This window comes from Streptomyces sp. NPDC107581, from assembly GCF_055657175.1.
The window spans coordinates 660474-717575 of record NZ_JBVKBH010000002.1; the positions used below are offsets into that span (position 1 = coordinate 660474).

Consider the following 57102-nt stretch of genomic DNA (forward strand, 5'->3'; position numbering starts at 1 on the left):
TGCCGGTGGGCCGGTGGGCCGGTGGGCCGGTGGGCCGGTGGGCCGGTGGGCCGGTGGGCCGGTGGGCCGGTGGGCCGGTGGGCCGGTGGGCCGGTGGGCCGGTGAAAAGCGTCCTCGACGACGGGTTCGTGAAGGTCGAAGGCGTCTTTCCGCCACGAGTCGCGGAGGACCGCACTCGGCTGCTGTGGCGGGAGACGGGTCACGACCGCGAGCCCCTCGGCACCTGGAAGGACCCGGTGGTAAGGACCCGGATCCGGGTCGGCTCGACGGACTTCAGCCGTCCGCCGGCTTCCTGAAGGCGCGCACCTCGAAGACGGGGTCGGGGCGTGGGCGGTCCTGGTCCGGCAGTCGGGCGAGGCCCGCGGCGAACCTCTCGGTGCGCGGATCGCCGGGCGGCAACAGGGTGAACCAGCCGCGTCCGAGGTCGGCGATGGTGGCCCGGGGGCTGCGGCCCTGGCCGACGCCCGGGAAGCAGGCCTGTCCGGACGGGGTCAGACCCTGCTCGGCGGCATGTGCGGTGACGGCGTCCGCGGCGTCCTGGGCGGGGCGGCGCGGGCGCGGAGCGAGGACGGCGTCGATGTCGCTGCCGACATCGTGCGCGGCGGCCTTGTCGACGGTGGTGACGTAGACCCCGCCGGGCCGCAGGACGCGGGCGCATTCGGCGACGACGGCCCGCGCCTCGGCGGCGTCGGAGAGCAGATGCAGCAGCCAGATGCTGGTGACCGCCTCGAAGGTGGCGTCGGCGAAAGGCAGACGGCGGCCGTCGGCCCGCAGGATCGCCCCGGGCAGACGGGCCACCGCCCGGCGCGTCATGGCCTCGGCGAGGTCCGCGCCCGTCACGCGCAGGGCGGGCCGGGCCGCGGCGAGTCGCCGGGTGACGATCCCGGTGCCGCAGGCGGTGTCGAGGAGGCGGCCCGGCCGGTCGGGGATCAGGCCGAGGACGGCCCGGGTGGCCGCCTCGGCCCGGGGCTCGCCGCCACGGGAGATGTCGTAGGCGCCAGCTTCCTTGTCGTAGTCGAGCACATCCCTCAGTGTGGCCGGTGACCTGGGGCGATGTCCTCCACCCTGCGGGCGAGCGCGAAGTCCTTCTCGGTGAGCGCGCCGCCCGCGCTGTGTGTGTTCACGCTGAGGAGGACGGTGTGATAGCCAAGGGTGAGGTCGGAGTGGTGGTCCAGCTCGTCCTGGATCCGCGCGATGTGCACGACGAGCGCCGCCGCCGCGAAGTGCGAGTCGAGCCGGTAGGTGCGGGTGAGGCGGTCCCCGTCCACCGACCAGCCGGGCAACTCGGCCAGCCGGTCCTCGATCTCCTTCTGCGACAGCGGTTCGACGGCCATGGCCGGTCTCCCTTCGGGGCGGGCGAGTACTCGTTCAGCCTGCCATGCCCGGCCCCGCACGCACCTCGCGTCCGACCCGGCGCGCACTCCTGCGTGGCCGAGTCAGCGCCCGGCCCGGCGTGCACTCCCGCGTGCCCGAGCCCGCGCCCGGCGATCACTCCCGCGTGCCCTAGCCCGCGCCCGGCCCGGCGCGCACCGCGCCCTCAGGCCCGTACCCGCTCGGCCGCGAGGTCGTCCGCCAGTGCGGCGATGCGGGCGCGGCCCTCCACCCGCTCGACCCAGGCGTGCGGCAGGCCGACGTCGCCGTGCCGGGCGCCGAGCAGGTTGCCGCAGATCGAGCCGGTGGAGTCGCTGTCACCCGAGTGGTTGACGGACAGCAGCAGGGCGTCCTTGACGCGGGGCTCGGCCAGGGCGCAGTAGACGCCCAGGGCGAGGGCCTCCTCGGCGACCCAGCCCGCCCCGAGGGACTCGGCCTTCTCCGCGGTCGGTGCTCCCTCGGCGGCCAGGTCGAGGGCCCCGCGCAGCGCGGCCGTGGTCTCCTCGTGCCCGGGGTGGCGTTCCAGCAGCCGCAGCGTGCGCAGTACCGCGCCCTCCAGGGACTCCCCCGTGACCAGGTGCGCCACGATCGCGGCCAGCGCGCCCGCCGCGTAGTAGCCGGTGGGGTGGCCGTGGGTGATCTGGGCGCCGCGGGCGGCCATGGCGAAGGCCGCGTCGGCGGGGCACACCAGGCCGAAGGGTGCCGAGCGCATCACCGCTCCGCAGCCCTTGGAGCCGGGGTTGACCTCCCCCGGCCTGCCGTCGAGCGGGAGCAGCGGGTCGGGGGCGTACATCTGGGCGGCTCCGGACAGACAGGCGTTGCCGGGAGCGCGGCGGGCGTACAGCCAGGCCTCGGTGACGAGGCCGCCCGCGGGAGCGCCGAGCTGCGGCGGTGCGGCCTCCTCGGGGCCGGACTTCGTCTGGGTGCGCAGCCACCGCTCATAGGCCCACCGCAGCAGCAGGGCCCAGCCGCCCCCGATCCCCTTCTCACGCTCCCGTGCGTGGGCCTGGACGAGGGCCTCGGCGGTGAACAGGGTCATCTGTGTGTCGTCGCTGATCAGGCCCACCGCCCCGTGCGCGCCGGGTACGAGGCCGAGCACGCCGCGCTCGCCGTGCGCGGCGCGGATCCGGTCGAGGGAGGAGAACTCGACGGGGTACCCGAGGGCGTCGCCGAGGGCCCCGCCGAGCAGACAGCCCCGGACCCTGGCCCGGTACACCGCCGCGGCCTCCCAGTTCGGCGTCCCCGGCTGGTTCATGCGTGCCCTCCTCAACTCCGGTGTCCGGCACCGGCCGTCGACACTCCGGTCTCCGGCAGTGGCCGTCGGCGGGTCTTCCCGACCGTCGGCAGGTCTCCTCGGCCGTCGGGCGGTCTCCTCGACTACGGTCGTCCGTATGACCATTGTCGCGACCGGCCTCTCCGCATCCGCCACCGCCCCCGTCGGCAAGACCCGCGGGACAGACAGGACGGGCAGGACAGTCAGGACGGGCAGGACGGACAGGACGGGCAGGACGGACAGGGGGGACAAGGCGGACAGGAACGACAAGGGCGTGGGCCCGCTGCTGCGCGCCTGGCGGGAGCGGCGCAGGATCTCGCAGCTGGAGCTGGCGCTGCGCGCCGACTCCTCGGCGCGGCACATCAGCTTCATCGAGACCGGCCGGTCCCGGCCCAGCGAGGAGATGGTGCTGCGGCTGGCCGAGCACCTGGACGTGCCCGTGCGCGAGCGCAACGCCCTGCTGGTGGCGGCCGGCCACGCCCCGCGCTACCCGGAGACCCCGCTGGACGACCCGGCGCTGGACGTCCTGCGCGACGGGATGGAACGCCTCATCCAGGGGTACGAGCCCTACCCGGCGCTGGTGGTGGACGCCGGCTACACGGTCGTCGCCGCCAACCGCGGCATCGCCATGCTGCTGGAGGGCGTACCGGAGAAGCTGATGACGCCGGCCCCGAACGCGATGCGGCTCACCCTGCACCCGGAGGGTCTGGCGCCGCGCATCCGCAATCTGCGCGAGTGGCGCGGGCACCTGCTGGCGCAGATGGAGCGGCAGCTCGCCCTGCACCGCTCGGAGCCGCTGCGCGCCCTGTACGAGGAGGTGGCGGCCTACCCGGTGCCCGCGGACGCGCCCGGGACCGAGCCGGCCGAACCGGTGCCGTACTTCGCGCTGCCGATGCTGATCGAGCACGAGGGCCGGGTCCTGTCGTTCGTGTCGTCGATCTCCACGTTCAACACCCCCATGGACGTCACGGTGGCCGAACTCGCCATCGAGACTTTCCTTCCCGCGGACCCCGCGACCACCAAGTACCTGCACACACTGTCCGTTTGACGGTCCTTGTACCGGCATGCGCCGGCCGGTCGGCCGTCCTTGCACCGGCATGCGCCGGCCGGTCGGCCGTCCTTGTACCGGCGCACACTGGCCGGTTGGTCGTCCTTGCGCCGATGCGGGTCCGGTCGAGAGCGTGTGCGAGCGGGCGGCGCGTGGCAGACTGCCCGGGTACTTCGGCGCGTAGGGGAGGGCGTGGCGTGAGTGAGCGGCGGGCTGCGCCCACCGTGGGCCAGGTGGTGCTCGGCAAGCGGTTGCAGGAGCTGCGTGAGGCGGCCGGGCTCAGCCGCGAGGAGGCCGCCCGGGTGCTGAGGGTGGCGCCCGCGACCGTACGGCGGATGGAGATGGCCGAGGTCGCGCTGAAGATCCCGTACGTACAGGTGCTGCTGTCCACCTACGGGGTGGCCGAGGAGGAGGCGGCCGCGTTCGTGCGGCTGGCCGAGGAGGCGAACCAGCCCGGCTGGTGGCAGCGGTACCACGATGTGCTGCCCGACTGGTTCAGCCTGTATGTGAGCCTGGAGGGCGCCGCCCGGATCGTCCGCTCCTACGAACCGCACTTCGTGCCCGGCCTGCTGCAGACCGAGGCGTATGCACGCGCGGTGATGGAGGCCGGGACGATAGGGCAGACCGGGCCGGAGACGGTCGAGCGGCATGTGTCGCTGCGCATGGAGCGGCAGCGGCTGCTGGAGCGGGACGATCCGCCGCATCTGTGGGTGATCATGGACGAGACGGTGCTGAGGCGTCCGGTGAGCATCCGGCCCGAGGTCATGCGCGACCAGCTGGACCGGCTGCTGGAGTACGCCGCCCGGGACCGGGTCACCCTGCAGCTCGCGGAGTTCGCGGCCGGCCCGCATCCGGGAACGTACGCGCCGTTCACGCTGTTCCGGTTCGCCGAGCCGGAGCTGCCGGACATGGTGTTCACCGAGTATCTGACGGGTGCGCTGTATCTGGACTCCCGCCGGGAGGTCGCCGCGCATCTGGAGGTGCTGGACCACATGACGGCACGGGCCGCCTCCGCGCAGCGCACCGAGAAGCTGCTGCGGGAGTACCGCGAGGGCCTCTGACCCGGACGGGTGGTCTGAAAAGGTGCGTCTCCCTGCCCGCCCCTAGGTTCGAACCATGGGCCAGCAAGGGAGCCGCACGTGACCGACACCCACATACCGCCCGCGGAGCCGGGGGCGGCTCTGTTGAGCGTCGGGAGGTTCTTCCGGCCCGGCACGCCCGCCGGTGGTCCGCAGGACGGTCCGCCGGTGGGCCCGGACCGCCGCGGGCACACACCCCGCGACTGCCCGCTATGCGCGTCGTTCCCCTGGTCCACGTATGCGCCGGCGCGGGTGCGCCACCCGTATGTACGGGGTGTCCTGCTGGAGATGTACCGGGAGGCGAAGCAGCGCCTGAAGGACCCGGTTCTGGCGTGGGCGGACGTCCAGGGGGACCCGGAGCGCCGTCGCCGTTACCAGCGGGCACGGGGCAGGGGCGGTCTGGTGCGGGCGGGCTGGGCCGAGGCGGTGGAGCTCGTCGCCGCCGCGCAGGTGCATACGATCAAGACGTACGGCCCCGACCGGATCGCCGGTTTCTCGCCCGCTCCGGCGAGGTCGATGGTGTCGCACGCGGCCGGCGCCCGCTTCCACTCGCTGATCGGCGCGCCGATGCTGTCGTCCTCCGACCGGTACCCGGACCTTCCCGTGGCTTCTCCGCAGGTCTTCGGCGATCAGGCGGATGTGGCGGATTCGGGTGACTGGTGGGACGCCGCGTATCTGTTGATGTGGGGCTCCCGGGTTCCGGTGCCCCGTGCGCCGGACGCGCACCGGATGGCGGAGGCGCGCTACCGCGGGCAGAAGGTCGTAGTGGTCGCGCCGGACCACGCAGGCCAGGCGGACCAGGCCAAGTTCGCCGACGAGTGGCTGCATCCGCATCCGGGCACGGACGGGGCACTGGCGCTCGCGATGGGGCATGTGATCCTCAAGGAGTTCTTCGTCGACCGTGAGACGCCGTTCTTCGCGGACTACGTACGCAGGTTCACGGACCTGCCGTTCCTGGTGACGCTGGCCGAGCGGGACGGGGCGCATGTGCCCGCGAAGTTCCTGCGGGCCCGCGATCTGGGCCAGGGGGGCGAGGGGGCGGAGTGGAAGACGGTCGTGCTGGATGCGGTGTCGGGCCGCGCGGTCGTGCCGAACGGTTCGCTGGGTTTCCGCTGGACCGAGTCCGGGCGGGGCCGGTGGAACCTGGAACTTGGCGGTATCGAGCCGCAGTTGAGCCTCTACGGCAGCCGGGTCGCGGTGCCGGTGGAGGTGCTGCTGCCGCGCTTCGACACGGAGGGGAGTGCGCAGGGCCAGGGCCGCGGTGGGGTGCTGCGCCGGTCGGTGCCCGCGACGCGGCTGGGCGGGGCGAGCGGCCCCCTCGTGACGACGGTCTACGATCTGCTGCTGGCGCAGTACGGTGTCTGGCGGCACGGCCTCCCGGGCGCCTGGCCGGCTTCCTACGACGACGCGCGGACACCCGGCACCCCCGCCTGGCAGGAGGCGCTGACCTCGGTCCCGGCGGCCGGGTGCGTGAAGATCGCCCGCGAGTTCGCGCGGACCGCCGAGCGGTCCGGGGGCCGTTGCGTGATCCTCACGGGCGCGGGCACCCACCACTGGTTCCACTCCGAGACGGTCTGCCGTGCCTTCCTCGCCCTGCTCCAGCTGACCGGCTGCCAGGGCCGCAACGGCGGCGGCTGGGCGCACTGCGCGGGGCAGGAGCGGTGCCGCCCGTTGACCGGCTGGGCGACCCTGGCGGCCGCCTCGGACTGGTCGCGCCCGCCGCGGCAGATGACCGGCACCGCGTACTGGTTCCTCAACGCCGGCCAGTGGCGCTACGACCGGTTCGGCACCGAGGTGCTCGCCTCGCCGCTGGGCGAGGGCAGGTTCGCGGGGATGACGGGTGCCGACTGCGTGGCGCTGTCGGCGCGTTCGGGGTGGACGCCGTCGTACCCGACCTTCGACCGCAACCCGCTGGAGCTGGGCGCGGGGGCCGGCGATCCGGTCGCGCAGGCGGTGGCGGAACTGCGGGCGGGCACCCTGAAGTTCGCCTGCGAGGATCCGGACGCACCGGAGAACTGGCCGCGTGTGCTGACGCTGTGGCGGGCCGATCCGTTCGGCTCGCCGGCGAAGGGCGCGGAGTGCTTCACCCGGCACCTGCTGGGCACCCACTCGTCACTGCGCACCGAGAAGGCGCCCGAGGAGGCGCGACCCCGGGACGTGAAGCGACATGAGAAGGCGCCCGAGGAAGTACGGCCCCGGGACGTGAAGCGACACGAGGAGGCGCCCGAGGAGGCGCGGCCCCGGGACGTGAAGTGGCGCGAGGAGGCGCCCGAGGGCAAGCTCGACCTGCTGGTGTCCCTGGACTTCCGGCAGACGTCCTCGACGCTGCTGTCGGACGTGGTGCTGCCCGCCGCGACCCCGTACGAGAAGCACGACCTGTCCAGCACGGACATGCGTCCCCCCGTGCGCTCCTTCACCCCGGCCGTGGATCCGCCGTGGCAGGCGCGCACCGACTTCGAGACGTTCAAGGCGCTGGCCGAGCGGCTGAGCGAGCTGGCCGCGGACCACCTGGGCGTACGCAGGGACCTGGTGGCCAGTGCCCTGCAGCACGACACGCCGGACGAGATCGCGCAGCCGGGCGGTGTCGTCCTGGACTGGAAGCGCGGGGAGTGCGAGCCGGTGCCCGGAAGAACGCTGCCGCACCTGACCGTCGTGGAGCGCGACTACACGGCGGTCGGCGCGAAGTTCGCGGCGCTCGGCCCGCTGGCGGAGGAGCTGGGGCTGCCCGCCAAGGGCATCGCCCTGCGGCCCGACGAGGAGGTCGACAGGCTGCGGGAGTCGAACGGTACCGTGCGCGGCGGTCCGGCCGGGGGCCGGCCGGCCCTGGACACGGCGGTGAAGGCCGCGGACACCGTCCTCGCGCTGTCCGGGACGACCAACGGGCGGCTCGCCACGCAGGGCTTTCGCACCCTGGAGGCGCGCACCGGCCGGGAGATGGCACATCTGGCCGCCGAGCACGAGGGCAGGCGGATCACCTACACGGACGCACAGGCGGCAACGGTGCCGGTGATCACGTCACCGGAGTGGTCGGGCAGCGGGTCCGGCGGCCGGCGGCACACCGCGTTCACGCTGAACACCCAACACCTCAAGCCGTGGCACACGCTCACCGGGCGCCAGCACTTCTTCCTCGACCACGACTGGATGCACGAGCTGGGCGAGGCGCTGCCGGTGTACCGGCCGCCGCTGGACACGAACAAGCTGCTCGGCGAGGAGCGCCCCGGCCCGGACGGGCAGCGGCAGGTGACGGTCCGCCGTCTCACCCCGCACGACAAGTGGTCCATCGACTCCCAGTACCAGGACGACCTGTTCATGCCGGCCCTCTCCCGCGGCGGGCGGAACATCTGGATGTCCCCCGAGGACGCGGACGCGATCGGGGTGAAGGACGACGACTGGGTCGAGACGGCCGACCGCAACGGCGTGGTGGTGGCCCGCGCGGCCGTCTCGCACCGGATGCCGGCCGGCACGGTCTCCATCCACCAAGCGCAGGAAGGCACGGTGAACGCCCCGCGGGCGGAGACGACCGGCCTGCGCGGCGGCATCCACGACTCACCCACCCGTCCGGTCCTCAAGCCCTCCCATCTGATCGGCGGCTACGCCCAGTTGTCCTGGGCGTTCGACTACCTGGGCCCGACGGGCAACCCGTGCGACGAGGTGACGGTGCTCCGCCGCCGCAGCCAGGAGGTCGAACACTGATGCGTCCCATGGCCCAGATCGCGATGGTCATGAACCTCGACAAGTGCATCGGCTGTCACACCTGTTCGGTCACCTGCAAGCAGGCATGGACCAACCGGCGGGGCATGGAGCACGTCTGGTTCAACCATGTCGAAACCCGGCCCGGGCCGGGCAGTCCGCGCCGCTACGAGGACCAGGAGAAGTGGAAGGGCGGCTGGCGGCTGAACCGCCGGGGCGCGCTCGGACTCAGGGCGGGCGGCCGGCTGCTCAAGCTCGCGGGGATCTTCTCCGACCCCGGGCTTCCGGAGATCAAGGACTACGACGCACCCTGGACGCACGACTGCAGGAACCTCGCCGACGCCCCGCTCGGCGACGGCGTCCCGCTCGGCGACGGCGTCCCGGTCGGGCGTCCACTGCCACGGCTCGACGGGAAGCCGATGAAGATCGAGTGGTCGTGGGACCGCGACGACGCCCCGGCCGGCGCCCCCGACCACGGCGATCCCGACCACGGCGACCCCGACCACGGCGACCTCGACCCGATGGTGGAGCGCATGCGTCAACGGGCTTCCGAAAAGGTCCGGCTCGCATTCGAGCAGACGTTCACGTTCTCTCTGCCGCGCATCTGCGAGCACTGCCTGAACCCCTCGTGCGTGGCCTCCTGTCCGTCCGGGGCGATGTACAAACGGGCGGAGGACGGCGTCGTCCTGGTCGACCAGGACCGCTGCCGGGGCTGGCAGCGGTGCGTGACCGGATGCCCGTACAAGAAGGTGTACTTCGACCACCTCACCGGCAAGGCCGAGAAGTGCACCCTGTGCCTTCCGCGCCTGGAGGCGGGCCTGCCCACCGTGTGCTCGGAGACCTGTGTGGGCCGGCTGCGCTATCTCGGGGTCGTCCTCTACGACGCCGACAAGGTGACCGCGGCCGCCTCCGTGCGCGACGAGAGGGCACTGTACGAGGCTCAGCTGGACGTCTTCCTGGACCCGGAGGACCGCGGGGTGCGGCGGGCCTGCCGGCAGGCGGGGATCCCGTACGACTGGCTCGAGGCGGCCCGCCGCTCCCCCGTGTATGCGCTGATCAGCAGGTACCGGGTGGCGCTGCCGCTGCATCCGGAGTACCGGACGATGCCGATGGTCTGGTACATCCCGCCGCTGTCGCCGGTGGTGGACGCGCTGACCGAGACCGGGCACGACGGCGAGGACCAGCAGAACCTGTTCGGCGCGATCGACACCCTGCGCATCCCGCTGGAGTACCTGGCGGAGTTGTTCACGGCGGGCGACACGGGACCGGTGCGCGCCTCGCTGGAACGGCTCGCCGCGATGCGCTCCCACATGCGGGCGATCAACCTGGGCGAGGAGCCGGACCCTCGTGCCGCCTCGGCCGTCGGCATGGATCCGGGCGAGATCGAGGAGCTGTACCGGCTGCTGGCGGTCGCCCGGCAAGAGGACCGGTATGTGATTCCGGCCGCGGCCGCCGGGGACGCGCGTCGGCTGGAGCAGTCGGCGCTGCCCGGGAGGTGCAGCCTCGACCACGACGGCGGCCCCGGGATGGGCGGCGACGGGCCGTCCGGCCAGGACTCGGGGCGCAAGGTGCTGCCGCTGGTGTCGTTGGAGGACTTCCACGCCCTGCGCAAGCGGCGGACGACCGACGACGCGAGGGAGACCTGATGCCTTCGGATGCCGTGCTGTACCAGGCGTCGGCACTCTGTCTGACCTATCCGGACGAGGACCTGGTGGAGAGGCTGCAGCTGGTGCGCGAAGCGGCCCCGCAGCTGCGGGAGTTCGTGGACCACGCGGCGCTCACCGCACTGCCGGACCTGGCGGCGCACTACGTGCAGGTCTTCGACTTCAGGAACCGGCACAGCCTCTACCTGAGCTGGTGGCGCGACGGAGACACACGGCGGCGCGGGATGTCGCTGGTGCGGTTCAGGGACCTGTACCGCGCGCACGGTCTGGAGTTCACCGGGCAGGAGCTGCCGGACTTCCTGCCGGCCGTGCTGGAGTTCGCGGCCCGGACCGGCAACACCGATCCTCTGACGGAATACCACGACGGCCTGGAGCAGCTGCGTTCCCGGCTGACCGAGGCCGGCACACCGTATGCGTCCATCCTGGACGCGGTGTGCGCCACATTGCCGACCGTGCACAGCGGGGTGCGCTCATGACCACATTCCTGTGGGGCGTCCTGCCCTACATCGCCTTCACCGGCCTCGTCGCCGGACTGCTCTGGCGTTACCGCTACGACAGGTTCGGCTGGACCACGCGTTCCTCGCAGCCGTACGGGTCGAGGCTGCTGAACTTCGCCTCGCCGGTGTTCCACTACGGCATCCTGTTCGTGCTCGTCGGACATCTGACCGGACTGTTCGTACCGATGTCCTGGACGCGGGCCCTGGGCGTCGACGATCACACCTGCCGCCTGCTCTCGCTCTACGGCGGTACGGCGGCCGGGCTGCTGGCCGTCGCCGGGATCCTGCTGCTCATCCACCGCCGCCGCACCAGGGCCCCCGTCCCCAGGGCGACGACGGCCAGCGACCGGACCATGTACGTCTTTCTGCTCGCCGCGCTCGTCACGGGCCTGGCCGCCAAGCTGAGCCATGTCTCCGCCGACGGCTACAGCTACCGGGAGACCATCGCGCCCTGGGCCCGCAGCCTGTTCATCCTCCGCCCCAGGACGGAGCTGATGGCGGACGTGCCGGTGCTGTTCCAGATCCACGCGGTGACCGGCATGGTGCTGATCGCGCTGGTCCCCTGCACCCGCCTCGTCCACATGTTCAGCGCCCCGGTGCCGTACCTGTTCCGGCCCTACGTCGTCTACCGCCGGCGCGACCCCGGGCAGCTGGGGCCGCGCCCGGAGCGGCGGGTCTGGGAGCGGATCGGCGGCTAGGGCTCTGCCGGGCGGTCAGGTGCTAGGCCGCGCCGCCCTTCTGCTCCCGTTCGTCGTCCACGATCTCGGCGTCCACCACGCCTTCCTCGTCCTGCGGTGCGGCCTGCTCCCGGGGGGTGTCGTCGGGTGTCTGCTGCTGCCCCTGGGCGTACATGGCCTGGCCCATCTTCTGGCTGACGGAGCCCAGCTTGTCGAGGCCGGTGCGCAGGGCGCCCGTGTCGGCGTTCTGCTCCAGCAGGCCCTTGAGTTCGGTGGCCGCGGCCTGCACCTCGGACCTGGTGTCGGCCGGGATCCGGTCCTCGTTGTCCCGGATGAACTTCTCGGTCTGGTAGACGAGCTGCTCGGCCTGGTTGCGGGTCTCGGCGGTCTCGCGGCGTTTGCGGTCCTCCTCCGCGTACTGTTCCGCGTCCCGCATCATGCGGTCGATGTCGTCCTTGGGCAGGGCGGAGCCGCCGGTGACGGTCATCTTCTGTTCCCGGCCGGTCCCGAGGTCCTTGGCGGAGACGTGCATGATCCCGTTGGCGTCGATGTCGAAGGCGACCTCGATCTGCGGGACACCGCGCGGGGCGGGCGGCAGTCCGGTGAGGTCGAAGACGCCGAGTTTCTTGTTGTAGGCGGCGATCTCGCGCTCGCCCTGGTAGACCTGGATGCCGACCGAGGGCTGGTTGTCGGTGGCTGTGGTGAAGATCTCCGCGCGCCGGGTCGGGATGGTCGTGTTGCGTTCGATCAGCCTGGTCATGATGCCGCCCTTGGTCTCGATGCCCAGGGACAGCGGGGTGACGTCGAGCAGCAGGACGTCCTTGACGTCGCCGCGGATGACACCGGCCTGGAGGGCCGCGCCGACCGCGACGACCTCGTCCGGATTGACGCCCTTGTGCGGGTCCTTGCCGGTGAGCTCCTTGACCAGGTCGGTGACGGCGGGCATCCGGGTCGAGCCGCCGACCAGGATGACGTGGTCGACCGCGGACAGCTCCACCCCGGCGTCCCGGACCGCCTGGTGGAAGGGCGCCCTGCAGCGGTCCAGCAGGTCGGACGTCAGTTCCTGGAACTGGGCGCGGGTCAGCTTCTCCTCCAGGTGCAGCGGGCCGTCGGCGGAGGCGGTGATGTAGGGCAGGTTGATCGAGCTCTCCGAGGACGAGGACAGCTCGATCTTGGCCTTCTCACCGGCCTCGCGCAGCCGCTGCACGGCCATCTTGTCGGCGCCGAGGTCGATGCCGTACTGCCCCTTGAAGCGCTTCGCCAGGTGCTCGACGATCCGCTGGTCCCAGTCGTCGCCGCCCAGGTGGGTGTCGCCGTTGGTGGCCTTCACCTCGATGACGCCGTCGCCGATCTCCAGCAGGGACACGTCGAAGGTGCCGCCGCCCAGGTCGAAGACGAGGACGGTCTGCTCCTCGCCGCGGTCCAGGCCGTAGGCGAGGGCGGCGGCCGTCGGCTCGTTGATGATCCTCAGTACCTTCAGGCCGGCGATCTCCCCGGCCTCCTTGGTGGCCTGCCGCTGGGAGTCGTCGAAGTACGCCGGTACGGTGATCACCGCGTCCGTGACGTCCTCGCCGAGGTAGGCCTCCGCGTCCCGCTTCAGCTTCTGCAGCACCCGAGCCGACAGCTCCTGCGCGCGCATCCGGCTGCCGTCGACCGTGCCCTGTTCGGGGAAGCGCCAGTCCGGATCGCCCATGTGCCGCTTCACCGAGCGCGCGGTGCGCTCCACGTTCGTCACGGCCTGCCGCTTGGCGACCTCGCCGACCAGTACCTCACCGTTCTTCGCGAACGCCACCACGGAGGGGGTGGTCCGCGCGCCCTCCGCGTTGGCGACGACGGTGGGTTCGCCGCCCTCCAGGACGGCCACCACCGAGTTCGTCGTCCCCAGATCGATCCCGACCGCACGTGCCATGGTTCGTCCCCTTCCACCAGGACGGATCCGCCAGAGTGCCTGCCGCTCTCCCAGCACAGATCGTGCGTACGCCCTTGTCAATGGACGGGTACCCGGAAACGGTGGTGCCGCGCCCCCGGGCGGGAACGCGGCACCGGGTCCGGCGGCCTCAGGCCAGCTCGGCCGTCAAGGTGATCGTCGTACCGGTCAGGGCCTGGCTGACCGGGCAGTTCTTCTTGGCGTCCTCGGCCGCCGACCGGAAGCCGTCCTCGTCCAGGCCGGGAACCTCGCCGTGGACGGTGAGGTGGATGCCGGTGATGCCCTCGCCGGGCTGGAAGGTGACGTCGGCCTTGGTCTCCAGACGGGTGGGCGGGGTGCCGGCGCCGGCCAGGCCGTGCGAGAGCGCCATGGAGAAGCAGCTGGAGTGGGCGGCCGCGATCAGCTCTTCGGGGCTGGTCTTGCCGTTCGCCTCCTGGGCGCGCGAGGCCCACGTGACCGGCTGCCGGGCGATGCCGGAGGAGTCGAAGCTGACGACGCCGTTGCCCTCGAGCAGGTTGCCTTCCCAGACGGTGTGTGCGGTGCGCGTGGTAGCCACGGTGGTTCCTTTCGCGTGGGTCCGGGTCTTCGGGTTCCGGGGCCATCCGATCACATCCGGGCTCACCGCACCGTGAAGACCGGGCTCCCGGATTCAGGCGGCGCGCTCGTCCTCGTCCGTCGCCGTGGTGAGCGGCACCTGCGGCCCGTTCGCCTCGCGCAGCCAGCGGCGCAGGACGCCGTGCACCTGCTCGGCGCCGGTCAGCCGCGCTCCCCCGGCCACGGGCTCGGACAGGGTGAGCGGGGAGAGCAGGAAGGGGCGCGACTGGGCGCCGCCCAGGCCGCCGTGGGAGCCGATCTGCTCCTCGAAGGCGAGGACTTCACCGTCGGCGGGGTCGTGGAAGGAGTTGACCATGATGTCGGCGGTGTGCGGGAAGGAGTGCGTGCGACGGACGGCATCGGCGGCGCCGGGCCCGAAGGAGGCCAGCGGGCCGGGGTCCCCGTCCAGCTCCGCCAGCGGGATCCCGGTGCCGTACGGGCCGAGCAGCACTCCGTCGTGCTCTTCGCTGCGCACCAGCAGGAAGCCGATGCCGGGGTGGTTGGCGAGGGTGGCGAGCAGGGCGGGGTGCCGGCTGTCGATCTCCTCCTTGGTCATGCGGTGCGGCACGTCCGGGAAGGAGATCAGGCCGAGGTTGCCGGAGGCGAGCACGATCGGCTCCGAGCCGCGGGCCGGGCGGTGCCCTCCGCCCTTCTCCTCCACGGGCCTGCGCAGGGCCGCGCGGACGGCGGCCCGGGCCTCGGCGCCGCTGCGGGTCCGCTCGGCCTTACGGGGAACGGGCAGTCCGCAGCCGGCGCGGACGAGGTCGGCCAGGGTGAGGCCGTAGCGGGCGCGGAAGGTCTCGCCGGGGCTCTGGCCGTGGTCGGACAGGACGACGATCCGGTAGGGGCGCGGGGCGTGTTCGGCGGCCTTCTCGATGAGGGCGAGGGAACGGTCCAGGCGCTGCAGGACCTTCTCGGCGTCCCCGCTGTGCGGTCCGGAGTGGTGGGCGACCTCGTCGTAGGCGACGAGGTCGGCGTAGACGGCGGTGCGGCCGGCGAGCAGGTCACCCATCACGGCGGCGACCACCACGTCCCGTTCGACGACGGTGGCGAAGGCGCGCACGAAGGGGTAGAGGCCGCCGCGGCCCACGCGGGGCCGCTGCCTGCGGATCCTGGCGCGGGTGGACTGGCCGATCTCGCGGCCGACCTCGGCGGCGAAGGACAGGGCGGTGCGCACCGCGTTGGCGGGGTCGGAGAAGTAGGCGAAGTAGCCCGCGCGGGAACGGTTCTCCCGGCCCCGGCGGCGGGTCGCGATGGAGAGCACGAGGGCCTGTTCGCCGGCGCCGCCGCTGAACAGGTTGCCGCGGCTCGCGCCGTCGACGGTGAGCAGTCCGCCGTCGCCGGTGTGCCGTACGGCGCGGTGCTGGAGTGCGGCGGCGCTGGTGGGGCGGTTGCACACCATCACCTCGCCCCGGTCCTTCTCGTACCAGCGGAAGGCCGGCACGTCGAAGGTGCTGCCGTGCAGGATGCCGAGCTGGCTGGCGCCGGTCTGGCTGGACCAGTCGGTGTGCCAGGGGGTGAGCCGGTGGGTGGGTGCCGCGGGCGGTGCGGACCGTGCGCCGTCGTCCGTCGCCAGCCAGCGGGCGACGGTCGGCATGAGGCCCTTGCGGACGGCGGCGGTGAGGACGTCGTGCCCGACGCCGTCGAGCTGGACGCAGACCAGGCCGGGCCCGGCCGGGCAGGGCGGATCGGCTCTGTGGCGACGGCCGGCGAGCCGCAGGAGACGGCGGCGGTAGGCGTCGTCGTCACGTACGGCGAGGGTGGCGCCGGTGGCCGAGGCGACGGCGGACATCACGGCGGCCACGATGACCGCGGTCTCCGGGGCGGCCTCCCCCCGCCCCGAGGGGTTGATGCGCAGGGCGAGCAGGAGCAGGGAGCCGTTCAGGAAGAAGACCAGCAGACCGAGGACGAACGCGGGCACGAGCAGCAGCAGCCGTACGAGCAGCGGCCACACCACGGCCGAGAGCACGCCGAAGGCGCCGGCACCGCACGCGGCGGTGATCGCGATCCGGGTGGCGCTGTCGCCGTCGGCGGACTGGAGCCGGAAGTCGGGCAGGAGACCGGCGAGGAGAAGCATGGTGACCGTGGAGACCGCCCACACCGTGACGCTCCGTCCGACCTGGCTGGCGACCCGTCGCCACCGCACGCCCCGCACGCCCCGCACACCTCACGTCCCGGCCCGCCCGGTCCCGGGGCCTGGCTCCACCTTGTCACACGGTCCGGTTGGCGAGCCCCATACGGTCACCGGGCCCGTTCGGTCACCTGGACCGGTCCGGGCAGGGAGACCGATTCGGTCGCCGAGCCCGGTCCGTCAGCGAACACGGTCCGGGGAGCGAGCCCGATCCGGTTGCCGAACGAGGTCCGGTTGCGGAACGCAGTCCGGCTCGCGGAACGCAGTCCAGCTGCCGAACGTGGTCCGGTCACCGGGCCGTCAGCGCCCGTCGTACCCTGCCGTCGGCATCGAAAGGCGGCGGTGCACCCGTGCCTTCATCTGCGCGTCGTAGCACGGCTCGGCCCGCCCCACCGTCTCCACGCGCACGCCGCGCCGGGCGCACTCGGCGGTGAACTCCTCCACCGAGGACAGGGCACGCTCCAGCACCCGCCGGCTGGGGGCGACGAACACGTCCACGCCGGGCAGGACGCCGTCCCACAGGGCGCAATGGTCGAAACGCAGCCCGCCGACCAGAAGTTCCCGCGCGACCACGTAACCGTGTTCCACCGCCCACCGGGCGCACATGGCGTGCTGGCTGCGGGAGTCGACCAGAAAAGGGTCCGCCTCCAGTTCCTCCAGAGGTGTCAGGCTGGCGATGGCGGTGACCCGCACCCGTGCGAGCCCGCCGGAGGCACCCCGCAGCTGTCCCATGGCGTCCCCCTCACCTCCGGGTTTCGCCGCCGACCCTACTCCTGCCCGTAGGCTTCGGGGAGTCGCGCGAAGGAGGCGAAGGAGGTGCCGGTGGAGATCACCTGGTGGGGTCACGCCACCTGCACGCTCGAAGATTCGGACATGCGCGTGCTCACCGATCCGCTGTTCGCCCGTCGGCTCGCACATCTGCGCCGCCGCCGGGGCGCGGTTCCCCCTGCCGAGGCCCGCCGTGCGGACGTGGCGCTCGTCTCCCATCTGCACGCCGACCATCTGCACCTGCCCTCGCTGGCAGCGCTCGCCCCGGGCACGCGCCTGCTCGTGCCCCGGGGCGCACCACGCGCGGTGCCCGGTCTGCGCCGGCTGCGGCAGCTGCGGATCACCGAGGTGGTGCCGGGCGACCGGGTCCGGGCCGGCGATCTGGTGGTACGGGTGGTGTCCGCACGGCACGACGGGCGGCGGCTGCCCGTCGGCCCGCACCGCTCCCCCGCGCTCGGATTCGTCGTGGAGGGCGAGGCGCGGACCTACTTCGCGGGGGACACGGGCCTGTTCGACGCCATGGCGGAGCAGGTCGGGCCGGTGGACGTGGCGCTGCTGCCGGTGGGCGGCTGGGGTCCGTACCTCGGTGAAGGGCATCTGGACGCGGGGCGGGCGGCGCGGGCGCTGGCCCGGCTGGCGCCGCGCCTCGCGGTGCCGGTGCACTACGGGACGTACTGGCCGATCGGCATGGACGCCGTGCGCCCGCACGAATTCCATGCGCCGGGTGACGAGTTCGTGCGCCTGGCGGCCACGGCCGCGCCCCAGGTGGCGGTGCGCAGACTGGGGCACGGCGAGAGCGTGCGCCTGGAGGTCGCGCGGTGAGATGGCTGGCCACCGCCGCGACGCTCGCCGCCGCCTCGACGTCGACGGCACCCCCGGAGTCCACACAGCAGGCGCTCGGCTACCCCTCGCTGTTCCTGCTGGTGCTGATCGGGGCACTGGTGCCGGTGGTGCCCACGGGGGCGCTGGTGAGTTCGGCCGCCGTGGTGGCGTTCCACCAGACGGCGCCGTTCTCGCTGGCGCTGGTGTTCGTCACGGCGTCGCTGGCGGCCTTCCTCGGGGATGCGGCGCTGTACTGGCTGGGGCGGCGCGGAATGCGGTCGAGGAACGGCTCGCGCTGGCTGGAGGCGATTCGCTCGCGTGCGCCGGAGGAGCGGCTGACGCAGGCTCAGTCGAAGCTCGCCGAGCACGGGGTGGCGGTGCTGGTGCTGTCCCGGCTGGTGCCGGCCGGGCGGCTGCCGGTGATGCTGGCCTGTCTGCTGGCGGAGTGGCCCGTGCGGCGGTTCGGCCGGGGGAACCTGCCGGCGTGTCTGGCGTGGGCGTTGACGTACCAGGTGATCGGGATACTCGGGGGTTCGCTGTTCCCGGAACCTTGGGAGGGTGTGGCGGCGGCGGTGGGGCTGACCGTGGTGATCAGTGCGATACCGGGCCTCGTGCGGCGCGTTCGGGGGGCGGTGCGCAGCGGGTAGCGCCGTCGGACGTTCGGGCGGCCCCCGGCAGGGTGCGGGGCTGCGAGGTGCGGCACGCACACCCGTCACTCCAGTACGGGTCACTCCAGTACGCGTCACTCCAGTACGCGCGAACCTCCCACCGGCAGGTCCCACAGGTCCTCCCGCTCCAGCCCCGCCTTCTCCCAGGCCGCCCGCACCCGCGTGAGGGGCTCCAGGACCGGCTCCGCCGAGAGGACGAACGTGCCCCAGTGCATCGGGGCCATTCTGCGCGCGCCCACGTCCACCGTCGCCCGGACCGCTTCTTCGGGGTCGCAGTGGACGTCGCTGAGCCACCAGCGGGGATCGTAGGCGCCGATGGGCATGAGGGCGAGGTCGATGCCGGGGTAGCGGCGGCCGATGCGGGAGAACCAGTGGCCGTAGCCGGTGTCGCCGGCGAAGTAGAGGCGCTGTGCGTCGGGCGCGGTCAGCACCCAGCCGCCCCAGAGGCTGTGGCAGGTGTCGGTGAGGGTGCGCTTGGACCAGTGGTGCGCGGGCACGAAGTCGAAGCGGACGCCGGACAGTTCGGCGCCCTCCCACCAGTCCAGCTCGGTGACGCAGGTGAACCGGCGCCTGCGGAACCAGACGCCCAGCCCGGCGGGCACGAACACCGGCGTCGCGCGCGGGAGTCTGCGCAGGGTCGGGGCGTCCAGGTGGTCGTAGTGGTTGTGGCTGATGACGACCGCGTCGACGCGCGGCAGGGCCTCCCAGGCCACGCCGACGGGGGTGATGCGGGCCGGGGTGCCGAGGATGCGCCGGGACCAGACGGGGTCGGTGAGCACGGTGAGTCCGCCGAGCCGGACCAGCCAGCTGGCGTGCCCCGCCCAGGAGACGGCGAGCGTACCGGCGTCCACGCGGGGCAGGGGGCCGGGTGCGTAGGGCAGCCGGGAGATGTCGGCGAGGCCCTCGGGGCCGGGGCGTACGGCGCCCTCGCGGGCGAAGCGGGCGAGGGCCTTGAGACCGGGCAGTGACGCGGTGAGCCGGTCGTGGAAGGTCCGCGGCCACACCCGGTGTTCGCCGAGCGGGCGGGGCTCGGCCAGCGGCGGGAAGGGCTGCGCGAGCGGGTCCGGTGCCGCGGGGACGCGGGCGGCGCCGCCCGGCGCGGTCGTCGAGGTCACCGTGGTCACGGACGTCCTGGTGGCCGCCGGGCCCACCGGGGTGGCGGACGTCGGGTGGATCGCCGGGCCCACCTGGGTCGCGGACGTCGGGTGGGGCGCTGCGGTCGGGGGCGTCGTGGTCGTCTTCGTGGCGGCGGATCCGGGCTCGTGCGTCTGCTGCGTCATCGAGGATGCTCCCATCGCTGAGCGTCGTCGCGGAGATCGTCGAAGGCCGACCTCAAGGAGATCAACGCACGTTGTACGTGTGGCAGTTCCAACGGCGAGGGTGACATGAGGCATTCCGTGCGTTCGTCGTCCGTACCGCCCAGCAGCGGCCCTGTGGCCAGCCGCACCCGCAGCGCACCGAGATCGTCGCCGAAGCGGTGGCCGCCGGGCGCGGGCATGCCGAGCCGGGCGGTGAGGAAGTCCTCCAGTTCCTGGGCGTCGCCGACGCCCTGATCGGCGAGCGCTTCGCGCAGCGGGCCGAGGTCGGCGTACAGATGGCGGCCGGCCTGCGGCGGCCGGGCGAGCGCGCCGCCCGCGACGACCGCGGCGTGCACGGCTGCGGCCACGCGCGCGTGCAGGCGCACGGCGGCCTCGCGGCGCTCGGTGACGGGCTCGGGTTCGTCGAGGGCGTACCCGGCCGCGGCGGCGACCGGCTGAGCGACCCGCGCGTCGAGCGCGGTGAGGATGTCGAGCACGCGCGCGTGGAGCCGCTCCCCCGCCTCTCCGGCCGGGAAGCGTGCGACGGCGGCGGGCCAGCCCGGCGGCAGCAGGGCGCCGGCCAGGTCGGTGACGACGGCGACCCGGTCGGGCAGCATCTCCGCGGGGCTGAGCAGGACGGTCTCGCGCGGGGCGTGCAGGGTGTCGCGCCAGGTCTCGTCGCTGACCAGGTGCAGGTCCTCGGCGGCCGCGGCCTCGACGGTCTCGTGCAGCAGCTCGGGCGGGGCCACGGTGGCGGTGGGGTCGTCGGCCACGGACAGCACCAGCAGCCTGGGCCGGCCGCCCTCGGCGCGGACCCGGCGGACGGTCTCCAACAGGGCGTACGGGTCGGGGACACCGCCGCTCTCGGCCGGGGTCGGCACATGGAAGACGGGCCGGCCCAGCAGGCGGGCGTAGGGCGCCCACCAGGCGGCGCAGGGGCGGGGCACGAGCACGTCGCCGTCGTCCCCGGCGAGCGCGGCGGTCAGGGCTAGCAGCAGCGCGGGGGCGCCGGGGCCGGCGGCCACCCGGTCGGGGGCGCAGGACAGTCCGCGCCGGGTCCAGTAGCCGCAGGCCGCCTCCAGCAGGGCGGGGGCACCGCCGACGGGCTGGGCCCCGGCGCGGCCCGCGGCGGCGGCGAGGACGGCGGCCAGCTCCGGGAGCACGGGCAGGCCGTCGCCGGGCAGGGATGGTCCGTAGCGGACGGGGCCGTGGCCCTCCGGGTCCGTCCGCCGCATGTCCGCCTCCGCGCAGTCCGTGGTGCCGTGTGGTGTTCCCGTCCGGGCCGTGGTCTCCCGTCGGCCGGTTCTGCGGCCGCTCCCGTGGCCTGGCTGCGTGACTGGTGGGCAGGGTGCCCGCTGCTGGTGCCCTCGGGATGGTGTGTACCCCTCCGGCGGCCTTCCATGGCCGGTGGGGGCGAGTCGCCCCGGTCACGGCCCGCCCCGTGCCAGGCGTCAGCCGTTCGCCCGCCTCCTGCGGCCGTGCAGCCGGTAGAGGGCTCCCCCGCAGGCCGTCGCGATCAGCACCCCGCCCGCGACCAGGGCCGGGACCGACTCGTTGAAGGCGCCTCCCTGCCCGGCGGCCACCCCGTGCCCCACGGTCGCCGGGGCGCAGTCGGCGTCCTTGCCGGACTCGCGGCAGGTGTGTCCGCCGGCGCAGGTCGTGCCGTGGGAGTCCCCGCACTCCTGGCCGTCACCGGTGCAGGGTCCTGCGTCGGCGCACCCCTGTCCGGTGCCGTGGCACTGCGCGCCGTCCCGGCACTGCCCGGCCCCGTCGGCACAGGCGTCGCCGTCACGGCACTGTGCGGTCCCGTCGTGGGACGCGGTCCCGCCACCCGGCGCGGTTCCTTCATGGGACGCGGTCCCCGCGCCCGGCGCGGTCCCGTCGTGGGACGCGGTCCCGTCGTGGGACGCGATTCCGTCGCGCGGTGCGGTCCCCTCACCCGCACCGGTCCCGTCGTACGGTGCGGTCCCGTCACCCGCTGCAGTCCCGTCGTACGGTGTGGCCCCGCCGCCCGGAGTCTCGTCGTACGGTGTGGCCTCGTCGTACGGTGTGGCCTCTTCGCTCGACGCGGTTCCCCCACCGCACGTCGCCCCCTCCTGGCAGTGCGCGCCGCCGTCCTCGCCGCTCCCGCCGGCCCTGCACGGTGTGCCGCCCGCTCCGAGTCCCCCGGAGTCGGGGGCAAGGGTGTCGGGGGCAAGAGGGTCGGGGACCGGCCCGGTGGCGGTGTCGCAGGGCGCCGACACGGCGGCGGGGGCGCCGGGCGGGCCGGTGCCTGGGGCGCTGCGCGGGGCGGTGCCGGGAGCGGCTGCGGCCACGGGGGCGACCTGGGCCGGGGGAACGGCTACGGCCACGGAGGCGGCCGGGGCGGCGGGCCCGGCTATGAAGAGCCCGGCACCGGCCAGGACGGCGACGGACAGGGCACGGGCGGTGCGGCGCATGAGGCGGGCTCCTCGGCACGGCGGCGGACACCGGGCGGCGGCCACCGCGACGGCGGTAGGGCTGCGGGACACGGCTGGCGTGCCCTCCCTGCCATCACAGCCCGCCGGCCGCCGCACCGCGCGCGGCCGGACCCCATTCGCGGGACGCGAACGGCCTAACGGGTGACCCTGGGGCCGGCCGGCGGACACCGGTCGCCCGACGGCCCCGAGGGACGGGTCCCGGGAGGTTTTCCGTCTCGCGTGCAGGTGACTCGGCAGGTGCCGGCCGGACCGGCAGCCGAGTACGCGGTACGGACCTTCACCCCTCCGGATCGGCAGCCGGGTACGCGGTACGGTCCCGGACCGGCAGCCGAGTACGCGGTACGGACCTTCTCCCCCTGGAGGAAGACATGCAGCGAGGCAGTGACCGGTTGAGCGTCCATCGGGACGACGAGATGAAACACGAGCTGAGGGGCCTGCTCCGGTCCGGGCACCCGACGCGCGTGGAGGAGTGGCACGATCCGGAGCCGGCCGCCGACGACGACCCGGAGGTCTGGAGCGGGCCGGTCGGAGGTCTTGGTTCCCCGGCGTCACTGGAGCGGGCACGGCTGGAGCTGGCCCGGCACCTGAGCCGGCACGCGTTCCCCGCGAATGCGGGCGAACTCTCCCGTGCCCTGCGCCGCAGCAATGCACCGGGCGCGCTCGTCGACGCGGTGGCCAGGCTCCCGCGCTCGGCGCGGTACGCCCATGTGCAGCAGTTGGCCGAGGCGCTGGTGGGCGGCGGCTGAGCCGGGACTCTCCCTGGGCGGTGTGCGCCGGCGGGGCGGGCCGGCACCGCCCGCACGCGGCCGCCCGGGCGCCCGGGACCGCCCGGCCGCCTCAGGTGCCGGACGGGCCCGGAGTGGCCGCCTCGCCGCAGCCGCGCTCGCGGGCGCCCTCGCGGGTGCGGCCCGCGCTGACCAGGCGGCGCGGGTTGCGCCGCAGGTACTCGCCCTCGAGCTGCGCCATGCGCTCGTTGTGGGCCCGCAGCGCGTCGTTCGAGCCGTACAGGAGGGTGTCGTGGCGCGTGCGGTGGATCGTCTCCAGCTCTTTCATGAGCTGCTGGTCGTCCAGTCGGCTGGGGTCGACTCCGGTCATGGTGGTGCCCCGCTCGTCGTGTTCGTTCGTCCGGTCCGGGTACCCGCAGGGACGCGCTGCCCCCCGAGCGCCTCCGGGCGGGAGCCGTGAAGCTCGCGTTCCTGAGTCCACTGTACGAACATCCGGGTCCCCGGGCCTCCGCATGCCCGGCCGGGGCTAGCGGGCCCGTTCCACCCGGCGTTCGTCCCAGACCGGTTCCGAGGTCTCGCGGACCCGGCCGTCGCTGCCGAAGACCAGGAAGCGGTCGAAGGAGCGGGCGAACCAGCGGTCGTGGGTGACCGCGAGGACCGTGCCCTCGAAGGCCTCCAGGCCCTCCTGAAGGGCCTCGGCGGACTCCAGGTCGAGGTTGTCGGTCGGCTCGTCGAGCAGCAGGGCGGTGACGCCCTGGAGTTCCAGCAGGAGGATCTGGAAGCGGGCCTGCTGGCCGCCGGAGAGCCGGTCGAAGGACTGTTCGGCCTGGCCCGTCAGTTCATAGCGGCGCAGCCGGGACATGGCCGCGCCCCGGTCCTGGGCGTGTTCCTTCCACAGGATGTCGAGCAGGGTGCGGCCCTGCAGCTCGGGGTGGGCGTGGGTCTGCGCGAAGTGGCCGGGGACGACCCGCGCGCCGAGCTTCCACTGCCCCGTGTGCGCCACCTCCTCCCCGGCGAGCAGCCGGAGGAAGTGCGACTTGCCCGAGCCGTTGGAGCCGAGCACGGCGACCCGTTCGCCGTAGAAGACCTCCAGGTCGAACGGGTTCATCAGGCCGGTCAGCTCAAGCCCCTTGCAGGTGACGGCCCGTACGCCGGTGCGGCCGCCCTTCAGGCGCATGGTGATGTCCTGCTCGCGCGGCGGCTCGGGCGGCGGTCCTGCCTCCTCGAACTTGCGCAGGCGGGTCTGTGCGGCCCGGTAGCGGGAGGCCAGGTCGGCGCTGTTCTCGGCCGCCTGCCGGAGCGTCAGAACGAGTTTCTTGAGCTGGGCGTGCTTCTCGTCCCAGCGGCGCCGCAACTCCTCGAAGCGGGCGAAGCGTTCACGGCGGGCCTCGTGGTAGGTGGTGAAGCCGCCGCCGTGCACCCAGGCGTCGGCGCCGGCCGGGCCGGGCTCCACGGAGACGATCTTCCCGGCGGCGCGGGCGAGGAGCTCACGGTCGTGGGAGACGAACAGGACCGTCTTGCGGGTCTCCTTCAGCTGCTGTTCCAGCCACCGCTTGCCGGGCACGTCCAGGTAGTTGTCCGGCTCGTCCAGCAGCAGCACTTCGTCGGTGCCGCGCAGCAGCGCCTCCAGGACGAGGCGCTTCTGCTCGCCGCCGGAGAGGGTGCGCACCTGCCGCCACTGTGCCTGCTCGTACGGGATGCCGAGCGCGGCGGTGGTGCACATGTCCCACAGGGTCTCGGCCTCGTAACCGCGGGCCTCCGCCCAGTCGGCGAGGGCCTGGGCGTAGGTCAGCTGGGCGGCCTCGTCGTCGACGGTCATGATGGCGTGCTCGGCCTTGTCGACCGCCCCGGCCGCCTCGCGGATGCGGGGCGGGGCGACGGAGACCAGCAGGTCGCGTACGGTCGTCTCGTCGCGCACGGAGCCCACGAACTGGCGCATCACGCCGAGGCCGCCGCTGACGGTGACGCTGCCGCCGTGCGGTTTCAGCTCGCCGGAGATCAGCCGGAGCAGGGTCGTCTTGCCGGCGCCGTTCGGGCCGACCAGGGCGACGGCTGCGCCTTCGCCGACCCGGAAGGAGACATCGCCGAGCAGCGCCCTCCCGTCGGGGAGGTAGTACTCGAGGTGCGCGGCTTCCAGATGTCCCATAAGGAGGCATTCTGTGGGGCACCACCGGCCTGGAGCAAACGCTTATCGGTCGCGCGGCACACGCCTATCGGTCGTACGGCACCGCTCATCGGTCGTGCGGCACCAGCCCATCGGTCGCGCGGCACCGCTCATCGATCGCGCGAGACACGCTTGTCCGTGTCCACCGGCTGCCCGGCCACGCCCACGGGCTCCCCGGCCGGGCCGCTCCCGCCCGCCGGTACGACGGTGGCGCCGGCCCAGGACAGTGCCGTGAAGCCGTCGGACGGGGATCCCTCCAGGATCACCACGCCGGTGTTCTCCAGCGGGCGGGCGGCGGCGAAGGCCACATCCACGTTGCGGGCGCGGGCGGCGGTCCACACGCGGACGGCGGCGCCGTGGCTGACCATGGCGACGGTGCCGGCACCGCTCGCCGCGGCCTCGGCGATCACGGCGTCGAAGCGGGCCAGGGCCTCCTCGCCGTTCTCTCCGCCGGGGATCCTGAGGCCGGTCCGTCCGGCCGCCCAGGCGAACGCCGTGCGCATGTACACCGCGCCCTCCGGGGAGTCGCCGGGCAGCATCTCCAGGTCGCCCGCGGACAGCTCGCGCAGACCGGCGCGAACGATCACGTCCAGGCCGCGGGCGGCGGCGAGCGGGGCGGCCGTGAGCCTGGTGCGGGTCAGGGTGGAGGCGTAGAGGGCCTCGATGTCCTCGTCCGCGAGCACCTCCGGCAGCGCGGCGGCCTGCCGCTCGCCGAGCGGTGTCAGACCGGGGCCGGGTACGGCGGTGTCCAGCAGGTGGTCGATGTTGGAGGGGGTCTGGCCGTGGCGTATGAGGATGAGGCGCATCCGGGGGATCCTCTCGCGTCGGGTCAGGCCGTCGGGTGTACCGGGACACAGAAAACGGCTGCTTCAGGGTAACCGCACTCCCATGAGCCCAGACCTCGACCTGACCGCTGTCCCGACAACCGGCCGGCACGCCCTGCGCAACCGGCTGCTCGCCCTGGACGACCGCCTGTTCGAGACGGCAGCCGCATGGCACTGGCCCGGTGCGGAACGGGTGCTGCCGAGGCTGAGCCGGAGCGCGAACCACGGGGTGCTGTGGGGGGTGGCGGCGGCCGCCGTCGCGGCGAGCCGTACGCCGCGGGCCCGGCGGGCCGCGGTGCGCGGGATCGCCTCGCTGGCCCTGGCCTCCTTGACCATCAACACGATCGGCAAGCGGTCGGTGCGCCGCGCGCGGCCGGTGCTGGACCCGGTGCCGCTGGTGCGGCAGCTGAAGCGGCAGCCGATCACCACCTCGTTCCCGTCGGGCCATGCGGCGTCGGCGGCCGCGTTCGCGACCGGTGTGGCCCTGGAGTCACCGGCGTGGGGGGCGGTGGTGGCGCCGGTGGCGTTCTCCGTGGCCATGTCCCGGGTGTACACGGGCGTGCACTTCCCGAGCGACGTACTCGCGGGGGCGGCTCTCGGCGTGGGCGCCGCGTTCGCCCTGCGCGCCGTGGTGCCGACCCGCGCCCAGGTCGCGCCGCTGGCCAGGCCGCAGGCCACGGCGCCGGCGCTGCCCCGGGGCGACGGTCTCGTGGTCGTCGCCAACCGCGCCTCGGGCACCTCCGAGCGGGTGCGCGCGCTGCGGGAGGCGCTGCCCGGGGCGGAGATCCTGGAGTGCGAACCCCAGGACGTGGGGGCCGAGTTGGAGAAGGCGGCCGCCCGGGCCCGGGCGCTCGGGGTGTGCGGGGGCGACGGGACGGTGAACGCGGCGGCCGCGGTCGCCCTGCGGCGCGGCCTGCCGCTCGCGGTGCTGCCCGGGGGCACGCTCAACCACTTCGCCTACGACCTGAGGGTGGAGGACGAGCGCGCGTTGGCCGGTGCGGTGCGCCAGGGGGAGGCGGTCCGGGTGGACGTCGGCCGGTTCGTCGTCGCCGGCCACGAGGGCGTGTTCCTCAACACGCTGAGCCTGGGCGTCTATCCGGAGTTGGTGCGGGTGCGGGAGCGCTGGTCGTCCCGGATCGGCAGCTGGTCGGCCGGGGTGCTCGGGGCGATGCGGGTGCTGCGCGCGGACCGGCATCCACTGGTGGCCGAACTCGGCGGACAGCGGCGTCCGTTGTGGCTGCTGTTCGTGGGCAACGGCGTCTACCACCGGGTGGGGTTCATGTCCGGCCGCCGGACCGACCTGGCGGACGGGCTGCTGGACGTACGGGTGGTGCACGGCAACCGCAAGCCCGCGCTGCGGCTGCTGGCGGCCGCGGCGGCGGGCCCGCTCACCCGCTCCCCGGCCCATGCGGCGGTGCAGGTGAAGCGGCTGCGGCTGACCGGTCTGACACCGGGGACACCGCTCGCGTACGACGGGGAGGTCACCGAGGTGCAGGGGGACGTGCTGGTGGAGAAGCTGCCCGCGGCCCTGACGGTCTACCGGCCTCTGCCGTGAGCCCTCCGAGCCCACACTGGGTCCACATCGTGAAACGGGAGTCTCATCATTCGACATGCGCGCGTACCGTGAGCTGTACCGCGGAACGGGGTCGCCGGCCCCGGAACGGGTACGACGAGGAGGGGTACAGCCATGCCGGAAGCGCAGGAGAGCGCCGTCTACACGCACGGGCACCACGAGTCGGTGCTGCGGTCGCACACCTGGCGGACCGCCGCCAACTCGGCGGCCTACCTGCTCGGTGTGCTCAAGCCCCACATGGAGATCCTGGACATCGGCTGCGGACCGGGGACCATCACCGCCGACCTGGCCGAGCTGGTCCCCGAGGGCCGCGTCACCGGCGTCGACCACGCGCCGGGGATCCTGGCGCAGGCCCGTGCGACGGCCGCCGCGCGAGGCCTGGCCAACGTGGACTTCGCGGTCGCCGACGTGCACGCGCTGGACTACCCCGACGACACCTTCTGCGTGGTCCACGCCCATCAGGTGCTCCAGCACGTCGGCGACCCGGTGCAGGCGCTGCGCGAGATGCACCGGGTGACGAAGCCGGGCGGGTTCATCGCCGTGCGCGACGCGGACTATGCGGCGATGACCTGGTACCCGGCGGTGCCGGGCCTCACGGACTGGCTGGACCTGTACGAGCGGGTCGCCCGGGCCAACGGCGGCGAGCCCGACGCCGGGCGCCGGCTGAAGGCCTGGGCGCTGGCCGCCGGGCTGCGGGACATCACGGCCACCTCCGGCACCTGGACGTTCGCCACGCCCGAGGAGCGTGCCTGGTGGAGCGGGCTGTGGGCGGACCGCACCCTTGTCTCGGCCTACGCCGGGACGGCCACACGGGGTGGTCACGCGACGGCGGAACAGCTGCGGGCGGTGTCCGAGGCCTGGCGGGAGTGGGGCCGGCGCGAGGACGGCTGGTTCGCGGTCCTGCACGGCGAGATCCTGTGCCGCAAGGAAGCCTGAACCGCGCGGCCGCGGGCGCTCACTGTTCCTCGCGGGTGAACTCCCCGGTGAACGAATAGGCCGCCCAGGGGCCGGTCAGCTCCACCCGGACACCGGGTGACCGGCCCCTCGCCCGGTCCACCAGCTCCACGAACTCCTCGGAACCCGCCCGCGACACCAGGTAGGCCGCGTTGAGCACGTTGCGGCCCGGCACGGCGGACCGCGCGGTGCTGTGCGTCGGGTACAGCCGGACGTCCTCGGCGTGCCGGGCGAGCTGCGCGTGCAGCGTCCGGGCGGATGTCCCGCCGGCCGGCTCGCTCTCCATGTACACCTTGACGCCCCACTCCACCCGGCCCTCCAGCCGGTCGAGGGTGTGCCGGAACTCGTCCTCGCGGGCCTCGATCATCGTCCGGACCCCGCTGTCGTCCGGGAAGACGGTGGCCGGCCGCAGCGGCAGCGGGGTGGTGACCGTGGTGAGCGCGTCGACCACGCCCTCGTGGGCCCGGGAGGTCGCGGCCACCCAGTCGTGGTCCGCCAGGCGGGCCCGCAGGGCCTCCTCGCAGAAGTCGCCCTCCGGGACCGTACTGACGACCGCGACCAGCCCGTGGTGGTGCAGCAGCCCCGCCGGTGCGCCCCCGACGCCTTTCAGCTGGGCCTGCAGCGGCGCGCCGAGGGGGCGGCAGACGGCGTAGACATAGCGCAGTCCGGTCATGGGGCCTCCTTCGGCACACGGCCGGCTTCCAGTCGATCCCATCTGGCCTGCCTTGTCGACCGAGGCGCCGGTGAGCTGCAGGGCGAGGGCCGCGGCGTCCGTCCGGCTCAGCGCACGACCGCCTCCTCGACCAGCAGTTTCGCCGCGGCCGCGATGCCCACGGCGTCGATGCCGGCCGCGTGCAGCTGCTCGTCCGGCGCGGCCGAGCCCGGCATGGTGCGCACCGCGAGCCGGACCAGGCGGGGTGCGGGCCGGCCGTCGGCGAACGCCTCCGCGACGGCGTCGCCGAGGCCGCCCTCCTCGTGGTGGTCCTCGACGGTCATCAGACAGCCGGTCTCCTCGGCGGCCCGGCGCAGGGTCTCCCCGTCGACCGGCTTGACGGAGTACAGGTCGATCACCCGTACCGCGATGCCGTCCTCGGCGAGCCGGTCCGCGGCGGCCAGCGCCTCGTGCACGGTGACCCCGGCCGCGACGACGGTCAGCCGGTCCCCGTCGCCGGCGCGCAGCACCTTGCTGCCGCCGACCGGGAACTCCTCGTCCGGGCCGTAGATCACCGGGCTCGCCCCGCGCGAGGTGCGCAGATAGCGGATGCCGTCGAGGGCGGCCATCTCCGCGACCAGCCGGGCGGTCTGGTTGGCGTCGCACGGGTACAGCACGGTCGAGCCGTACACGGAGCGGAACATCGCCAGGTCCTCCAGGCCCATCTGCGAGGGCCCGTCCTGCCCGATCGAGACGCCCGCGTGCGAGCCGACCAGGTTGATCCCGGAACCGCTGATCGAGGCCATGCGCACGAAATCGTGGGCGCGGGTGAAGAAGGCCGCGAACGTGGAGGCGTAGGGCACCCAGCCGCGCACCGCCATGCCGACGGCCGCGGCGACGAGCTGCTGCTCGGCGATGAAGCACTCGAAGAAGCGGTCGGGGTGCTCCTTGGCGAACATCTCGGTACGGGTGGAGTCGCCGACCTCGCCGTCCAGGGCGACGACATCGCCGCGGGCGGTGCCGAGTGCCGCGAGGGCCTTGCCGAAGGCGTCCCGGGTGGCGACCTCGTCCCCCCGCTCGTAGCGCGGCAGTTGGAGCACCTCGGTGGTGGCGGAGCGCAGCGCCGCGGCGGCGGGCGGCTCGCCGACCGTGACCCGCAGGTCGCGCAGGCCGCCCAGTTCGGCGACGGCCTCCTCGGGCTCGGGCAGCGGCTTGCCGTGCAGGCCCTCGCGGTCCTGCACGGATGCGACGCCCTTGCCCTTGAGGGTACGGGCGAGGATCACCGTGGGCTGCCCGGCCGTCGACACCGCTTCGCCGTAGGCCCGGTCGATCGCGTCGACGTCGTGCCCGTCGACCTCGACCGTGTGCCAGTCGAAGGCCCGGAAGCGGCGGGCGTAGGCGTCCAGGTCGTGGCCGTGCCGGGTCGGGCCGCGCTGGCCCAGCCGGTTGACGTCGACGATCGCGACGAGGTTGTCCAGGTGCTCGTGTCCGGCGTGTTCGGCGGCCTCCCACACGGAGCCCTCGGCCAGCTCGCTGTCCCCGCACAGCACCCACACGCGGTAGCCGGAGCGGTCCAGCCGTTTGCCGGCCAGGGCGATGCCGACACCGACCGGCAGTCCCTGGCCCAGCGAGCCGGTGGCCGTCTCCACCCAGGGCAACCGGCGCGGCGTGGGGTGTCCTTCGAGGCGGCTGCCGAGCTTGCGGAAGGTGAGCAGCTCGCCGTCGTCGATGACACCGGCCGCCTTGTACGCGGAGTACAGCAGGGGCGAGGCGTGCCCTTTGGAGAGGACGAAGCGGTCGTTGGCGGGGTGCTCGGGCCGCTCGAAGTCGTAGCGCAGATGGTGCGCGAACAGGACGGCCATCAGATCGGCGGCGGACATCGAGGAGGTCGGATGCCCGGAGCCGGCCGCGGCGGCGGCCCGCACGCTGTCCACGCGCAACTGCTGTCCGAGTTCGGCGAGTTCGGCGGTGTTCATGAGTCTCCTTCGAGAGGGTTCCGGGGTGGGGTGTGCTGCCGGCCGGACTGCTGCCGCGCGGGCTCGCCCGGCCGCTCCTGGCCGCCGGGCACCCGGGCCGGTTCCGGGGACGCGGTGTCGAGCGGCACCGACCAGGCACGGACCAGGCCCAACTGGACGCCCTGGCGCGGGAGTACGGCGTCCAGGAGCCAGTCGGCGGCGACACGCATGCGGTTGCCGGGCAGCGCGACCAGGTGGTAGCCGCGGGTGACCAGCCCGGCCGGCGGGCCGGACAGCGGGATACCGAACGGGTTGGCGGCGGCCTGCACGCCGCCGAGATCGACGGCGAAGCCGAGGTCACGGTGGCGGTAGGCGCGCGTGCGGCGGCCGAGGCCGAGCGAGGCGGCGACGTTCTCGCCGGCCACCCGGCCCTGCCGCCAGGCGTGCTGGGCCGTCATCGGGGTGAACCGGCCGGGGCGGTCCAGATCGGGTACGGCCGCCGCGTCGCCGCAGGCGAACACGTCGGCGCGGCCCGGCATCCGCAGCTGGGGGTCCACGATCAGCCGGCCCTGCTCCAACGGCTGCCCGACGGCCTCGACCAGCGGATCCGGGCGGACCCCGACGCACCACACCAGGGTCCGCGTCGCCACGAACTCGCCGTCGGTGAGCAGCACTCCGTCCTGGGTGGCCTCCTTCACCGAGGTCCCCGTCCTCACCTCGACGCCGCGTTCGCGCAGCACCCGGCCGGCCGTCCGGGAGAGCCGCTCGTCCAGCTCGGGCAGGACCCGGGGCGCGACATCGAGCAGGATCCAGCGGGGCCGCCGGGAGCCGGGCAGCTGCCGGCGGGCGAGGCCGTCGGTGAGCAGCTGCATCTGCGCGGCCACCTCGGTGCCGGTGTAGCCCGCCCCCACCACGACGAACGTGCACCGGGCGGCCCGGGTGTCCGGGTCGGCGGCGACGGCGGCGAGTTCCACCTGGCGGGTGACGTGGTCGCGCAGGTACAGCGCCTCGGGCAGTCCGCGGAACCCGTGCGCGTGCCGGGCGACGCCGGGGATCGGCAGCAGCTTGTTGACGCTGCCGACCGCCAGGACCAGCCGTTCGTAGCCGAGCGTCCCGGTGCCGCCTTCGGGGTCGGTGTACGAGACGGTGCACCCGTCCAGGTCGACGTGGCCGGCCTCGCCCAGCACCAGCCGCACCCCGCCCAGGGTGCCGGGCAGGGACACCGTGACCCTGCGGGGCTCCAGGATCCCGGCGGCGACCTGGGGCAGCAGGGGCAGATACAGGAAGTAGTCGGTCGGGTTGAGCAGGGTGACGTGGGCACGGCCCCGGGTCAGCCGGGCGAGGGTGCGGGCGGCCCGGTACCCGGCGAAACCGGCGCCGACGATCACGACGCGGGGTCGACTCACGGTGTGCCTCCGGCGGTGTGGCTCCTCCGAGGCCTTCCGCGTAACCGGGCCCGGGTCACCCAAACGCCCCCGGTCTCACCCGGACGCCGGTCGGGCACGGTCCCGGCCGGACGCCGGCGGAGTCAGGCCCGGCCGGCGTCGGCGGAGTCAGGCCCGGTGGTGCGGTCCCTCCGGGTCGAGGGGCGGCCGGGGAGGAGCCGTGGAGGGCATCGGCGGGTAGGGCAGGCCGAGTCCGCCGGGCGGGCCGGGCGGCGGGGTGCCACCGACCACGTGGCCGGGGGCGGAGACATGCGGGTGCTTGGGGCGGGCGGCTCCGCGCAGGACGAAGGCGACGACGCCCAGGATCGCCGCGGTGATCAGCGCGGCGGCCCAGCCGGGCAGGCCGGCCGCCAGGCCGAGGCCCAGGGCGAGTGCGAGCGCGCCACCCGCGTACAGGGCGACGGTGCCGGAGGCGGCGTAGAGCATGGCCGTGCGGCGCTGCTTGCGCGTCTGCTCACGCAGCTCGTCGCGTACCGTCTCGCGTGCCACCTGTGCCAGCTCTTCGACGAGGTGCTTGTCCAGATGTTCCAGGTGATCCATGCGGTCCATGAACTGCGGGTACCCGCTGCACACGGGGTGTAACGGGGTCGGCCACGGCCGTGGCCTGTGCGGGCCGGGCCGTCCCAACTAGGCTCGTGCGCATGGAGATTCTGGGCGCCTCGCTGCGCATCTGCGTCGACGACATCGACACCGCGATCCCCTTCTACGAACGTCTCGCGGGCGGCACGGCGCTCCGGTTCGAACGCGGCGGTGTGCAGGTCGCCGCGGTCGGGTCCTTTCTGCTGATGAGCGGTCCCGAGGCCGAGCTGGAGGTGCTGCGCAAGGTGGCGGCGACGATCGCCGTGAAGGACGTCGAGGAGGCCCACCGGCTGCTCATGGACCTCGGCGCCCGGATCATCGCGGGGCCGGTGCCGACACCGGCGGGCCGGAACCTGCTCGCGATGCATCCGGACGGCTCGCTGTTCGAGTACGTGGACCACCGGGGCTGAGCCGCCTTGGCCGCTCAGACCGCGTCCGGCCGCATCCGGAAGTCGTAGCGCGCGGGCAGGGGGTCGTCGGCGAGGCGGGCCCACAGCCGGCCGATCGCGTCCGCACCCTCGCGCAGGTCGGCCACCTCGAACCCGTCCTCGAAGACGGCCCGGGCCTCGGTGCGCCGTCCCTCGGCGAGGAGCAGTTCGGCCTCCAGCAGCCGGAACCGGCCGCGCCTGCGGACGGCGGGCAGCAGCCGCTCCCACACGGCGCGGGCGTCCGTCGTCCGCCGGGCCCGCAGCAGCGCCTGAAGCGTCTCGCCGCCGAGCGCGGCCACGGCGGCGGTCCATGCTTCGCCGTCGTCGCGCCGCTCGTGGCACAGGTCGTCGAAGGCCTCCGCGTAGCGCTCGGCGGCCCGCTCGTGGTGTCCGGACTCCTGGTCGGCCACGGCCAGACAGCGCAGCAACGGCCACAGGGACGGCGCGAGGAGCAGCGCCCGCTCCCAGCTGCGGACCGCCTGGGCGCGGTCGCCCGCGTGCCACTGGGCGATGCCGAGGTGGTACTCCGTGTGCGGGGTGGTGGGCGCGGTCTCCAGCATGTCCCGCCAGTGCGGGGCGACGAGCGTCTCGCCGGGCGGGCGGACCCGGCGCGGCTCCGGCAGGGAGCCGGTGCGCAGCAGCTGCAGCCAGGGCGCCTGTGCCTCACCGAGGGTGGACTCGGGGAACGGCGTGCCGGTCGGTTTCCAGCCGCCGCGCAGTACTTCGAGCGCGCCCCAGCCGGAGCCGGCGGCCAGGATCTCGCCGGGTTCGGTGTCGGCACACGGCTTCCAGGCCGTGTACGCCTGCTCGACGCGGGCGCGCGGCAGCACGGCCGCCAGCCGGTCCTCGGCGCCCTGCACGACCGCCGTCCATTCGCCGTCGCGGGGTGCGTCGAGCGGCCCGTACGCCTCCAGCCAGGACACCTCGCTCTCCGGCTCCAGCCGGACGTGTTCCAGCTGGGTGCGGGCGAGGCCGGCCTGGATCTCGCAGTAGCCGCCGGTGCCGGGCTCGGTGAGCCACTGCTGCCAGCGCCGGCCGCCGGGGCCGCTGCCCCACACGAACAGCTTGCGGCCGCGCAGCACGTCGGTGGAGGTCTGCACCAGCCCGTGCCCGTCCGCGTCCAGCGCGGCGATCCAGCGCCGGCGGCCGTCCGGGACCTCGTAGAAGTAGTCGGCGGCGTAGGGGCTGTTGAGCGGATGGGTGCGGTCGATGCCGTCGTGCGAGGGGACGGGCACGCGGCTCAGGCGGCGCTCGTAGCCGAACTGCCATGCCTCCTCGGCCGGGGCGAGCACCCGGCGCTCTTCCGGGACGGCGATGTTGGACCACCAGTAGGCGGGCACGGGCCGCTCGTGGGGATTGCGGATCCGGACACCGGCATACAGGAAGTCGGAGCCGTCCGGGAGCCACAGGTCGACCTGGAAGGGCAGGTCGCGCAGCCGCTCCCACTCCCACAGGCGCAGCATCTCGCCGCCGTCCGGGGCGGGCACGCGGGCGGCGTGCAGGGGCGCGCAGGAGAGGGTGGTGTGGCCGGTGGCGCCGATGTTCCATTCGATGCCGCCGGAGTACCAGGCTCCGTTGAGGGCGAAGTTGGCGGGCTGGAACACCGGGTTGCGGTAGAGGAGTTCGCGTCCGGTGGGCAGGTGGACCAGGGAGGCGATGCGTCCGCCGAGGCCGGGCAGGACGGTGGCGCGCAGCCGGTCGTTCTCGATCACCAGCGCGTCCAGGGTGCGGGGCTCGCGGGTTCTGTCGTAGCCGTCGCGGACGCGCACCGGGAGCAGGCTGTGCAGCGGCCCGTGTCCGAGCTGCCGAGCCATGTCCCGCGGCATCTCGTCGCGTTCCCGGTCGTCGATGCGGTGGACCTCGTCGAGCGGGCAGAGCGGGGGCAGGGGGTTGTCGGGTCCCAACTGCGCGGCGGGCAGGGTCAGTACCTCACTTCGGATCCTCGTCACGATGACCATGGAACCCGGCCCGCGGGGAGTCGGCCAGGGGCGCTGCCGGTCAGGATTGCGCAAAGGCGTCCACGGCCACGCCGGCGAGCGGGGCCCGGACCGTGCCGTCCGGGTCGCGGCCGGAACCCGGCGGGTGGGGCGCCGACGCCCTCGCCGGGCCGCCTCGCCCCGGATGCGCGTCCTGTCCCCCACCGGCAGGGCGGCTCCGCCACCGACAGGGCATCGGCCGTGAGGGGCCCGGGACCGATCAGCCGCGGGCGCGCATCTCCGCGGTCAGCGCCCAGCGTTCGTGGTCCCGCCAGGCGCCGTCGATGAAGATCATGTCGGGTGAGAAGCCCTCCAGGCGGAAGCCGGCGCCCCGCGCCATCGCGACGGAGGGGGCGTTGTCGGGCTGCGCGTTGATCTCCAGCCGGTGCAGCCCCAGCGGCCCGAACGCGTACCGGATCACCAGTTCCAGGCCCTCGCGCATCAGCCCCCGGCCGGCCGCGTGTGCGAAGGCGCCGTAGCCGAGCGCGCCGCACTGGAAACCGCCGCGGACGATGTTGTTGATGTTGATGAATCCGGCGATCTCCCCGGTGTCCTTCTCGCACACGAGGAACCCGGCCTTCGCCGGATCCTCGATGAGCGGCCGGGCATAGGCGGTGTAGCCCTCGTCGGTGTCCGGCGGGAACAGCCAGGGCCGGTGCAGGTCCTTGCTCTCCCTGGCCCGCGCGGTGAACTCCGGACCGTCCTCGGGGGTGAAGAAACGGATGCCGACGCGGGAGCCTTCGGCAAGGAAGCGGGATGCGGTGGTCGGCATCCGGCCAGCCTACGCGTGAGCGGTCGCGGCACGTCATGGCACCGGCCCGGCACGGCGCCCCGCCGAATCCAGCGGGGCGCCGTGCGGGGCGGGCGGCGGGCGGGGCCCGTCACGGGTCCGCACGGCGGGCGGTAGCCTCCGGCCGGCTCATCCGCCGAGCACCGGCAGCTCCAGCACCCCCGTGTCCCCGGGCGCGCTGACCACGGTGACCGGCTTGATCCCCCGGTTGCCGAAGTACGCGTCGTCGCTCGCCGCGAGCACGAAGCTCAGCCGGTGCCCCTGGCCGTACCGGTGCACGATGCCCGGCAGGGTCACGGTGAAGCGCTCGGTCACGTCGGGCACGCGGACCGGGGCGACCAGCCGGTGCACCAGCGTCCTGGTGCCGTCGGGCGCCACGTCGTACAGCTTGGCGAACAGGACGAGCCGGTCGGCCGCGTTGCCGGAGTGCTGCGTCCGTTCGGCCTCAGGCGAAACGACCCTGAGCGTGGCCCGGGGTGCGCCGACCACGTCCGTGGTGCGGGTGAGCGGTGCGCCGGTCCAGCCCAGGAAGGTGCCCGCCGTGTCGTACGGCGCCGGGTCCGGCAGCCCGAGGAGCCCGGTGAGGGAGCTTTCCGAATGACTCGTGGGGAACGGCCGGTTGGTGTACGTGCGGCTGCCCCGGGCGACCTTCCTGCGGTTGTCGACGAGCTTGCCGTCGCCGGAGAGGTACAGCTTCTCGGTGCGGGCGGGGAGCCGGCTCGCCGTGGCGTAGGTGCGGCCGGGGTCGGTGGTCCAGTCGCGGTAGTAGGCGAAGGCGGGTCCGGTGTCGACGCCCTTGTGCCCCCGGAGGTAGCGGTCGAACCAGGCGAGGATCCGCTTCCCCACATAGCTCGTCTCCAGGTTTCCCTGGGCGAGGTCGAGTTCACCGGCCGCCGGGCCGGTGGTGCCGCCGCTGTGCCCCCAGGACTGCCAGATCATCTTCGCGGTCGTGCCCCCGGCCTTGAGCGTCTTGTACGTCGCCGTCGCCTCGTTGAGATTGAAGAGGCTGTCCGCCTGTCCCTGGACCAGCAGGGTCGGCGCCTTGACCCGGTTCAGGTACGAGGCGGGGGAGACGCTGCGGGCGTAGGCGAGCAGATCGGCGGTGGCGCGGGCCGGGTAGCTGCCGGAGTTCAGCGTGTGGATGATGTCGCAGGCCTTGGTGGCGAAGTGGAGGCAGGTGAGGGAGTTGATCCGGGACGGGTCGAGGTTCGGCACGGTCAGCGGCTGGCTCTCGCCCATGAGGTAGAAACCGTTGGTCCACTGCCATTTGAAGGCGCCCGGGACGGTTCCGGCGGTGCTGTTCGGGTCCAGCGAGTAGGCCAGGTCGTTCCAGGTGACCATGGGCACGATCGCGTCGACACGGTGGTCGACGGCGGCCGTCGCCAGCTGGATCGCGCCCCCGTAGGAGCCGCCGGCCATACCGACGCGCGGGTCGCCGGCGGAGTCCAGAGTGACGAAGTCGGCCCTGGTCCCGTCGTCCGCGGCCCTCTTTCCGCCCAGGAAGTCGACCAGCCGGGAGGCGGCCGTGGCGTCGATGCCCGGGTCGTCGAGCGAAATCAGGCAGCCGGACCTGCCGAAGCCCAGCCCGGAGTAGATGAGGGAGACATAACCGCGCTCGGCGAAGGCCTTGCCGATGGCGTCGGTCGATCCGTCGGACTTGCTTCCGCCGAAGCCGTTCGTGGCGAGCACGGCGGGTGCGGGACGGGCGCGGTCCACGCCCGCGGGGCGGTAGAGGTCGGCGTCGACCGTGCAGGTGCGACCGCCTGCCCGGACGGTGAACTTCAGTGCGGTGACGGAGTACTGACCACTCGGGGCCGCCGGAGCGGTGGGCGCGAGGGGTGCTGCGAGCGCGGCGGGTGCGGTGAACGCGGCGGTTGCGGTGAGCGCGAGGGGTGCGGTGAGCGCGGCGCCCAGCGCGAGAGCGGGCGCCGCGGGTCCTGGGGAACGGGGAACGCGTCGGGACACGGATACCTCCACACCGAGGCAACGCGAATACCGTCCGGTAGGTACCGGCCGGACATCATGTTGTGACACGTGTCAGAACACGGTCAATCCGGCCGTGCGCGGTTTCTTGACGGAGATTCAGCGGGAACGGTCAGCGCAGAGCGGGCTCGTCCAGCGTCAACGTGCCCGCGTCCGCGTCGAGTTCGGCCGCGACACCGAAGGGAAGGGTCAACGCGCCCTCGCAGTGACCGAATCCGAATTCCTCGACGACCGGAACGCCGAGCACACCGAGGCGGTCGGCGAACATGGGCCTCAGGCGCTCATAAGGACCGCACCTATCCCAGGAGCCGAGCAGCACCCCGCGCACCCCCTCCAGCCATCCCGCGCGCAGGAGCTGGGTGAGACAGCGGTCCAGCCGGTACGTCTCCTCGCCGACGTCCTCCAGGCAGAGCAGTCCGCCGCGCGCCGAGGCACGGGCGTACGGGGTGCCGCGTTCGGCGGAGAGCAGGCTCAGACAGCCGCCGAGGGTGACACCGCGTGCGCGGCCGGGCACGAGGGCGGTGCCACCGGAGGCGATGGTGCGGACGCTCTCCGGGGCGAAGAGGGTGGCCCTCAGGTGCTCCTGGGCCCGTTCGCTCTTGATGAGGTCGATGCCGGCCGCCATCGGCCCGTACAGGGTGGCGAGCCCCAGGCGGGCGGCGAAGGCCTCGTGCAGGACGGTGGTGTCGCTGAAGCCGACGAAGACCTTCGGCCCGGCCGCGCGCATCGCCTCCCAGTCGAGCAGGTCGACCATCCGCTGCACGCCGTAGCCACCGCGGGCGCACACCACCGCGTCCACCGCCGGGTCGCACCAGGCGTTCTGGAGGTCGGCGGCGCGGTCGGCGTCCGTGCCCGCCAGGTAGGGGAAGGTCGCGTGCCGGTCCAGCACATGGGGCGCGGCCACCGGGTCGAGGTCCCAGCCGCGCAGTATGTCGAGCCCCGCCTGGAGCCGTTCCTCGGGTACCGGCCCGCTGGGGGCGACGACGGCCACCCGGGCGCCGGGGGCCAGCCGGGCAGGCCGCACCAGTTCGTTCACGTGTCCAGTTCCAGCTTCGGGACGGCGGGCGTCGGATTCAGCCCGAACACCTGAGCGTACAGGGACAGCTCCGCCTCCAGGGCGCGGACCATGGTCTCGGCCCGCCGGAACCCGTGCCCCTCCCCCTCGAAGGTGAGGTGGGCGTGCGGCACGCCCCGGTCCCGGACGCGGGCGAGGAAGCGGGTGCACTGGGCGGGCGGGCAGATCACGTCGTCCAGGCCCTGGAGCAGCAGGAAGGGCGCGCCGAGCCGGTCCGCGTGGGCGATGGGCGAGCGCTCGGCGTACCGGACCGGCACCTCGGCGAGCGGGCCGATCAGCGACTCCAGGTAGCGCGACTCGAAGTCGTGGGTGTCCCCCGGGCCCCAGGTGACCAGATCGAGGACGGGGTAGCTGATCGTGCCGCAGGCGTAGACGTCGGTGGTGGTCAGGGAGGCTGCGGTGGTCCAGCCGCCCGCGCTGCCGCCGCGGATCGCGAGCCGGCCCCGGTCGGCGGTGCCCTCCTCGGCGAGGGCCAGGGCTACGGCCGCGCAGTCCTCCACGTCGACCACGCCCCACTGTTCGCGCAGCCGCTCGCGGTAGGCGCGGCCGTACCCGGTGGAGCCGCCGTAGTCGACCTCGGCGACCCCGATGCCGCGCGAGGTGAAGTAGGCGATCGCCAGGTCCAGCACGAGCGGCACCCGGCTGGTGGGCCCGCCGTGCGCCCAGATGACGTAGGGCGGCAGCTCGCCGTCGGGGGCGGCGTGGTCGGGGTGGTGCGGCGGGTAGACGTGGGCGTGGACCTCGCGTCCGGCGGGGCCGGTGAAGGTGCGGATCTGCGGCTCGGGGTAGTACGCGGGGTCGACCGGGTCCCGGTGCCGGGCACCGATCGCCCGGGCGCGGCCGCTGCTGGTGTCCAGCTCGACCACTTCGTACGCGCTGCGCGGGCTGGCGCCGATCGCGACGATCCGGGAACCGTGTGCCGCGAGGCTGGGCGCGAACTCGGTCCACGGTCCGGCCGCGTCGACGACCTCGCCGGACTCCGGGTCCAGTATCCCGAGCACGGTCGAGCCCCGGCCGTGCACGACCGCGATCAATCCGCCCGCCAGCGGCGCGAACCAGCGCAGTCCCAGCTTCCACAGCGGTCCGGCGAACTCCTCCTCGCGCGTGCACAGCGGGCTGCCGTCCCGGTAGAGGTTCCACCAGCCGCTGCGGTCGCTCGCATACAGCAGCCGGCCGTCCGCGGACCACTCCGCCTGCGCGACGGCCTCCTCGGGTCCGCCCGCCGCCGTGCGGACCGTGTGCAGGCCTCCGTCGTCACCGATCCCGGCGACGAGCAGTTCCGTGCCGTCCCACGGCATCCGCGGATGGTCCCAGGCGAGCCAGGCGGCCCGGCGGCCGTCGGGCGAGAGCCGGGGCCCGGTGACGAACCGGTGCCGGCCGTCGGTGAGTTCGCGCACCGCGGCCCGGTCGTCGGCGGCCGAACCGTCCAGCGGTACGGCGGCCAGGACGCGCCGGATGTCGTCGGGGCCCTCGCCGGTGAACTCCTCCAGGACGCACCACACTTCACCGCGGGCGAGGTCCACCTGCGGTTCCGCCCAGCGCAGTCCGCCGCCCACCGGGGAGACGGGGGTCAGCGGGCGCGGCTCACCGCCGGGCTCGTACCGGTACAGCCGCTGGTCGGCGAAGTGCGTGAAGACGATGAGGGGCCGGCCGTCCCGCTCCACCCCGGTCCAGGGCCGGCCGCCGTACTCGATGACCCGGCTGCGCACGTTCCACGGTGCGGGCAGCACCGTCTCCTCGACGCCGTCGGCCCTGCGTCGCACCAGCGCCCTGCGCCCGCCCTCGGCGGGCCGGGGCTCGGTCCACCAGATCTCGTCCCCGACGAATCCCACCCACTCCGGCAGCCCGTCGTGCGCGGCGGCCAGCGCCGCGTCGATGGGCGAGGGCCAAGAGCCGTACGCCGCTCTGAGCACCGCGTCCCCCTTTCCCCTAGGCCGTCCGCAGAAAGCGGTCGAGGACCCGGACGCCGAAGTGCAGCGCCTCGACGGGTACGCGCTCGTCGACACCGTGGAACAGCGCCTGGTAGTCGAAACCCTCGGGGAGCTTCAGCGGCGCGAATCCGTAGCCGGTGATGCCGAGCCGCGAGAACTGCTTGGCATCGGTGCCGCCCGACATACAGTACGGCACCACATGTCCCTCCGGAGCGAACTCTTCGACGGCCGCCCGCATTCCGGCGAAGGCCGGCGAGTCCACCGGCGCCTCCAGGGCGACCTCCCGGTGGTGGAACTCCCAGTCCACGTCCGGGCCGGTGAGCCGGTCGAGGGTGGCGCGGAACTCCTCCTCGCCGCCCGCCAGATAGCGTCCGTCCACGAAGGCGACCGCTTCGCCCGGGACGACGTTGACCTTGTAACCGGCGTCCAGCATGGTCGGGTTGGCGCTGTTGCGCAGGGTCGACTCGACCAGCTGTGCGGCGGGGCCGAGCTTCTCCAGCAGCCGGTCCGGCTGCCCGAAGTCCGCGTCGACGCCGTAGACGGCGGCGAGCCCGCCGAGGGCGGCCCGTACGGTCGGGGTGAGTCTGAGCGGCCACTCGTACGCGCCGATGCGGGTGACGGCGGCGGCGAGCCGGGTCACCGCGTTCTCCTTGTTGACCTTGGAGCCGTGCCCGGCCCGGCCGCGGGCGGTGAGCTTCACCCAGCCGGTGCCCCGCTCCCCCGCGGCGATCGGGTAGATCTGGCGTCCGGCGCCGTCGTGGAAGGTGAACGCACCGGACTCGCCGATGCCTTCCGTACACCCCTCGAACAGCTGCGGATGCCGGTCGGCGAGATACCCGGAGCCGTCCTCGGCGCTGGCCTCCTCGTCGGCGGTGAACGCGATGACGAGGTCGCGTCGGGGCCGGACGCCCTGCCGGGCCCAGGACCGCACGACCGCCAGGATCATCGCGTCCATGTTCTTCATGTCGACGGCGCCGCGCCCCCACACCACGCCGTCGCGGATCTCGCCCGAGAACGGGTGCACGCTCCAGTCGGCGGCCTCGGCCGGCACCACGTCGAGATGGCCGTGCACGAGCAGCGCCTGGGCCGAGGGGTCGGTGCCCTCGATCCGGGCGACGACGTTGGTCCGCCCGGGCGTCCGCTCCAGCAGCAGCGGCTCAAGTCCCGCCCCGGCCAGCCGTTCGGCCGCGTACTCGGCGGCCGGCCGCTCCCGGCAGTCCCCGCCGCCGCGGTTGGTGGTGTCGATCCGGATCAGGCCGGAGGTGAACTCGACCACCTCGTCCAGGGCCTGCTGGTCAGCCATACTGCTCCTCCACGGCGGCCGAGACGATCGTGGTGACCGCCTTGAAGGTACGGATCCCGTCGTACATGGTGTCGCTGGTGTACGCCACCTTCCGCTCGCCGATCCGCGCCACGCCGGGCACGACGGTCGCGGCCATCGCCAGGTGCTCGGCGTCGACCTCGACGGCGACGGTGAACGGGCCGCCGCGCACGGGTTCGTGACGCACCGCCAGCTGTGCGGCCTCCTTGGCCGCGGCGCGGATGTCGGCGGCGGTCCGGGCCGGGGTGCGGCACACCGCGGCGTACCGCGACACATGGTCCTTGACCGCGACCTTCAGCGCCCCGGGAGCGTACCCGAGGGCGTCCTCGCAGGCCACGTCGTCGCCGGTGACGAGTACGACGGGGACGCCGTACTCGGCGACGACATGCGCGTTGAGCAGCCCCTCGCTGGCGCGGACGTCGTTGACCCACACACCGGTGATCTGGTTCGCGAGGTAGGTGTGCGCCAGGACGCCCTCCATGCCGGCACCCGCGTGGTAGCCGACGAAGGCGATGCCGTCCACGTCACCGTGCTGGACGCCCTCCACCATGGACAGCGCCTTGTGCCGGCCGGTGAGCATCTCGACCCGCTCGTCGAGCCGCTCCAGGAGCAGGTTGCGCATGGTCCAGTGGGCCTCGTTGACGAGCACCTGGTCGGCGCCGCCGTCGAAGAAGCCCTCCGCTGCGGCGTTGACGTCCGAGGTGAACATCGAGCGGCAGCGCTCCCACTGGGGCGTCCCCGGCAGCACGTCGGCCGGCCAGGTGACGCCGGTGGCGCCCTCCATGTCCGCACTGATGAGGATCTTCATGGTGCTTCACGTTACGCGCAGGCGGGGGAACTTCCTATGAGGCGGGGAGCCCGACCGGGCCACGCGCCGCAGGCGCGGCAGGACCGATGCCGTCGATGCGGATGCCGCCGCCCGAGCGGTGGTGCGGCGCGTGGTCGGCAGCCGTCCGTCAGGGTTGGCGCGTGAAGCTCACCTGTACGGTCAGCGCGCCCCTGTTGTCCTGGGAGCAGACCCCGGCGATGTCGTTCATGCCCAGCTTCAGGGTGCCGCCCCCGGCGGCCCGGAAGGTCAGTTTCCGTCCGACGACGTGGACGGGGAAGTCCTTTTCGCCGGCGAGGACCGCCAGTAACGTCCCGAACGGCGCCTCGCGCTTGATCTTGCAGCCCTTCGCGCCGTCCAGCCGCCTGTCGGTGTCCGCGTCGTAGCCGGCCGGCCCCGTCATGGGCATCTTCCGGTGGTCGGCCGTCCACTTTCCGGAGACGAACCGCACGGTGACCAGGTCTCCTCGCCGGACGGACACGCCGGTCACCGGCTGCCAGCCGGCCGCCGACCGGACGACTTGGCGGGTGGCCGTCGTCTTCGGGTCCTCCTTGAACGGCAGTGTCCCGGTGAGGAACAGACCGCCTCCGACACCCGCCGCCAGCGCCGCCGCACCGGCCAGTACCCACCACAGCCGCTTCGGACCCGGCGGGCGGCTCGACCGGTGCTGTGCGGGCGGGAGCACGGAGGTGTGCCCGGCCGCCGGCACGGTCTCCCCGGCCGGGACGAGCCGCGCCTGGCCACTGGTCACGGTGTCGGCGCCTGCGCCTGCGTTGGCGTTAGCGTTAGCGTTAGCGCCTGCGCCTGCGCCTGCGTCGGCGTCGGCGTCGGCGTCGGCGTCGGCGTCGGTCAACCGGGTCGAAGGCAGCGGCGTGCGCACGGTCGCCGACGGCAGCGGCCCGGCGTCCGGCTCGCCCGCCGCGACGCTCCGCAGCGCGGAACGCACACGGTCCGTCGAAGGGCGCTCGCCCGGAGACTTGCGCAGCAGTGCCTCGACGACCGGGCGCAACGGGCCGAGCCGCTCTGCCAGGACGGGCTCCTCGTACGCCACCGCGTGCAGCGTCGCCGGTCCTGCCGGTCTGCGGAACGGGGATTCACCGCCGCAGACCGTGGCGAGGGTAGCGCCCAGTGACCAAAGGTCGGAGGCCGGTCCGGCCTCCGATGCCGTCACCCGCTCCGGCGCCATGAACTCCAGGGAGCCGACCAGTTCGCCGGTGACGGTGAGGCCGTCGCCGTCGTCCAGGGCCGCGATGCCGAAGTCGGTGAGAACGGCGTCGTCGTCGCGGCGCAGCAGGACGTTGGCGGGTTTGACGTCACGATGCAGAGCGCCGGCCGCGTGCACGGCTTCCAGCGCGTCGAGCAGTTGCAGGCCCAGTGCGGCGGTGTGCTGCGGTGTGAGCGGCCCGCTCTCGGTGATCCGATGCGCCAGTGAGGGCCCCTCGACGAGTTCCATGACGATCCACAGCCGGTCCTCGGACTCGACCAGGTCGTGGACGCCCACCACGTGCCGGTGCGGCACCCGGGCGACCGCGCGCGCCTCTCGGGTCGCCCGGCGCAGCCGTGTGCGGTGCCCCTCGTCGCCATGGGTGAGGATGTGCAGTTCCTTGGCGGCCACCGGCCGGTCCAGCAGCTGGTCGTGGGCACGCCAGACCGTGCCCATGCCGCCCCGGCCGAGGACGTCGTGGAGCAGATACCGATCCGCGATCAGCCGTCCTGGGCCGTGTTCCGAACGCGCCGCCGCCTGGTGATCGCCATCTCCTGGTGTCACGCGCTCTCTCAACTCTTCCTTCCCGGCGGGCCGGGCGCCCGCCGGTCCTCGTGTGTTCATTGCCCGAACCGGGCCGAGCATAACGGAGCGCATCGCAGGGACATGCCGTCAACTACCGTTCATTAATCGGGCTTTGATGTGGTAGGCCGCCTCCGGCGGTGCGGCTTCTTCACCACGAACCGGGACCGGAGTACTGGGGCCCCGGGGCCGACTGCGTCGGCCCCTTCATCGGGCGCCGCCGCCCCCCGGGGCTCGGATCCGTCCTCCAGGTGTCATCGAACCATCGGGACCGCGACGTCTCTGGGGCACTCCTTGGGAGGCGTGTGCGTTGGATCCAAAGACGATCGAGACGGCTGGCGTGCGGTCATAACCTCGCGCCGATGTCGCCCGGCTGGTCACCCAGGACACGCAGCTCTGCCGGGGAGAACGGCGGGTCTCCCAGGGGAGGACGGAGCGGACCTCGGGCCGCAGCCAGCACCACCTTCGGGGCGAGCAGGGCAGTCGGCGAACGAGAGAGCGAATACACGTCCAGCAGCGCGTGCAGTACGACGGGGTCGCTGCTCGCCACCCGCGTCAGCCGCTCCAAAAGCCATATCCACGCCGCTGCTGCGTAAGGTTGCCGGGCGCCGGCCACGCCCGGGTAGAGAACGTCCTGCGCCGCCGCCACCAGCCACGGCTGGTGGAATCCACGACTGATCGCCCGCTGGGCTCTCTGCGCGCCACCCCCATCGAGACCGTAGCGGTCCAGGCAGGTGCCCAAGGTGGCCGCCGAGCGGATCGCCGCGGACATGCCGTGTCCATAGACGGGATTGAACCGGGCGACCGCGTCGCCCACCGCCACGAATCCGGCCGGCCAGTGCCGGGCCCTCTCGAAGCGGTGGCGCACATTGGCCATGGCGCGGAATCCGCGCGGCGCCGTCAGCGGAGTACCTGCCGCCATGAGGCGGCTGAGCGCCGGATCGGGCAGTGCCCGGGCATACGCGGTGAACCCTTCCTCATCGGTGGGGGGCTCGGCACCGCGTGTGCCGCCCAGGGTGACCATCCATCGCCCGCCTTCCACCGGCAGCGCCAGGCCGCCCATGCCCGGGCGCCCGTTGCGGGGCTGTGCCTGGATGGTGACCATCGGAAACCCTTCGGCTCCATCGGGGGCCTGGTACAGGCGGGTGCTGTATGCCATGCCTGGGTCAATGGTCTGGGTCCGGATCGGGCCGAACCCCATTTCGGCCAGAAATGCCCCGGCCTTCGAACTCCTGCCAGTGGCATCGACCACGGCGTCGGCCTCCAGGACCAAGTCCCGGCCGCTTGCTCGGTCCAGGACCCGAGCGCCGTGGACGCAGGTCCGATCGCCCACGAAACCGACAGCCTCATGGCTGGTGAGCACGTCCACTCTGCCTGTGGCCATCACCCGCGACCGGACCGTCCAGTCCAGCAGCGGCCGTGACGCCGAGAGGATGAACAGGTGATGCGGGAGCCGTTCCATCCACCCAGTGCTGGTATGACAGACCAAGCTATCGGGCAGCCCGATCCGGTGAGCGCCTGCCTCGACCAGATCATTGAGAATCCCAGGAAGAAGACCATCGAGCACCCGGCTACCGCCAGCGTGCAGCATGTGTGCGTGCCGACCTTGAGGGACGCCTTTACGATCGGCCGACCCATCGGTCAACGCGTCGCGCTCGACGACCAGTACCTCGCTGTAACACTCAGTCATTACGTACGCTGCGAGCATCCCCGACAGCCCGCCGCCCAGTACCAGAGCGCGGCGTGCGCTCATTGGGCAACCTGCCAAGTAGCAACGCCGCCCTCGACGAACCCCGCGACCAGATTCGCTATCTGCGCCGAGGCCTGTTTCAGCCCGTGGCTAGCGATGGTTCGGAGCTTGGGCATGACCTGCTTTCTTACGCCGTAGATGACTTGATGTCTGTTCAGTCAATCTCGTGATCACGCCTCGTGCGCACGGTACTGGAGAGCACCACCCGATCTGGTGAGCTCCGTGTTGGCGCCCCCGGGGTCGAAGATCAGGGTTGTCGCACAGACCGCGTGTCTCATGAGACACGTCGAAGTCTGGAGAAAGGTGGCCGAGCAGCTCCAGCAGGCCGGCATCGACTGGCGGCTCTACTCCGACAACAGCGGCGACGGGCGGCAGGGTTACATCAGCACCTGGATCGGCGACTACGGCGACAACGAACTGAAGTACTTCAAGGGGTTCGACCCGGAGGGGCTGAGCGCCGACGACCCGAAGCTGCAGCCCGGCACCGGGCTGATCTGGCGCGGCAACGACGCGTACTACTCCGGCATCACCTCGCCGAACGACGACTCCGACGAGAACCTCGACGCGGTCCTCAAGAGCCTCCGTGACGCCTGCAGGCCGGGAGCGGAACACCCGCTGCCGGCCGTCTCCTGGATCGTGGCGCCGTACGGCTGGTCCGAGCACCCGGGCGCGGACACCCTGCACGGCGAGCGCTACGTCAAGAGGGTGCTCGACATCCTGCAGAGCAACCCCGACATCTGGAACCACACCCTCTTCATCCTCAACTACGACGAGAACGACGGGAAGTTCGACCACGTGCTGCCGCCGTGGCCCGAGCCGGGCACGGCGCGCGAGTACGCAGGCGACTACCCGCTCGGCTTCCTCGATCCACTCGAACGACGGCTTCGTGCGATCCTTCGCCGGCCGGGTCGCGCCCGCCGGAACGAGGAACGGCGGCCGTCCGCGCGTGGAGGTCGGCCTGCTGAAGGGCGAGGGCACCCGGCGCGCTGCCCGGGTGAAGCTCACGCTGCACAACGACGGCACCAAGCCGGTGGAGTACACGCTCACCGCTCATGACCACCTCGGCCACACGCAGAAGGTCACGGTGGCCCACGGCACGACGAAGGTCGTCATGTGGCCGACCCAGGAGGGTTACTACGACGTGGTCGTCACCGTCAACACCGACACCGCCTGGACGCAGCGCTACGCCGGCCGGGTCGCCACTGCCGGACAGGACTGATTCGGCCAGGACATCCGTGGCGACAGCGGCCGTCATGACCGCCGTCGCCACGGTGCCCCGCCGTGCCGGCCGTCGGCGGCTTCCGGGCCCGCATCGGGTACGTCACGCTGCCCACGGCGTCATCGGCCCCCGGCCAGCAGGGCCGCGAAGCCCGCTGTCAGGTCCTGTTTCAGGTCCTCCAGGCCCTCGAAGCCGACGTGTATCCGGATCAGTGGCCCCCGGCCCGCCCAGCTGCCCGGCAAGCGGTGGGAGACCGGGTCGGCGGGGACGACCAGGCTCTCGTAGCCGCCGTAGCTGTGGCCGAGGCCGAACAGCCGTAGCCGGTCGAGCATCGCGTCGACGTCCGGTGTGCCGAGGCCCGGGTCCAGTTCCACTCCGAACAGACCGGCCGCGCCGGTGAAGTCGCGGCGCCACAGGTCGTGGCCGGGGTCCCTGGGCAGCCCCGGGTGCAGGACGGCCGCCACGCCCTCCTGCCCGGCGATCCAGCCGGCCAGTTCCAGCCCTTGTTCCTGGTGGCGGGCCAGTCGCACGCTCAGGGTGCGGAGCCCGCGCAGGCCCATGTAGACGTCGTCGGCGCTCGCGCACTGGCCGAGCCGGATGGCCGCGCCCCGGACGAGCGGATAGCTCTCCTCCGTGCAGACGACCGCGCCGAGGATGCTGTCCGCGTGCCCCGTCAGGTACTTGGTCGCGGAGTGCACCACCGCGTCCACGCCCGCCCCCAGCGCCAGCGGCCGGCAGAACGCGGGCGTCGCCCAGGTGTTGTCCGCGATGGTGGCCACCCCACCGGCCCGGCAGACGGCGGTGATCGCCGGGATGTCCTGCACCTCGAAGGTGGTGGAGCCCGGGGATTCGAGATAGAGCAACCGGGTCCGGGGGCGGATCAGTTCCCCGATCGCGGCGGCGTCCGCGTCGGGGCGGTAGTACTCGGTCTCCACTCCCAGCGCGGCGAGCGAGTCGCAGAACTTCCGGGTCGGCAGGTAGACGGAATCGCTGACGAGGATGTGATCGCCGGCTCTCACGTAGGCGAGGATCGTCGTCGTGATCGCCGAGAGCCCGGAGCAGGTCGCCACCGCCGCGTGGCCGCCCTCCAGTTCGGCCAGCGCCTCTTCGAAGGCGCGGCTGGTCGGCGTGCCGAAGCGGCCGTAGACCGGGGCGCCCCGCTTGAGCGGGTCGGCCTGGGAGGCTTCCATCTCGGCCGTGTCCCGGTAAAGGACCGTGGAGGCGCGGTGCACGGGCGGGTTGACGTAGCCGCCCTGCCGGTGCGGGTCCGAGCCGGCGTGCACGTACCGCGTCTCCCGCGAGGTGGTGGGCTCGTTCACCGGCCCACCGCCGTTTCCGACAGCACCGATTCGGGAGCCGCGGGCTGCCTGCGGCCGCCCAGCGCCAGGGCCAGCAGCGCCGCGCCCGCGCACTGCGCGCCCACCACCAGCCAGAACGCGCCGAGGTCGCCGGCGGACTTGTAGTGGGCGAAGACGAATCCGCCGACGACGCCCGCGAGAAGTCCGCCGACACCGCCCGTGAGCCGCTGGACGCCGAAGGCGAAGGCGGCGTTGCGCGGCAGCAGGTCCACCAGTTCCAGGTCGCAGCGCAGGAAGAGGAAGATCTCCCCCATGGTGAACAGGGCGGTGCCGGCCAGCAGGGCCGGGGTGCTGCCCTGGGCCATGACCGCCATGCCGAGCGCCATCACCGCGAACGAGCCGGCCATCAGCAGGCGGTAGTCGGCCCGCGCGATCCGGTCGGCGAGCGCCGGCTGGAGCACCACCACCATGGCGCAGTTGAGCAACATCACCCAGCCGAGCGCCTGGATGTCGGACACCCCGGCGGCGTACAGGCCGATGAAGCTCTGGAAGAAGAAGTAGAGGTAATAGGCGAGGGCGGTGAACAGGACCGGGCGCAGCGCGCCCCGCAGCGCCGCCCACTTCTGGGTGGCCCCCTCGTCCTCCCCGGTCGCCTCCGGCGCCGTGGCCGACAGGCGTTCGACCGGTTTCAGGGTGATCTGGTGAGCCGCCGTGATCAGCGCGAAGAGCCCGGCGAGGCCGATGAGCAGCATCATCGGATCGGTGTCGACCAGCAGCGCGGCGAGCAGCGGCCCGAGCCCCATGCCCGCGTTCAGGGCGGCGCTGCTCACTCCGAGGAAGAGCGGGCGCAGTTCACCGGAGACGCTGGTGACGATGTACGCCTTGTTCGCCGGGAGGTACAGCGCGGGGCCGCCCGCGACCAGGACGACAGCCGGGTACGCGACCCAGGGCACCTTGACGGCCAGCCCGAACAGCACCAGACCGGCCGTGCGCAGGGTGAGCGCGAACACCATGGTCCGCTTGAGCCCGAGCCGGTCCACGACCGCGCCGCCGAGGATGCTGCCGCCGAACTGGATGAAGGTGGCCACGGCCACCAGGACGCCGGCCACCCGGACATCCAGGTGGACGGCCTCGACCATGAGCACCCCGATGAACGGGGTGACCATGTAGCTGCCCAGGGCGACGACGAACGACAGGACGATCAGGGCCTTGAGCGCGGCCGGCAAGCCGGTGAAGGTCCGGTATTTCGCGGTGAGCCCACCGCGGAGGCGCCCCCCGCTCATGGCGAACCGCTTTCGCCGGTGGCCACCGGGCGGTCGGAGGGCAGGCCCCACTCGCTCCACGAGCCGTCGTACACGGCGAGGCCGCGGTAGCCGGCCAGGGTGGCGCCGAGCGCGAGGACGCAGGCGGTGACCCCGGAACCGCAGCTGAAGTACAGCCGCTCCCGGTCCCCCGCCACCGCCTCGAACGCCTTGCGCAGCTCTTCCGCCGACCGCAATACGCCTCCTGTTCGCAAAAGTTCACCGAAGGGCAGGCTGACGGAACCCGGCATGTGGCCGCCGCGCAGGCCCGGACGCGGCTCGGGCGCGCTGCCGGCGTAGCGCTCCCGGGTACGTGCGTCGAGTACGGCGGCACTCGGGTCGGCGAGGGCGGCGGCGACGGCATCGGCGTCCACGATCAGGCCGGGCCGGGGCCGGGCGGAGAAGGTGCCGCGCGGGCCGTCGTAGGCGGCGGGCACGGGCTCGACCGGGTGGCCGGCCGCGATCCAGGCGGGCAGGCCGCCGTCGAGGACGGCGACCCGGTCGAAGCCCATGGCGCGCAGCATCCACCAGGCCCGGGCGCTGGAGTAGATGCCCTGTGCGTCGTAGACGACGACCGTGTCGGTGTCGTGCAGGCCGAGGGCACGCAGTGCCTCGGTGAACTCCTGGGCACCGGGCATGGTGTGCGGGACCGCGGAGGTGTGGTCGGACAGCTCTCCGTCGAGGTCGAAGGGCCGGGCCCCGGGGATGCGGGGGGCCGCGCCCCGGCGGGCGCCGACGGAGGCGTCGAAGAGGACCAGTCCCTCGCCGAGATGAGCGGCCACCCAGCCGGCCCCGACGAGCGGACCGGGCAGCCCGGCGTCAGTCGTGCCGGGGGGTGTCGTGCCGTGGGATGTCGTCGCGCTCACGCGACACCTCCGGAGGATCGGGCTGGCCGCCACCGGGTGTTGTCGGAGAACCAGTCGGCCACACGCTCCAGATTGGCCGCCACATCCTCCTCGGTGTCCCCGTCCACCACATAACCAGCCAGGAACAGACCGGACTTGACCCCGCCGTGGAACTCCTGGCCGACCGCCCCGGTCAGCATCGCGTCCCGGACGCACTCCGGCTGCCCGGTTCCGGCCCCGGTCGCCGGCAGCTGCTCCAGCACCCCGTTCCGGGGCGGGATGCACAAGGCCCCGGCGGGCCGGTACCCGGGGGTCCCGAACGTCAGGGGCAGGCCGCACTCGGCGTACAGCCACTCCTTGTCCAGGTCGATCCCGAACGCGTGCCGGACCATCGGGCTGATCATGCCGCCGCCGGTGCGGCTGGCGATCTCGCAGAAGACCAGCCGGTCGTCGGGCGTGACCCAGAATTCGGCGTGGAAGGCGGTCTGGGGCGGAGTCGGCAGCTCGGCCAGGACCGCTCGCGCCGCTTTGACCAGCCGGTCGTACAACGGATCCTGCGGAGTGAGCGGGAGGTTGGCCACCCAGTCGTTGTTCCGGAAGGACAGGCAGTCGTTGAGGTAACGGAACGGGTGGACGAAGACGACTTCGCCACCGGCCACCAGCCCGTCCACGTGGTACATCTGCCCGGGTACGAACACCTCGATCTCGCTGGTCCCCCGCCACGGGCTGGCCAGATACGCGTCCAGCTCCGCCTCGTCGCGAATGATCGCCGCGCCCAGCGAACCCGACTCGGACACCGGCTTGATCACGACCGGAAAGCCGTGCTCGGCGATGAAGCCGAGGGCCGTGTAGGCCGAGTCGAGCCGCTGGTAGGCGGGCACCTCCACGGGGCCGCCGGCGAGGTGGTCCTTCATGACCACCTTGTCACGGAAGGCGAGCGCGCTCGCGGTGTGCTGGCCCGGCAGACCGAGCAACTCCCGCAGTTGGGCGGCGCGTACGACATCGGCCTCGGCGCGGGCGAAGATCGCCTCGACCGCGAACTCGCGGGCCAGCCCCAGCGCGGTCTTCTCGACCAGCTGGTTGGTGTCGTACGCGTCGAAGGCGTGCACATGCGGGAGATGCGCATAGCCCTCCGCGTACTCGCGTGCGGTCACGATGACCGGGACGATCCCCGAGCCGGCCAGCCACTGGTCGTACGGGGTCTTGGCATGGGGCGTCTTGGCGAAGACGAGGATGTGGCGCATCGCGGGGTCTTTCTCTCGGGTCAGGACGCGGAATCGGCGAGCAGCGGCAGCCGGCGCCGCTCCGGGACCCGGGAGATCAGGCCGAGTTCCTCGGACAGCTCGGTGGCGAAGCAGCCGTCCTTGTACGCGCCGGAGAGCCGCTTGGCGGTGAACGCCTCGATCTCCCCGTGATCGAACTCCAGGTCGTACGTGGTGCTTTCGCCGGCCTCACCGGTGGTGACGGTGCGGGTCAGGATTCCCAGGTGCGGCTCGAAGGTGTTGACACAGCCGACGATGTCGCCGATCTTCTCGCGGCGGCCCTCGGGGCCGTCGGAGAGGATCTCCTCCTGCGCGGGAATGGCGGCGAACAGCTGCCGGCCGGCCCGGCACCAGCCGACGTGGCCGGGAAAGCCCATGGCCTTGATGCCGAAGGTGCCGAAGTCCTCGCTGACGCCGAGCTGGAAACCGAGCGGAATCGTCTCGTGGATCCACTTGAAGTCGCGGTACGCCTGCTCGATCTCCTCGCGGGAGAGCCGCAGTTCGGGGTGGCGGTTGCCGTGGTCGGTGAAGTTGTTGAACCGGACGGTGGCCACGCCCAGCTTGTTGAAGTAGTGGGCGTAGCGCTCCAGGGAGGTGCGTCCGTGGTTGTGACGGCCGACGGTGACGCCGATGTTGACGCGGAAGGCGTCCTCGGCGGCCACGCCCTTGTTGTACTCGGCGATACGGCGCAGCACCTCCTCGGTGTCCGCGCCGGAGAAGACGCCCTTGATGGGGTACGTCTTGTGGTCGATGACGCCGAGGTCCTCGTCGATCACACCGTGGTAGGTGATGGAGATGGTGCCGTAGCCGTTCTCGACGGCCCGGTCGAGGAGTTCGGTCCAGTTGTCGGCGAGCAGCGGGCGGCCGCTGGTCCAGGCGTCGCCCTTCTCCATCGTCAGGGTCGGCTTGTGGTCGGACTCCTGCCGGAACTCGCGGTTGTTGGCGGGACCATAGAGCTCCATGAACTCGCCGTCGTAGGCGAAGCTGTCCACATAGCGGGGATAGACGTGGTACCCGTGCGACCGAAGGCCCTCCAGGATGCGGGGGCCCTCCTCCATGGCGAAGGACTTGTCGTAGACCTTCTCGTAGTTGACGAACCAGCAGTGGGAGCACTTCTGGCCGCAGGTGTTCTTGCCGACCTTGGTGTCGAGGTCGAGGTAGATGTGGATGTCGTCGGCGGCGATGTCCTTGAAGGGCGTGGTGAAGGGAACATCACCATGGAAATCGTAGGAAATCGGCGCGTTCTGAGCGGACATGTGGCCCCCCGGTACGGTGTCGTCGTCAGAGAAGAGACAGGAAAGGTGAACTGGGAAGAAAGAGACAAGAAGGATTCAGAGCAGCGGTCCGAGCGGAGTTCTCGTCAGAGGTGCGGCTCGGGCACGGTGGTGACCACCGGGTGAGCGATCAGTTCCCCGACGGCCGCGGCGCAGGCTCCGGTGTCATCCGCGGTCAGAACGGCCATGCCGAGCCGGTCGGAGGAGGAGCGCAGCGGCCGGACCTCGTCTCCCGGCCGGACGGAGAGTTCCCAGGCGTGGACCTGGCCATGGACGAGAGCGGGCGGCGGCGCAACCGCGGTCACGGTCCCGGGCGGGGCGGTGAGGAAGACGGTGGCGGCCGCGGCCGCGGTGGCGGGGCTCCGGTGGATCCCCTCGCCGATCGCCCAGCCGAGGGCGGCGCGCCGCCATGCGACTCCGGTGGTGAGGTGCACCAGGTCCGCGATGCCATCGCCGCCGAGCCGGGTGTGGGTCTCGATCACGACGATCTTGTCGCCTTCGACCATGACCTCGGTGTGGCTGGGGCCGTCGGTGAGGCCGATCGCGTCGAGCAGCTCGCCGACCGCCCGGGCGACCAGCTCCTGGCGGCGCCGGTCCAGGGAGGGCGGCGGCATCATGTGGCTGACCTCGACGAACCCGTCCGTGGTGCCCTTCTCCGCGATGCCGATGACGGTGTGCCTGCCTCCAGCCGAAAGGGCCTCGACGCTGAACTCCCGGCCCTCGGCGAACTGTTCCACCAGGGTCGCCGCGCTGCGGCGGTCCGCCGGGAGTGCGTCGAGACCCTCCACCAGGGTGATGGAGGCGCTGCCGACTCCGTCGACCGGTTTGGCCACCGCCCGCCCGTAGGCGGCGAACAGCCGAGCCACCGCCTCCGCATCGTCGCCCGCCGCGAAGGCCGGATTCAGATGCGGGACCACGCGCTCAAGGATCCGGCGCATTTCGAGCTTGTCACGGGTGGCGCGCACGACGGCCGGGGCGACGCCGGTGACGCCGAGCCGGCGGGCGGCCAGTGCGGCCGGCTCCAGGCCGAACTCGGTGAGGGAGACGACGGCGGTCGGGCGCAGCGGCCGCAGGACCTCGTCGGTGAAGGCCAGGAAGGCGGGCAGGTCCAGGAAGTCCGCCGTGAGGACCCGGGTGCCGGGATCGAGGGCGGGTGCACCGGGCAGCTGTACGTGGATCAGCTCGCCGGGCAGGGGCGCCGCCGCCCGGGCCACGGTCGGATTGGCGCCGACGATCACAAGAGTGGACCTGTCGTTCGTGCCCCTCGGACAGTCCTCGTCCGGTCCCCCCGCAGCATCCACTGCGCCCACCGCCCCTCCCCCGTTGTGACCGCTCGTTCGACCGACGCGGCGGGCAAGACAATCGCAACCGCGCTCGGAGGATGTCAACAGGTTCACGGGCAGTGACAGTTCGCCGTTGCGACGGACTCTGACCAGGAATCGGCCGTGATCCCAAGGCTCGCCCAGCGAGTTGCACGGGCGGCGGATCAGCCGCGTTCGATTGCACACTGACACGCGCGCCCAGACCAAATCGGCCAACTTTTCGGCCGCCACGCAACACTCCGTTCACAACACCGCAGCACAGCCCGCCGATCAGCAAGCTGTTTCGGCCAATCGCCGGGCGGAGACGCCGTGTGGCGAAAATCCGGGGGGAGCGGCTCGTTTCCGGCGAGGTCGTGGGGCGGGTGAACAGCGCGTTACGGCGAGCGTCCGCCGAGGGCGGCCGAGGACCGCCGTCCCGGCACCTTGCCCGGCGTGCGACTCCGCCAAGGCACTGACATCAGCAAGGACTCCGCCAAGGCACTGACACGAGTGGTGACAGGGGCCGCCGTGGGCCGCAGTGGGTTTCAGTTCCCCTCTGCGGCCCGGCGAACTGCCGGTCCGGGCTCGCTCACTTCCCGGCGAGCACGAACCAGCGGGCCGGCAGGTCGATTCGGGTGCCGTCCGCGAAGTACTCGGTCTGGGGCAGGGCGGTGGGGCCGTCGGCGAGCACCTTCAGACCGGCGTCGCCGAGCAGCCGGGGAATCTCCTCGTCGTCGGCGTCGGCGGGCTTCAGACCGTGGTGGAAGACCCGGCGCAGCTTGGGCGGCGGGCCGTCCGGGTCGGCCGCGGCGCGCTTGAGCACGTCGCGCGAGCCGGAGGTGAGTTCGACCACGAACGCACGTCCCTCGGCGCCGATGATGTCGGCGACCGCTTCGGCCACCGCGGCGCGTGCCCGCGGTTCGCTCTGGTGGATCACGGCCCGCATGTACACGTGGCTGTCGCCGAGGCGCTCGTGCAGGGCCTGTACGGCGGCGGTGTCGGTGAGGTCAAGCTGCTGGAACTCGACGGTGTCGCCGTGCCCGGCACGGCGGGCGTGCTCGACGGCGGCGTGCGAGAGGTCCACACCGACCGCGTGGGCGAACCGGGTGGCGAGGTAGCGGGTCTGGGTGCCGTTTCCGCAGCCCAGGTCGACGATGGTGCGTGCGGTGTCCGCGTGCGGCAGGAACAGCTCGCTGTGCGGCTCGGCGGTGAGGGCGGGATCGGAGTCCCAGATCGCGTCGCCCGCCTCGTGGGAGGTTTCGCGCCAGTAACTCTCCCATGAGTTGCGGTAGTTGTCCGAGACGTTCATCGCGCTCTCCCCACAGTCGGTTCCGTGATCGGAATATCGCGACAGCCGTGCGTGGGGCAAGAGGTGAGAGGTCACCTTCACCGGATGTACGGACACAGGCCACCCCTCAGGGGGGCGCGCAGACGCATCGCGCGCCCCCGGTTCATCCGCAGGCACACCACGCGCTCCGGTTCATCCGCAGGCACACCACGCGCTCCGGTTCATCGCCTTCCGCTGAGAGCCTGCTCGAACCAGACGGTCTTGCGGTGCCCGGTGGCGCTGGCGCCCCACTCACGAGCCAGACGGCTGACCACGCGCAGGCCGCGGCCCGACTCGTCGTACGGCCCGGGGCCGAGCATGGCGGGAAGCTCCGGCTCGTCGTCCGTGACCTCGCACAGCAGTGCCTCGGTGCGGACCAGCCGCAGCCCGATCCGGTCGCCGCCACCGTACTGGACGGCGTTGGTGACCACCTCGCTGACCAGCAGTTGCGCCGTCTCCACGGCCTGCGGCAGACCCCATTCCAGCAGCCGGTCGCGGACCAGCCGGCGAGCCCGTGCCACCTCGCGCGGATCGCTGTCGAGCTGCCACTCGGCGACGTGGTCCTCGGGGAT

Annotated in this window: 48 protein-coding genes and 1 pseudogene (1 of these 49 cut by a window edge); 15 read left to right on the forward strand and 34 right to left on the reverse strand. The window is 72.9% G+C overall.

Going from position 1 to position 57102, the window contains the following annotated elements:
- A pseudogene (locus ACZ7P3_RS06490) lies at positions 1-296 on the forward strand (hypothetical protein); the annotation flags it as partial.
- On the opposite strand, the gene ACZ7P3_RS06495 reads toward ACZ7P3_RS06490, so the two are convergent.
- The 3 genes from ACZ7P3_RS06495 to ACZ7P3_RS06505 form a co-directional block, all read right to left on the reverse strand.
- Positions 274-1023 carry a class I SAM-dependent methyltransferase gene (locus ACZ7P3_RS06495; protein WP_472079360.1) on the reverse strand — a complete coding sequence of 250 codons (750 nt, stop codon included), beginning with the start codon at positions 1021-1023 and terminating at the stop codon, positions 274-276. The pseudogene ACZ7P3_RS06490 and the gene ACZ7P3_RS06495 overlap by 23 nt on opposite strands.
- A 5-nt stretch (positions 1024-1028) precedes the next feature.
- Complete coding sequence (locus ACZ7P3_RS06500) at positions 1029-1334, reverse strand: 4a-hydroxytetrahydrobiopterin dehydratase (protein ID WP_472079361.1); 306 nt, start codon at positions 1332-1334, stop codon at positions 1029-1031.
- A gap of 203 nt (positions 1335-1537) precedes the next feature.
- Positions 1538-2626, reverse strand: a complete 1089-nt coding sequence (locus ACZ7P3_RS06505) for an ADP-ribosylglycohydrolase family protein (protein WP_472079362.1) — start codon at positions 2624-2626, stop codon at positions 1538-1540.
- A 136-nt stretch (positions 2627-2762) separates the two neighbouring features.
- On the opposite strand from ACZ7P3_RS06505, the gene ACZ7P3_RS06510 reads away from it, so the two are divergent.
- The 6 genes from ACZ7P3_RS06510 to narI all read left to right on the forward strand — a co-directional run bounded on the left by ACZ7P3_RS06510 (position 2763) and on the right by narI (position 11320).
- The gene (locus ACZ7P3_RS06510; protein WP_472079363.1) at positions 2763-3692 is read left to right on the forward strand and encodes a helix-turn-helix domain-containing protein; all 930 of its coding nucleotides are present in this window, start codon (positions 2763-2765) and stop codon (positions 3690-3692) included.
- Positions 3693-3889: 197 nt separating this feature from the next.
- Entirely contained in the window at positions 3890-4753 is an 864-nt protein-coding gene (locus ACZ7P3_RS06515; RefSeq protein WP_472079364.1) for a helix-turn-helix domain-containing protein, read from the forward strand.
- A 78-nt stretch (positions 4754-4831) separates the two neighbouring features.
- Entirely contained in the window at positions 4832-8464 is a 3633-nt protein-coding gene (locus ACZ7P3_RS06520) for a molybdopterin-dependent oxidoreductase (RefSeq protein ID WP_472079365.1), read from the forward strand.
- Positions 8464-10107 carry a nitrate reductase subunit beta gene (narH, locus tag ACZ7P3_RS06525; RefSeq protein WP_472079366.1) on the forward strand — a complete coding sequence of 548 codons (1644 nt, stop codon included), beginning with the start codon at positions 8464-8466 and terminating at the stop codon, positions 10105-10107. Before ACZ7P3_RS06520 ends, narH begins: the two co-directional genes overlap by 1 nt.
- On the forward strand, positions 10107-10601 hold the full coding sequence (narJ, locus tag ACZ7P3_RS06530; protein ID WP_472079367.1) for a nitrate reductase molybdenum cofactor assembly chaperone: 495 nt from the start codon (positions 10107-10109) through the stop codon (positions 10599-10601). The genes narH and narJ overlap by 1 nt, the downstream gene beginning before the upstream one ends.
- Positions 10598-11320: a respiratory nitrate reductase subunit gamma gene (narI, locus tag ACZ7P3_RS06535; protein ID WP_472079368.1), complete on the forward strand. Its 723-nt coding sequence runs from the start codon at positions 10598-10600 to the stop codon at positions 11318-11320. Before narJ ends, narI begins: the two co-directional genes overlap by 4 nt.
- A gap of 22 nt (positions 11321-11342) precedes the next feature.
- On the opposite strand, the gene dnaK is transcribed toward narI, so the two are convergent.
- From dnaK to ACZ7P3_RS06555, 4 genes are all read right to left on the reverse strand, one after another.
- A complete protein-coding gene (dnaK, locus tag ACZ7P3_RS06540; protein ID WP_472079369.1) occupies positions 11343-13208 on the reverse strand; it encodes a molecular chaperone DnaK in 1866 nt (621 codons plus the stop codon).
- A 148-nt stretch (positions 13209-13356) separates the two neighbouring features.
- Positions 13357-13782: an OsmC family protein gene (locus ACZ7P3_RS06545; RefSeq protein WP_472079370.1), complete on the reverse strand. Its 426-nt coding sequence runs from the start codon at positions 13780-13782 to the stop codon at positions 13357-13359.
- Between the two features lie 93 nt (positions 13783-13875).
- Complete coding sequence (locus ACZ7P3_RS06550) at positions 13876-15975, reverse strand: phage holin family protein (RefSeq protein ID WP_472079371.1); 2100 nt, start codon at positions 15973-15975, stop codon at positions 13876-13878.
- Between the two features lie 276 nt (positions 15976-16251).
- On the reverse strand, positions 16252-16683 hold the full coding sequence (locus ACZ7P3_RS06555; protein WP_472079372.1) for a hypothetical protein: 432 nt from the start codon (positions 16681-16683) through the stop codon (positions 16252-16254).
- 84 nt (positions 16684-16767) lie between these two features.
- Here ACZ7P3_RS06555 and ACZ7P3_RS06560 point away from each other — a divergent pair, with 84 nt between their 5' ends.
- Both ACZ7P3_RS06560 and ACZ7P3_RS06565 read left to right on the forward strand, forming a co-directional pair.
- Positions 16768-17541, forward strand: a complete 774-nt coding sequence (locus ACZ7P3_RS06560) for an MBL fold metallo-hydrolase (RefSeq protein WP_472079373.1) — start codon at positions 16768-16770, stop codon at positions 17539-17541.
- The gene (locus tag ACZ7P3_RS06565; protein ID WP_472079374.1) at positions 17538-18188 is read left to right on the forward strand and encodes a DedA family protein; all 651 of its coding nucleotides are present in this window, start codon (positions 17538-17540) and stop codon (positions 18186-18188) included. Before ACZ7P3_RS06560 ends, ACZ7P3_RS06565 begins: the two co-directional genes overlap by 4 nt.
- 95 nt (positions 18189-18283) lie before the next feature.
- Here the strand turns inward: ACZ7P3_RS06565 and ACZ7P3_RS06570 are convergent, their stop codons facing one another.
- From ACZ7P3_RS06570 to ACZ7P3_RS06580, 3 genes are all read right to left on the reverse strand, one after another.
- Positions 18284-19489: an MBL fold metallo-hydrolase gene (locus ACZ7P3_RS06570; protein ID WP_472079376.1), complete on the reverse strand. Its 1206-nt coding sequence runs from the start codon at positions 19487-19489 to the stop codon at positions 18284-18286.
- A complete protein-coding gene (locus tag ACZ7P3_RS06575; protein WP_472079377.1) occupies positions 19486-20742 on the reverse strand; it encodes an aminotransferase class I/II-fold pyridoxal phosphate-dependent enzyme in 1257 nt (418 codons plus the stop codon). Before ACZ7P3_RS06575 ends, ACZ7P3_RS06570 begins: the two co-directional genes overlap by 4 nt.
- Before the next feature lie 216 nt (positions 20743-20958).
- Positions 20959-21945, reverse strand: coding sequence for a hypothetical protein (locus tag ACZ7P3_RS06580; protein ID WP_472079378.1), 987 nt, complete (start codon positions 21943-21945; stop codon positions 20959-20961).
- A gap of 389 nt (positions 21946-22334) precedes the next feature.
- Here ACZ7P3_RS06580 and ACZ7P3_RS06585 point away from each other — a divergent pair, with 389 nt between their 5' ends.
- A complete protein-coding gene (locus ACZ7P3_RS06585) occupies positions 22335-22712 on the forward strand; it encodes a DUF2795 domain-containing protein (RefSeq protein WP_472079380.1) in 378 nt (125 codons plus the stop codon).
- 91 nt (positions 22713-22803) lie between these two features.
- On the opposite strand, the gene ACZ7P3_RS06590 is transcribed toward ACZ7P3_RS06585, so the two are convergent.
- From ACZ7P3_RS06590 to ACZ7P3_RS06600, 3 genes are all read right to left on the reverse strand, one after another.
- Positions 22804-23061 carry a DUF6158 family protein gene (locus ACZ7P3_RS06590; RefSeq protein WP_472079382.1) on the reverse strand — a complete coding sequence of 86 codons (258 nt, stop codon included), beginning with the start codon at positions 23059-23061 and terminating at the stop codon, positions 22804-22806.
- Positions 23062-23217: 156 nt separating this feature from the next.
- Positions 23218-24837, reverse strand: coding sequence for an ABC-F family ATP-binding cassette domain-containing protein (locus tag ACZ7P3_RS06595; protein ID WP_472079384.1), 1620 nt, complete (start codon positions 24835-24837; stop codon positions 23218-23220).
- A 128-nt stretch (positions 24838-24965) separates the two neighbouring features.
- The gene (locus tag ACZ7P3_RS06600; RefSeq protein WP_472079386.1) at positions 24966-25661 is read right to left on the reverse strand and encodes a histidine phosphatase family protein; all 696 of its coding nucleotides are present in this window, start codon (positions 25659-25661) and stop codon (positions 24966-24968) included.
- A gap of 82 nt (positions 25662-25743) precedes the next feature.
- On the opposite strand from ACZ7P3_RS06600, the gene ACZ7P3_RS06605 reads away from it, so the two are divergent.
- Positions 25744-27234 carry a phosphatase PAP2 family protein gene (locus tag ACZ7P3_RS06605; protein WP_472079387.1) on the forward strand — a complete coding sequence of 497 codons (1491 nt, stop codon included), beginning with the start codon at positions 25744-25746 and terminating at the stop codon, positions 27232-27234.
- Positions 27235-27366: 132 nt separating this feature from the next.
- Positions 27367-28188: a class I SAM-dependent methyltransferase gene (locus tag ACZ7P3_RS06610; protein WP_472079388.1), complete on the forward strand. Its 822-nt coding sequence runs from the start codon at positions 27367-27369 to the stop codon at positions 28186-28188.
- 19 nt (positions 28189-28207) lie between these two features.
- Here ACZ7P3_RS06610 and ACZ7P3_RS06615 read toward each other — a convergent pair whose 3' ends face one another.
- The 4 genes from ACZ7P3_RS06615 to ACZ7P3_RS06630 form a co-directional block, all read right to left on the reverse strand.
- Complete coding sequence (locus ACZ7P3_RS06615; protein ID WP_472079389.1) at positions 28208-28879, reverse strand: GvpL/GvpF family gas vesicle protein; 672 nt, start codon at positions 28877-28879, stop codon at positions 28208-28210.
- Between the two features lie 107 nt (positions 28880-28986).
- Complete coding sequence (locus ACZ7P3_RS06620) at positions 28987-30834, reverse strand: transketolase (RefSeq protein ID WP_472079390.1); 1848 nt, start codon at positions 30832-30834, stop codon at positions 28987-28989.
- The gene (locus tag ACZ7P3_RS06625) at positions 30831-32219 is read right to left on the reverse strand and encodes an NAD(P)/FAD-dependent oxidoreductase (RefSeq protein WP_472079391.1); all 1389 of its coding nucleotides are present in this window, start codon (positions 32217-32219) and stop codon (positions 30831-30833) included. Before ACZ7P3_RS06625 ends, ACZ7P3_RS06620 begins: the two co-directional genes overlap by 4 nt.
- Before the next feature lie 147 nt (positions 32220-32366).
- On the reverse strand, positions 32367-32807 hold the full coding sequence (locus tag ACZ7P3_RS06630) for a phage holin family protein (protein ID WP_472079392.1): 441 nt from the start codon (positions 32805-32807) through the stop codon (positions 32367-32369).
- Positions 32808-32899: 92 nt separating this feature from the next.
- On the opposite strand from ACZ7P3_RS06630, the gene ACZ7P3_RS06635 reads away from it, so the two are divergent.
- The gene (locus ACZ7P3_RS06635; RefSeq protein ID WP_472079393.1) at positions 32900-33247 is read left to right on the forward strand and encodes a VOC family protein; all 348 of its coding nucleotides are present in this window, start codon (positions 32900-32902) and stop codon (positions 33245-33247) included.
- Positions 33248-33261: 14 nt separating this feature from the next.
- Here ACZ7P3_RS06635 and ACZ7P3_RS06640 read toward each other — a convergent pair whose 3' ends face one another.
- The 9 genes from ACZ7P3_RS06640 to ACZ7P3_RS06680 all read right to left on the reverse strand — a co-directional run bounded on the left by ACZ7P3_RS06640 (position 33262) and on the right by ACZ7P3_RS06680 (position 46706).
- Positions 33262-35223, reverse strand: coding sequence for a DUF5107 domain-containing protein (locus ACZ7P3_RS06640; protein ID WP_472079394.1), 1962 nt, complete (start codon positions 35221-35223; stop codon positions 33262-33264).
- A 238-nt stretch (positions 35224-35461) separates the two neighbouring features.
- Complete coding sequence (locus tag ACZ7P3_RS06645; RefSeq protein ID WP_472079395.1) at positions 35462-36013, reverse strand: GNAT family N-acetyltransferase; 552 nt, start codon at positions 36011-36013, stop codon at positions 35462-35464.
- 147 nt (positions 36014-36160) lie between these two features.
- Positions 36161-37996 (reverse strand): CocE/NonD family hydrolase, encoded by a 1836-nt coding sequence (locus ACZ7P3_RS06650; protein ID WP_472079396.1) that lies wholly within the window; start codon positions 37994-37996, stop codon positions 36161-36163.
- A gap of 130 nt (positions 37997-38126) precedes the next feature.
- Positions 38127-39050, reverse strand: a complete 924-nt coding sequence (locus tag ACZ7P3_RS06655; RefSeq protein WP_472079397.1) for a S66 peptidase family protein — start codon at positions 39048-39050, stop codon at positions 38127-38129.
- Positions 39047-41002, reverse strand: coding sequence for a S9 family peptidase (locus ACZ7P3_RS06660; RefSeq protein WP_472079398.1), 1956 nt, complete (start codon positions 41000-41002; stop codon positions 39047-39049). Before ACZ7P3_RS06660 ends, ACZ7P3_RS06655 begins: the two co-directional genes overlap by 4 nt.
- A 16-nt stretch (positions 41003-41018) precedes the next feature.
- Complete coding sequence (locus ACZ7P3_RS06665; RefSeq protein ID WP_472079399.1) at positions 41019-42323, reverse strand: M20/M25/M40 family metallo-hydrolase; 1305 nt, start codon at positions 42321-42323, stop codon at positions 41019-41021.
- Positions 42316-43149 (reverse strand): M55 family metallopeptidase, encoded by an 834-nt coding sequence (locus ACZ7P3_RS06670; RefSeq protein WP_472079400.1) that lies wholly within the window; start codon positions 43147-43149, stop codon positions 42316-42318. The genes ACZ7P3_RS06665 and ACZ7P3_RS06670 overlap by 8 nt, the downstream gene beginning before the upstream one ends.
- Before the next feature lie 148 nt (positions 43150-43297).
- A complete protein-coding gene (locus ACZ7P3_RS06675) occupies positions 43298-44935 on the reverse strand; it encodes a serine/threonine-protein kinase (RefSeq protein ID WP_472079401.1) in 1638 nt (545 codons plus the stop codon).
- A 364-nt stretch (positions 44936-45299) separates the two neighbouring features.
- Positions 45300-46706 (reverse strand): FAD-dependent oxidoreductase, encoded by a 1407-nt coding sequence (locus tag ACZ7P3_RS06680; protein ID WP_472079402.1) that lies wholly within the window; start codon positions 46704-46706, stop codon positions 45300-45302.
- Positions 46707-46979: 273 nt separating this feature from the next.
- Between ACZ7P3_RS06680 and ACZ7P3_RS06685 the strand changes: the two genes are divergently transcribed.
- Together ACZ7P3_RS06685 and ACZ7P3_RS06690 are read left to right on the forward strand one after the other, a co-directional pair.
- Entirely contained in the window at positions 46980-47759 is a 780-nt protein-coding gene (locus ACZ7P3_RS06685; protein ID WP_472079403.1) for an alkaline phosphatase family protein, read from the forward strand.
- A complete protein-coding gene (locus ACZ7P3_RS06690; RefSeq protein ID WP_472079404.1) occupies positions 47698-47922 on the forward strand; it encodes a phospholipase domain-containing protein in 225 nt (74 codons plus the stop codon). Before ACZ7P3_RS06685 ends, ACZ7P3_RS06690 begins: the two co-directional genes overlap by 62 nt.
- 119 nt (positions 47923-48041) lie before the next feature.
- Here ACZ7P3_RS06690 and metC read toward each other — a convergent pair whose 3' ends face one another.
- From metC to ACZ7P3_RS06730, 8 genes are all read right to left on the reverse strand, one after another.
- Positions 48042-49241 carry a cystathionine beta-lyase gene (gene metC / locus ACZ7P3_RS06695; RefSeq protein ID WP_472079405.1) on the reverse strand — a complete coding sequence of 400 codons (1200 nt, stop codon included), beginning with the start codon at positions 49239-49241 and terminating at the stop codon, positions 48042-48044.
- The gene (locus ACZ7P3_RS06700) at positions 49238-50503 is read right to left on the reverse strand and encodes an MFS transporter (protein ID WP_472079406.1); all 1266 of its coding nucleotides are present in this window, start codon (positions 50501-50503) and stop codon (positions 49238-49240) included. Before ACZ7P3_RS06700 ends, metC begins: the two co-directional genes overlap by 4 nt.
- The gene (locus tag ACZ7P3_RS06705; protein WP_472079407.1) at positions 50500-51387 is read right to left on the reverse strand and encodes a sulfurtransferase; all 888 of its coding nucleotides are present in this window, start codon (positions 51385-51387) and stop codon (positions 50500-50502) included. Before ACZ7P3_RS06705 ends, ACZ7P3_RS06700 begins: the two co-directional genes overlap by 4 nt.
- Entirely contained in the window at positions 51384-52610 is a 1227-nt protein-coding gene (locus ACZ7P3_RS06710) for an ATP-grasp domain-containing protein (RefSeq protein WP_472079408.1), read from the reverse strand. The genes ACZ7P3_RS06705 and ACZ7P3_RS06710 overlap by 4 nt, the downstream gene beginning before the upstream one ends.
- Before the next feature lie 20 nt (positions 52611-52630).
- A complete protein-coding gene (locus ACZ7P3_RS06715) occupies positions 52631-53884 on the reverse strand; it encodes a radical SAM protein (protein ID WP_472079409.1) in 1254 nt (417 codons plus the stop codon).
- Between the two features lie 104 nt (positions 53885-53988).
- Positions 53989-55140, reverse strand: a complete 1152-nt coding sequence (locus ACZ7P3_RS06720) for an ATP-grasp domain-containing protein (RefSeq protein ID WP_472079410.1) — start codon at positions 55138-55140, stop codon at positions 53989-53991.
- Positions 55141-55792: 652 nt separating this feature from the next.
- Positions 55793-56512 (reverse strand): class I SAM-dependent methyltransferase, encoded by a 720-nt coding sequence (locus ACZ7P3_RS06725; RefSeq protein ID WP_472079411.1) that lies wholly within the window; start codon positions 56510-56512, stop codon positions 55793-55795.
- A gap of 200 nt (positions 56513-56712) precedes the next feature.
- On the reverse strand, positions 56713-57102 hold the end of the coding sequence (locus ACZ7P3_RS06730) for a SpoIIE family protein phosphatase (RefSeq protein ID WP_472079412.1). 2199 nt of this gene lie beyond the right edge of the window; the window shows 390 of its 2589 coding nt (coding positions 2200-2589); its start codon lies beyond the right edge, outside the window; its stop codon occupies positions 56713-56715.

Coding starts and splice junctions, on each gene's coding strand:
- ACZ7P3_RS06500 (WP_472079361.1), bottom strand. CDS start 1,334: ATGGCCGTCGAACCGCTGTCGCAGAAGGAGATCGAGGACCGGCTGGCC.
- ACZ7P3_RS06505 (WP_472079362.1), bottom strand. CDS start 2,626: ATGAACCAGCCGGGGACGCCGAACTGGGAGGCCGCGGCGGTGTACCGG.
- ACZ7P3_RS06510 (WP_472079363.1), top strand. CDS start 2,763: ATGACCATTGTCGCGACCGGCCTCTCCGCATCCGCCACCGCCCCCGTC.
- narH (WP_472079366.1), top strand. CDS start 8,464: ATGCGTCCCATGGCCCAGATCGCGATGGTCATGAACCTCGACAAGTGC.
- narJ (WP_472079367.1), top strand. CDS start 10,107: ATGCCTTCGGATGCCGTGCTGTACCAGGCGTCGGCACTCTGTCTGACC.
- narI (WP_472079368.1), top strand. CDS start 10,598: ATGACCACATTCCTGTGGGGCGTCCTGCCCTACATCGCCTTCACCGGC.
- dnaK (WP_472079369.1), bottom strand. CDS start 13,208: ATGGCACGTGCGGTCGGGATCGATCTGGGGACGACGAACTCGGTGGTG.
- ACZ7P3_RS06555 (WP_472079372.1), bottom strand. CDS start 16,683: ATGGGACAGCTGCGGGGTGCCTCCGGCGGGCTCGCACGGGTGCGGGTC.
- ACZ7P3_RS06570 (WP_472079376.1), bottom strand. CDS start 19,489: ATGACGCAGCAGACGCACGAGCCCGGATCCGCCGCCACGAAGACGACC.
- ACZ7P3_RS06575 (WP_472079377.1), bottom strand. CDS start 20,742: ATGCGGCGGACGGACCCGGAGGGCCACGGCCCCGTCCGCTACGGACCA.
- ACZ7P3_RS06580 (WP_472079378.1), bottom strand. CDS start 21,945: ATGCGCCGCACCGCCCGTGCCCTGTCCGTCGCCGTCCTGGCCGGTGCC.
- ACZ7P3_RS06585 (WP_472079380.1), top strand. CDS start 22,335: ATGCAGCGAGGCAGTGACCGGTTGAGCGTCCATCGGGACGACGAGATG.
- ACZ7P3_RS06590 (WP_472079382.1), bottom strand. CDS start 23,061: ATGACCGGAGTCGACCCCAGCCGACTGGACGACCAGCAGCTCATGAAA.
- ACZ7P3_RS06595 (WP_472079384.1), bottom strand. CDS start 24,837: ATGGGACATCTGGAAGCCGCGCACCTCGAGTACTACCTCCCCGACGGG.
- ACZ7P3_RS06600 (WP_472079386.1), bottom strand. CDS start 25,661: ATGCGCCTCATCCTCATACGCCACGGCCAGACCCCCTCCAACATCGAC.
- ACZ7P3_RS06605 (WP_472079387.1), top strand. CDS start 25,744: ATGAGCCCAGACCTCGACCTGACCGCTGTCCCGACAACCGGCCGGCAC.
- ACZ7P3_RS06610 (WP_472079388.1), top strand. CDS start 27,367: ATGCCGGAAGCGCAGGAGAGCGCCGTCTACACGCACGGGCACCACGAG.
- ACZ7P3_RS06615 (WP_472079389.1), bottom strand. CDS start 28,879: ATGACCGGACTGCGCTATGTCTACGCCGTCTGCCGCCCCCTCGGCGCG.
- ACZ7P3_RS06620 (WP_472079390.1), bottom strand. CDS start 30,834: ATGAACACCGCCGAACTCGCCGAACTCGGACAGCAGTTGCGCGTGGAC.
- ACZ7P3_RS06630 (WP_472079392.1), bottom strand. CDS start 32,807: ATGGACCGCATGGATCACCTGGAACATCTGGACAAGCACCTCGTCGAA.
- ACZ7P3_RS06635 (WP_472079393.1), top strand. CDS start 32,900: ATGGAGATTCTGGGCGCCTCGCTGCGCATCTGCGTCGACGACATCGAC.
- ACZ7P3_RS06640 (WP_472079394.1), bottom strand. CDS start 35,223: ATGGTCATCGTGACGAGGATCCGAAGTGAGGTACTGACCCTGCCCGCC.
- ACZ7P3_RS06645 (WP_472079395.1), bottom strand. CDS start 36,013: ATGCCGACCACCGCATCCCGCTTCCTTGCCGAAGGCTCCCGCGTCGGC.
- ACZ7P3_RS06665 (WP_472079399.1), bottom strand. CDS start 42,323: ATGGCTGACCAGCAGGCCCTGGACGAGGTGGTCGAGTTCACCTCCGGC.
- ACZ7P3_RS06670 (WP_472079400.1), bottom strand. CDS start 43,149: ATGAAGATCCTCATCAGTGCGGACATGGAGGGCGCCACCGGCGTCACC.
- ACZ7P3_RS06680 (WP_472079402.1), bottom strand. CDS start 46,706: ATGAGCGCACGCCGCGCTCTGGTACTGGGCGGCGGGCTGTCGGGGATG.
- ACZ7P3_RS06685 (WP_472079403.1), top strand. CDS start 46,980: ATGAGACACGTCGAAGTCTGGAGAAAGGTGGCCGAGCAGCTCCAGCAG.
- ACZ7P3_RS06700 (WP_472079406.1), bottom strand. CDS start 50,503: ATGAGCGGGGGGCGCCTCCGCGGTGGGCTCACCGCGAAATACCGGACC.
- ACZ7P3_RS06710 (WP_472079408.1), bottom strand. CDS start 52,610: ATGCGCCACATCCTCGTCTTCGCCAAGACGCCCCATGCCAAGACCCCG.
- ACZ7P3_RS06715 (WP_472079409.1), bottom strand. CDS start 53,884: ATGTCCGCTCAGAACGCGCCGATTTCCTACGATTTCCATGGTGATGTT.
- ACZ7P3_RS06725 (WP_472079411.1), bottom strand. CDS start 56,512: ATGAACGTCTCGGACAACTACCGCAACTCATGGGAGAGTTACTGGCGC.